Source organism: Parvibaculum sp., from assembly GCF_049651025.1.
Lineage (GTDB): Bacteria > Pseudomonadota > Alphaproteobacteria > Parvibaculales > Parvibaculaceae > Parvibaculum.
On record NZ_JBASBH010000082.1, the window covers coordinates 1 to 44222 of the forward strand.

49 protein-coding genes and 2 tRNA genes are annotated in these 44222 nt (G+C 60.6%); 17 read left to right on the plus strand and 34 right to left on the minus strand.

Annotated elements, in window-relative coordinates:
• Window positions 1-54 precede the first annotated feature (54 nt).
• A complete protein-coding gene (locus WA943_RS11090; RefSeq protein ID WP_424469940.1) occupies window positions 55-585 on the plus strand; it encodes a mismatch-specific DNA-glycosylase in 531 nt (176 codons plus the stop codon).
• A gap of 72 nt (window positions 586-657) precedes the next feature.
• Entirely contained in the window at window positions 658-1314 is a 657-nt protein-coding gene (gene msrA, locus WA943_RS11095; protein ID WP_424469941.1) for a peptide-methionine (S)-S-oxide reductase MsrA, read from the plus strand.
• Here the strand turns inward: msrA and WA943_RS11100 are convergent, their stop codons facing one another.
• The 5 genes from WA943_RS11100 to WA943_RS11120 form a co-directional block, all read right to left on the minus strand.
• Window positions 1315-2511 carry an NnrS family protein gene (locus WA943_RS11100; RefSeq protein ID WP_424469942.1) on the minus strand — a complete coding sequence of 399 codons (1197 nt, stop codon included), beginning with the start codon at window positions 2509-2511 and terminating at the stop codon, window positions 1315-1317.
• 181 nt (window positions 2512-2692) lie between these two features.
• Window positions 2693-2875 (minus strand): hypothetical protein, encoded by a 183-nt coding sequence (locus WA943_RS11105; RefSeq protein WP_424469943.1) that lies wholly within the window; start codon window positions 2873-2875, stop codon window positions 2693-2695.
• A 175-nt stretch (window positions 2876-3050) separates the two neighbouring features.
• Window positions 3051-3365 (minus strand): PsiF family protein, encoded by a 315-nt coding sequence (locus WA943_RS11110; protein WP_424469944.1) that lies wholly within the window; start codon window positions 3363-3365, stop codon window positions 3051-3053.
• Window positions 3366-3668: 303 nt separating this feature from the next.
• A complete protein-coding gene (gene rpoH, locus WA943_RS11115) occupies window positions 3669-4580 on the minus strand; it encodes an RNA polymerase sigma factor RpoH (RefSeq protein WP_424469945.1) in 912 nt (303 codons plus the stop codon).
• Between the two features lie 185 nt (window positions 4581-4765).
• Window positions 4766-5782 (minus strand): RluA family pseudouridine synthase, encoded by a 1017-nt coding sequence (locus WA943_RS11120; protein WP_424469946.1) that lies wholly within the window; start codon window positions 5780-5782, stop codon window positions 4766-4768.
• 22 nt (window positions 5783-5804) lie between these two features.
• On the opposite strand from WA943_RS11120, the gene WA943_RS11125 reads away from it, so the two are divergent.
• The 4 genes from WA943_RS11125 (at window position 5805) to WA943_RS11140 (ending at window position 9596) form a co-directional block, all read left to right on the plus strand.
• Window positions 5805-6191 carry a hypothetical protein gene (locus WA943_RS11125; protein WP_424469947.1) on the plus strand — a complete coding sequence of 129 codons (387 nt, stop codon included), beginning with the start codon at window positions 5805-5807 and terminating at the stop codon, window positions 6189-6191.
• Between the two features lie 562 nt (window positions 6192-6753).
• Window positions 6754-6828: transfer RNA gene (locus WA943_RS11130), tRNA-Glu, on the plus strand.
• Between the two features lie 163 nt (window positions 6829-6991).
• Window positions 6992-8413, plus strand: coding sequence for an MBOAT family O-acyltransferase (locus WA943_RS11135; RefSeq protein WP_424469948.1), 1422 nt, complete (start codon window positions 6992-6994; stop codon window positions 8411-8413).
• 1 nt (window position 8414) lies between these two features.
• Entirely contained in the window at window positions 8415-9596 is a 1182-nt protein-coding gene (locus WA943_RS11140; protein ID WP_424469949.1) for an alginate O-acetyltransferase AlgX-related protein, read from the plus strand.
• On the opposite strand, the gene WA943_RS11145 is transcribed toward WA943_RS11140, so the two are convergent.
• The 3 genes from WA943_RS11145 to cysQ form a co-directional block, all read right to left on the minus strand.
• Window positions 9593-10387, minus strand: coding sequence for a hypothetical protein (locus WA943_RS11145; RefSeq protein WP_424469950.1), 795 nt, complete (start codon window positions 10385-10387; stop codon window positions 9593-9595). The two genes, WA943_RS11140 and WA943_RS11145, sit on opposite strands and share 4 nt — an antisense overlap.
• Before the next feature lie 122 nt (window positions 10388-10509).
• On the minus strand, window positions 10510-11145 hold the full coding sequence (locus tag WA943_RS11150) for a DUF1134 domain-containing protein (RefSeq protein ID WP_424469951.1): 636 nt from the start codon (window positions 11143-11145) through the stop codon (window positions 10510-10512).
• Between the two features lie 417 nt (window positions 11146-11562).
• Window positions 11563-12366, minus strand: a complete 804-nt coding sequence (gene cysQ, locus WA943_RS11155; protein ID WP_424469952.1) for a 3'(2'),5'-bisphosphate nucleotidase CysQ — start codon at window positions 12364-12366, stop codon at window positions 11563-11565.
• A gap of 159 nt (window positions 12367-12525) precedes the next feature.
• Between cysQ and chpT the strand changes: the two genes are divergently transcribed.
• Window positions 12526-13185, plus strand: coding sequence for a histidine phosphotransferase ChpT (gene chpT, locus WA943_RS11160; protein ID WP_424469953.1), 660 nt, complete (start codon window positions 12526-12528; stop codon window positions 13183-13185).
• An 87-nt stretch (window positions 13186-13272) separates the two neighbouring features.
• Here the strand turns inward: chpT and ctrA are convergent, their stop codons facing one another.
• The gene (gene ctrA, locus WA943_RS11165; RefSeq protein ID WP_424469954.1) at window positions 13273-13980 is read right to left on the minus strand and encodes a response regulator transcription factor CtrA; all 708 of its coding nucleotides are present in this window, start codon (window positions 13978-13980) and stop codon (window positions 13273-13275) included.
• Window positions 13981-14353: 373 nt separating this feature from the next.
• Between ctrA and fliI the strand changes: the two genes are divergently transcribed.
• The 3 genes from fliI to WA943_RS11180 all read left to right on the plus strand — a co-directional run bounded on the left by fliI (window position 14354) and on the right by WA943_RS11180 (window position 16672).
• The gene (gene fliI / locus WA943_RS11170; RefSeq protein WP_424469955.1) at window positions 14354-15700 is read left to right on the plus strand and encodes a flagellar protein export ATPase FliI; all 1347 of its coding nucleotides are present in this window, start codon (window positions 14354-14356) and stop codon (window positions 15698-15700) included.
• Window positions 15687-16097 carry a flagellar export protein FliJ gene (gene fliJ, locus WA943_RS11175; RefSeq protein WP_424469956.1) on the plus strand — a complete coding sequence of 137 codons (411 nt, stop codon included), beginning with the start codon at window positions 15687-15689 and terminating at the stop codon, window positions 16095-16097. Before fliI ends, fliJ begins: the two co-directional genes overlap by 14 nt.
• Window positions 16098-16186: 89 nt before the next feature.
• Window positions 16187-16672 (plus strand): YajQ family cyclic di-GMP-binding protein, encoded by a 486-nt coding sequence (locus WA943_RS11180; RefSeq protein ID WP_424469957.1) that lies wholly within the window; start codon window positions 16187-16189, stop codon window positions 16670-16672.
• Window positions 16673-16685: 13 nt separating this feature from the next.
• Here the strand turns inward: WA943_RS11180 and WA943_RS11185 are convergent, their stop codons facing one another.
• The 12 genes from WA943_RS11185 to WA943_RS11240 all read right to left on the minus strand — a co-directional run bounded on the left by WA943_RS11185 (window position 16686) and on the right by WA943_RS11240 (window position 29429).
• The gene (locus WA943_RS11185) at window positions 16686-17009 is read right to left on the minus strand and encodes a hypothetical protein (protein WP_424469958.1); all 324 of its coding nucleotides are present in this window, start codon (window positions 17007-17009) and stop codon (window positions 16686-16688) included.
• Window positions 17010-17155: 146 nt separating this feature from the next.
• Window positions 17156-17971: a MinD/ParA family protein gene (locus tag WA943_RS11190; RefSeq protein WP_424469959.1), complete on the minus strand. Its 816-nt coding sequence runs from the start codon at window positions 17969-17971 to the stop codon at window positions 17156-17158.
• Between the two features lie 21 nt (window positions 17972-17992).
• Window positions 17993-19087, minus strand: coding sequence for an AAA family ATPase (locus tag WA943_RS11195; RefSeq protein WP_424469960.1), 1095 nt, complete (start codon window positions 19085-19087; stop codon window positions 17993-17995).
• Between the two features lie 20 nt (window positions 19088-19107).
• Window positions 19108-21246, minus strand: a complete 2139-nt coding sequence (gene flhA / locus WA943_RS11200; protein ID WP_424469961.1) for a flagellar biosynthesis protein FlhA — start codon at window positions 21244-21246, stop codon at window positions 19108-19110.
• 41 nt (window positions 21247-21287) lie between these two features.
• Entirely contained in the window at window positions 21288-22661 is a 1374-nt protein-coding gene (locus tag WA943_RS11205) for a sigma-54-dependent transcriptional regulator (protein ID WP_424469962.1), read from the minus strand.
• Window positions 22662-22724: 63 nt separating this feature from the next.
• The gene (gene fliN, locus WA943_RS11210; protein ID WP_424469963.1) at window positions 22725-23084 is read right to left on the minus strand and encodes a flagellar motor switch protein FliN; all 360 of its coding nucleotides are present in this window, start codon (window positions 23082-23084) and stop codon (window positions 22725-22727) included.
• A 3-nt stretch (window positions 23085-23087) separates the two neighbouring features.
• Window positions 23088-23780, minus strand: a complete 693-nt coding sequence (gene fliH / locus WA943_RS11215; RefSeq protein ID WP_424469964.1) for a FliH/SctL family protein — start codon at window positions 23778-23780, stop codon at window positions 23088-23090.
• 35 nt (window positions 23781-23815) lie between these two features.
• Entirely contained in the window at window positions 23816-24841 is a 1026-nt protein-coding gene (fliG, locus tag WA943_RS11220) for a flagellar motor switch protein FliG (protein ID WP_424469965.1), read from the minus strand.
• Between the two features lie 11 nt (window positions 24842-24852).
• Window positions 24853-26523: a flagellar basal-body MS-ring/collar protein FliF gene (fliF, locus tag WA943_RS11225; protein ID WP_424469966.1), complete on the minus strand. Its 1671-nt coding sequence runs from the start codon at window positions 26521-26523 to the stop codon at window positions 24853-24855.
• Window positions 26524-26832: 309 nt separating this feature from the next.
• Window positions 26833-27108 carry a DUF1153 domain-containing protein gene (locus WA943_RS11230; protein WP_424469967.1) on the minus strand — a complete coding sequence of 92 codons (276 nt, stop codon included), beginning with the start codon at window positions 27106-27108 and terminating at the stop codon, window positions 26833-26835.
• A gap of 131 nt (window positions 27109-27239) precedes the next feature.
• Window positions 27240-27932, minus strand: a complete 693-nt coding sequence (locus WA943_RS11235) for a flagellar hook assembly protein FlgD (protein WP_424469968.1) — start codon at window positions 27930-27932, stop codon at window positions 27240-27242.
• A 15-nt stretch (window positions 27933-27947) separates the two neighbouring features.
• Window positions 27948-29429: a flagellar hook-length control protein FliK gene (locus tag WA943_RS11240; protein ID WP_424469969.1), complete on the minus strand. Its 1482-nt coding sequence runs from the start codon at window positions 29427-29429 to the stop codon at window positions 27948-27950.
• A 240-nt stretch (window positions 29430-29669) separates the two neighbouring features.
• Between WA943_RS11240 and mnmA the strand changes: the two genes are divergently transcribed.
• From mnmA to WA943_RS11260, 4 genes are all read left to right on the plus strand, one after another.
• Window positions 29670-30881, plus strand: a complete 1212-nt coding sequence (gene mnmA, locus WA943_RS11245) for a tRNA 2-thiouridine(34) synthase MnmA (RefSeq protein ID WP_424469970.1) — start codon at window positions 29670-29672, stop codon at window positions 30879-30881.
• Window positions 30882-31016: 135 nt separating this feature from the next.
• Complete coding sequence (locus WA943_RS11250; protein WP_424469971.1) at window positions 31017-31676, plus strand: class I SAM-dependent methyltransferase; 660 nt, start codon at window positions 31017-31019, stop codon at window positions 31674-31676.
• Window positions 31677-31793: 117 nt separating this feature from the next.
• Window positions 31794-31870 (plus strand) — tRNA-Met (locus WA943_RS11255).
• Window positions 31871-32040: 170 nt separating this feature from the next.
• Window positions 32041-32304 carry a hypothetical protein gene (locus WA943_RS11260; RefSeq protein WP_424469972.1) on the plus strand — a complete coding sequence of 88 codons (264 nt, stop codon included), beginning with the start codon at window positions 32041-32043 and terminating at the stop codon, window positions 32302-32304.
• Between the two features lie 16 nt (window positions 32305-32320).
• Here WA943_RS11260 and WA943_RS11265 read toward each other — a convergent pair whose 3' ends face one another.
• The 5 genes from WA943_RS11265 to WA943_RS11285 all read right to left on the minus strand — a co-directional run bounded on the left by WA943_RS11265 (window position 32321) and on the right by WA943_RS11285 (window position 34832).
• On the minus strand, window positions 32321-32992 hold the full coding sequence (locus WA943_RS11265; RefSeq protein ID WP_424469973.1) for a pseudouridine synthase: 672 nt from the start codon (window positions 32990-32992) through the stop codon (window positions 32321-32323).
• A gap of 8 nt (window positions 32993-33000) precedes the next feature.
• A complete protein-coding gene (locus WA943_RS11270) occupies window positions 33001-33222 on the minus strand; it encodes a SlyX family protein (RefSeq protein ID WP_424469974.1) in 222 nt (73 codons plus the stop codon).
• 12 nt (window positions 33223-33234) lie between these two features.
• On the minus strand, window positions 33235-33486 hold the full coding sequence (locus WA943_RS11275; protein WP_424469975.1) for a GIY-YIG nuclease family protein: 252 nt from the start codon (window positions 33484-33486) through the stop codon (window positions 33235-33237).
• A 32-nt stretch (window positions 33487-33518) separates the two neighbouring features.
• A complete protein-coding gene (locus WA943_RS11280; RefSeq protein WP_424469976.1) occupies window positions 33519-34505 on the minus strand; it encodes a fatty acid desaturase in 987 nt (328 codons plus the stop codon).
• 117 nt (window positions 34506-34622) lie between these two features.
• Window positions 34623-34832 (minus strand): hypothetical protein, encoded by a 210-nt coding sequence (locus WA943_RS11285; RefSeq protein WP_424469977.1) that lies wholly within the window; start codon window positions 34830-34832, stop codon window positions 34623-34625.
• Between the two features lie 352 nt (window positions 34833-35184).
• On the opposite strand from WA943_RS11285, the gene exbB reads away from it, so the two are divergent.
• From exbB to WA943_RS11300, 3 genes are read left to right on the plus strand one after another with little or no spacing between them, the layout of a single operon-like run.
• Window positions 35185-36072, plus strand: coding sequence for a tonB-system energizer ExbB (gene exbB, locus WA943_RS11290; protein ID WP_424469978.1), 888 nt, complete (start codon window positions 35185-35187; stop codon window positions 36070-36072).
• A gap of 8 nt (window positions 36073-36080) precedes the next feature.
• On the plus strand, window positions 36081-36506 hold the full coding sequence (gene exbD / locus WA943_RS11295; protein WP_424469979.1) for a TonB system transport protein ExbD: 426 nt from the start codon (window positions 36081-36083) through the stop codon (window positions 36504-36506).
• A complete protein-coding gene (locus tag WA943_RS11300; protein ID WP_424469980.1) occupies window positions 36503-37201 on the plus strand; it encodes an energy transducer TonB in 699 nt (232 codons plus the stop codon). The genes exbD and WA943_RS11300 overlap by 4 nt, the downstream gene beginning before the upstream one ends.
• A gap of 15 nt (window positions 37202-37216) precedes the next feature.
• On the opposite strand, the gene WA943_RS11305 is transcribed toward WA943_RS11300, so the two are convergent.
• From WA943_RS11305 to WA943_RS11340, 8 genes are all read right to left on the minus strand, one after another.
• Complete coding sequence (locus WA943_RS11305) at window positions 37217-38059, minus strand: FTR1 family iron permease (RefSeq protein ID WP_424469981.1); 843 nt, start codon at window positions 38057-38059, stop codon at window positions 37217-37219.
• A 72-nt stretch (window positions 38060-38131) separates the two neighbouring features.
• Window positions 38132-38935, minus strand: coding sequence for a phosphate ABC transporter ATP-binding protein PstB (pstB, locus tag WA943_RS11310; protein ID WP_424469988.1), 804 nt, complete (start codon window positions 38933-38935; stop codon window positions 38132-38134).
• A 17-nt stretch (window positions 38936-38952) separates the two neighbouring features.
• Complete coding sequence (gene pstA / locus WA943_RS11315) at window positions 38953-39795, minus strand: phosphate ABC transporter permease PstA (RefSeq protein WP_424469982.1); 843 nt, start codon at window positions 39793-39795, stop codon at window positions 38953-38955.
• Window positions 39792-40775: a phosphate ABC transporter permease subunit PstC gene (gene pstC / locus WA943_RS11320; protein ID WP_424469983.1), complete on the minus strand. Its 984-nt coding sequence runs from the start codon at window positions 40773-40775 to the stop codon at window positions 39792-39794. Before pstC ends, pstA begins: the two co-directional genes overlap by 4 nt.
• Before the next feature lie 20 nt (window positions 40776-40795).
• Window positions 40796-41839: a phosphate ABC transporter substrate-binding protein PstS gene (gene pstS / locus WA943_RS11325; protein ID WP_424469984.1), complete on the minus strand. Its 1044-nt coding sequence runs from the start codon at window positions 41837-41839 to the stop codon at window positions 40796-40798.
• A 182-nt stretch (window positions 41840-42021) separates the two neighbouring features.
• Window positions 42022-42645 carry a glutathione S-transferase family protein gene (locus WA943_RS11330; RefSeq protein ID WP_424469985.1) on the minus strand — a complete coding sequence of 208 codons (624 nt, stop codon included), beginning with the start codon at window positions 42643-42645 and terminating at the stop codon, window positions 42022-42024.
• A 26-nt stretch (window positions 42646-42671) separates the two neighbouring features.
• Window positions 42672-43496: an alpha/beta hydrolase gene (locus WA943_RS11335; RefSeq protein WP_424469986.1), complete on the minus strand. Its 825-nt coding sequence runs from the start codon at window positions 43494-43496 to the stop codon at window positions 42672-42674.
• A gap of 150 nt (window positions 43497-43646) precedes the next feature.
• A partial coding sequence (locus tag WA943_RS11340; protein WP_424469987.1) for an MFS transporter occupies window positions 43647-44222 on the minus strand: 576 nt, incomplete at its 5' end.

The window sequence follows — 44222 nt, forward strand, 5'->3', positions numbered from 1 at the left end:
CTCTGGGAGAGGGAGGGCCCCGCCGAAGGCGGGAGGGTGAGGGTCTTGAAGCGAATGAAGAACAAACCCATCCCCACGGAAATCCTTCCCGACCTCCTCACCCCGAACCTCAACCTTGTCTTCGTCGGCACCGCAGCCGGACATCGCTCCGCCGCGGAGCGCGCCTATTATGCACATCCGGGCAACCGCTTCTGGCGCACGCTCCACGAGATCGGCTTGAGCCCGCGCCTCTACGCGCCGCATGAGTTTCGCGAGCTACTTGCGCTGAAGATCGGCTTTACCGACATGTCGAAAATCGGCTCCGGCATGGATCACGAAATCGCGCCAGAGCATTTTGATGTAACGCTTTTCGAAACCAAGATGCGCCGCTATCGTCCCCGCGCTATCGCCTTCACCAGCAAGAAAGCCGCGAGCCTCTGGCTCGGTCAGCCCACTGGCAAGATCAAGCCGGGCCGGCAAGCGCAGCAACTCCCCGGCTTTCCCGAAGTCTTTGTCCTCACCTCGCCGTCGGGCGCAGCCACCCGCTATTGGGACATAGGCCCATGGCGCGAGCTTGCGGAATGGCTTGAGCCCACGAAATCGTGACCCGCGCGCGCCTTTTGCGGAGTGCGCCCGAACCCCATATCATGGGCCAAAGCCCCGCAAAGGAGATTGTCCATGTTCAGTCTGCGCAAGAAAGCCGAAATGCCAGCGCCCGCCGACGCGCTGAAAGGCCGCGACGCGGCGATCCCGACTGCCGAACTGCACTTCATCAATGGAGCGCCGCTCAAGGGGCCTTATCCTGCGGGCTCGGAAGTTGCGATGTTCGGGCTTGGCTGCTTCTGGGGTGCGGAACGTAAATTCTGGCAGGTGCCGGGCGTTCTCGTCACCGCGGCGGGTTATGCGGCGGGCTACACGCCGAACCCGACCTATGAAGAGGTTTGCTCGGGCCGCACCGGCCACAATGAAGTTGTGCTCGTCGTCTTCGATCCGAAGAAGGTTTCCTATGACGAGTTGCTGAAGACCTTCTGGGAGAGCCATAACCCGACGCAGGGCATGCGGCAGGGCAACGACATCGGCACGCAGTATCGCTCTGGCGTCTATGTCTTCACGCCCGCACAGCGCGGGGCCGCCGAAGCTTCGCGCAAGTCATATGGCGAAGAGCTTGCGAAACGCGGTTTCCCGGCGATCACCACGGAGATCGTCGATGCTGGTTCTTTCTATTTTGCCGAAGACTATCATCAGCAATACCTCGCCAAGAATCCCGGCGGCTATTGCGGCCTCGGTGGCACAGGCGTCACATGCGCCATTGGTACGGGCGTCAGCGCCGACTAGTCAGGCGACGCGCGGTGCTGTCAGGTACCGTCCATATTTGAGTGCGAAGAGAATGAACCCCGCACTCCAGAGGATACCTGCCAGCGCGACGGTGTGTACGTAGTCGGTTGGCAGCGCAGGTGCCAGCACGCGGAGTGCCGCGCCGAGATTGACGAGCGCATAAATTGCGATCGTGCCTTTGTCGGCGGTGAGTTTGCGCCCCGTATGGCCGAGTGACGCGCGCGTCATCACAGCAATCGTCATGACGCCGATTGCGCCTGCTGTGAGCGCATGCAGCGCCGCGCCCGCCTGCACCATGTCGGGCAGCAAGATCGTCGCGCTGAGCGCCAATAGCGCGACGACAAGCCAGCCATATCCAACATGCAGAATGAAAACGAGCGGTTCGTCGGGTGTCCGGCCGCCACGCCAGCGAACGAGCCGGACAAGCTGCGCGATGCCTGCTGCTACGAGCAGCGCGCCAGAGCCTTGCGCTTGCGGAAAGCAGGCCCAGGCGAGCATCGAGATGCCGGTCAGCAAAAGTGCTGCCTTGTCCGCCAGGCCGAAAGGCGCGGGGAAGGGCGCGCCTGCTTCCCGGGCCAGCCAGTTGCGCGTGAAGATCGGCGTGATGCGTCCGCCGATCACCGAAATGAGGAGAGCGCCAACGGCAAGCGCGAGGCGCAGGCCGAACTGGGGTTCGATGTCGATGGTGAAGGACAGATAGAAGAGAAGGTTCCCCAACCAGAAAATAGTGCAGAGCGCCGGGATCATCAGGTTCTTCCAGTTTCGGCCGAGGACAATCTCGCGCACCATTGTTGCGACGAGCGCGGCGAAAAAGAGAAGGTCGATCGCGGCGGCTGTGTCGGGTGTAATGAGATCGGCAGCGGCTGAGGCGACCGCAATGCGTCCTGCGAACCAGAGTGCGGTGAGCATCACGAGCAGCCATCCGGCTGTCGCCGGTCGCTTCGTCCATTCTGCAATGGCGGTGAGTGCAAAGCCGCCCATCACAGCGCCGAGATAGCCGAAGATCATTTCATGGCCATGCCAGTAGATCGGCGGAAACACATCGCCGCCCGGCATGGCGACGCCTTCAAGGAAGGCGATCCAGAGCGGCAGGGCGATGCCTGCGAAAAGTGCAGCGGAGAGAAAGAAGGGACGGAAACCGGCGCTGAAAAATATCGGGCCGTCATAGGCCCGTCTTGCCGCGTTCACTTGATCCATGTCGTTTTCTCCCAAACGCCGTGTTCGTAAACAGTCTGCCGCTTGTCGTTGATGACATGCTCCGTTGTCACCGTAAACGTGTGTTTTCCCCGCGCGGCGCCTTGTCGCAAGAAAAGGCCGCGTTGACATCGCGGCCTTTCACATTGTTTGTGCGCAAATCAATGCGTCGTATCGCCGTTTGTCAGGTGAGCTTGCCTTTCAGCATGCCGAGACCGGCCGATTGAAATTTCTCGACAAGCCCGGCCATTCCGCCTGTGCTTGCTCCACCGAGCAGCTCTGCCAGAATTGCAGACATGCCTTCAGGTGTTTCATCTTGTCCGCTCGTATTCGACAAGGCGTTTGTCAGTTGGTCGAATAGTCCCATCAGTGCCTCCATTCGATTGAGCTGTAGCGGCATGATTGCGAATGTGTGGATTTTTTTGTGGCGTCTCGCCCGAATGCACACAGCGTCCTTTCCCTCGCTCAGATGGTGAGCGAGGAAGCGGGACACTTGAAAAGCGCACCCGCCGCAATGAGTGCGGCGGGGCAGATCGTCTGTCCTATGACTTCTTGAGACAACTGCTCATGAAGGCTTTGCGAGCATTGCCACTCAGATGCTGTGTGGCAGCGTCCGTGTTGCAGGATTTCATCTTCTCTTGCTGCGACGTCATGGCGGCAGGCTTTGCGCTCAAGCACTTGCTCATGAAGTCCTTGCGTGCGTCGCCTTTGAGATGTTCGGATCCTGCTTCTGTGTTACAGGATTTCATTTTTTCTTGCTGTGCCATCTGCTTCGCGGTCGCTGCCTGTGCAGGAACGGCGAGGGTCAGGCCAACAGCGGAAACGGACAAACAGAAAAGCAATATGGGCAAGCGCATGGGTTTTCTCCCGTTGCATGCCCCCCTTTGGTCCCGAAGAAACTATATGCCTGCTTTTTGAAAATGTCGTCGCCTGCCGCGAGGCGCCATTTTCGATTTTATATAAGATTAATGAATGAGATGCCGTGTCGCGATCTTGTGTGTTTCGGCGTGCGTCTCGTTGCGCGGCGCATCAGACGATCTTTCAAATGGAGCGCACGGATTTCAATAATGTTCAGTAGAAAGAATATAAAATAGGAGATGTGCAGCACGAAAAAAGGCCGCCCGTTTCGGGGCGGCCTTTCAATTTCGATCAGGCGGCAATCAGAGGTTTGCGACGGCTTCCTTGCGCGCATCCGACTGGTCGCGGATTTCGGCCTTCATCGCCTTTTGCAGCTTCTCGAAAGCGCGCACCTCGATCTGGCGCACGCGTTCGCGGCTGATGCCATATTCCTGGCTCAGGTCTTCCAGCGTTGCCGGTTCGTCCTTCAGCCGACGTTCGGTGAGAATATGCATCTCACGTTCATTCAGCGTCTGCATCGCTCTCGCCAGCATGTCGTGGCGCAAGTTCATTTCCTGCTTGTCGCCGAGATTGCTCTCCTGGTCCGCGCTGTCATCGACCAGCCAATCCTGCCATTCGCCGCCTTCGGAATCCTGACGCAGCGGGGCATTAAGCGAATTGTCCGGACCCGACAGGCGCCGGTTCATCGAGACGACTTCGGCCTCGGTGACGCCGAGGCGATCGGCAATCGTCGTCACGTGTTCCGGGCGCAAGTCGCCTTCCTCGATTGCCTGAATCTGGCCTTTGACCTTGCGCAGGTTGAAGAAGAGCTTCTTCTGCGCGGCGGTCGTGCCCATCTTCACAAGCGACCAGGAGCGCAGGATGTATTCCTGGATCGAGGCGCGAATCCACCACATCGCATAGGTGGCGAGGCGGAAGCCCTTTTCGGGCTCGAAGCGCTTCACGGCCTGCATCAGGCCGACATTGCCTTCGGAAATGACTTCGCCGATGGGGAGGCCATAGCCGCGATAGCCCATGGCGATCTTCGCCACGAGGCGCAGATGGCTTGTTACCAGTTTGTGAGCGGCTTCGGAGTCCTCATGCTCCTTCCACCGCTTGGCGAGCATGTACTCTTCCTGCGGTTCGAGCATGGGGAACTTGCGGATCTCCTGGAGATACCGCGAGAGCGAGACTTCCGGGCTTGGGCTCGGAATGAGCTTTGTCGACGTAGCCATTTAAATACCCCTTCACGGCGGCCCAACCAGGCCGCGCGTCCCGTAACTCGTGCCTGCCAAGCGCAACGGGACAGCGATCCCCTATATAGGGGCGGATTTGGGCCAAAAAAGGTCTGTTCGTGCCGCAGATTGTATCAATTCTAACTTATTGCGCAAGTTACCAATATTAAAGGTTGCTCACACGCTCATTCAGCTTCCAGCGCATCAAGAAGCGCCTGCATGTCGGCGGGCAGGTCGGCATCGAAGGCCAGTATTTCGTGGCTCACCGGATGCTCGAAGCCCAGATGATGGGCGTGCAAGGCCTGGCGGCCCAGTTGCTCCAGCGCGGCCTGCGTTTTGGGCGAGAGCTTCGACTTGCGCGTCTTCTGGCTGCCGCCATAGGTCATGTCGCCGAGGACGGGGTGGCCTATGGCTGTCATATGGACGCGGATCTGATGTGTGCGCCCCGTTTCAAGCCGACATTCGATGCGGCTCACGATGGCCGGCTCGCCGAAGCTTTCCCTGACCTTGTAATGCGTGATCGCCTCGCGGCCGGAGGTCTTCACGGTCGTCATTTTCGAGCGATTGTTTTGCGAGCGCGCAATATTGGCTTCCACCTTGCCGACATGCGGAAGCGGCGCGCCCCAGACAAGGGCCGTATAGGCGCGCGTCAGCCTGCCGTCGCGGCCGTGTGCGGCGAATTGCTCGCTCAAGGCGCGATGGGCCCGATCGGTCTTTGCAACGACCATCAGCCCGCTCGTATCCTTGTCGAGGCGGTGGACGATGCCGGGCCGCTTCTCGCCGCCAATTCCCGAGAGGCTCGCGCCGCAATGGGCAAGCAGCGCGTTCACCAGCGTCATGTCGTGATTGCCAGCCGCCGGATGCACCACGAGGCCCGCGGGTTTCATGATCACGATGAGTTCGGCGTCTTCATAGACGACGTCGAGGGGGATCGCCTGCGCTTGCGGCTTTGCTTCCGTCGGCGCGGGCACGTCGACGAGAAAATGCTCGCCTTCCTTCACGCGGTAGGAGGCGTCATCGAGTACGCTGGAGGTGCCGTTGACGGAGCGCGCGACGCGCCCTTGGTCGATCAGGCTTTTCAGGCGGGCGCGCGACAAGGGTTCTTCAGCCGCCTTGCCCCCAAGGGCCTCGGTGAGATACTTGTCGAGGCGCATGCCGACCGCTTCCGGTTCTACGGTCACGGTATGGCGTTGGCCGCCCATTTCTACTTCCGTTGAGGACATCATGCCTGAAGATACAGTCCAGCAGCCCGAGATGGAAATGGTGCCTTCGTTGCGGACCCGCCGCATGCTTGTCACCGCTATCATTGTCATGGCCGTCGTGCTCGTCGCGGGCTTTACGGTTGTCGTAACGACGCTCGTCAAACGCGCTTCTCATCCCAAGGCCAGCGCCTCACTGGTCGGCCCCGGCGGGCGCTTCGGCGTCAGCGACATCAATATTGCGCCCGGCGACCGGGTGCGGACGCTGACCATGACAGACGACCGGCTTGCCATTCATATCGCGGGCGAGAAGGGCGAGGAAATCGTCATCGTCAATGTGAAGACGGGTATCGAACTCGGTCGGTTCCGCCTGCAATCCATCACGGGCCTTGCCGCCAACGGCAAGTTCTAGCCTTCACGCTTCACATATTGCGAGAAAGACGCGTCAAACGGCGCGCGCAGTCGCTTGCGCGGCGGCGTTACAGGCATGCGTGGATTTCGGAGGGGGAGGGTGCCGCCAGCACCTTTGGGGAGGAGGGAGGATGGCGCTGGCGGCAACTACTGAAAGCCAAGATCGGGGAGGAGGATCGATCAACTTTCGTAAGTCTTTTATCGAGGCTTCGTGACAAAATGTCAAAGTCTAAAATGCTGCGTCGCAAAATGATCCGATGTCGGATATCTGCCCTCGTACGCACGGTAAGCTATTGTTTTTGATATATAAAATACCTATATTAATTGATAGGATTAATACACCTATATATAAACTGCGCCCGTTTGCCGCAGCGCATTTATCAGTTTTAGGGTGTGTACCCTATGGTTTTGAACCGGGAAGAACGCCCGGAGCGGGAGCCGCCCGGAAATTTTTCCCGCATAGGCTCAAAACCGCTTTGCCGATTCCGCTCGCGATGGACCGCGCGTGGATAGAGCTTGATTGCTTTTTGCTGCCGTCTTATACGGAACGCCCGAACTGATCCGTCTCCTTCGTCTAGCGGTTAGGACGTCGCCCTCTCACGGCGAAAACAGGGGTTCGATTCCCCTAGGAGATACCAGTTTCCTGTCGTTCGGGATTTCATCGCCTTCTTGAATGCGCGCCATTTATCCCCCGCACACAATCTGTATGCGGAGAAGAGCCGTTCCGCTTGGCGGCGATTTGACAAGTTGGGCGAATAGCTCGACCGTCCGTGACCCGCAGCGCTTTTCTCGCCAGAGATCATGGTCTTTTCCTCGATTCCCTTCCTTTTCTACTTTCTCCCGCTTTTCATTCCCTTCTATTTCCTGATGCAGACAACGGCGGCGCGCAATGCGGTGCTGCTTGTCTTCTCGCTGTTTTTCTATGCCTGGGGCGAGCCTTGGTTCGTGCTGGTCATGCTCGGCTCCATCGTGGGCAATTGGCGGGCGGCGCTGATCATCGAGCGGACGCCTGCCGAGCGGCGCGTCTGGGTCACGGGCCTTGCGATTGCGGGCAATCTGCTCGTGCTGATCGTCTTCAAATATGCCGACTTCGCGCTGATCAATCTCAATCATGTGCTGGCGGAGTTCGGGACGTCGGTGCCGGTGCCCGCCATTGAATTGCCGCTCGGCATTTCGTTCTTCACTTTCCACTCGATTTCATATCTCGTCGACATCCACCGCGGGAATTCGAAGGCGGCGCGCAGTCTCGCCAATGTCGCGCTTTATATTTCGATGTTTCCGCAGCTCGTTGCGGGCCCCATCGTTCGCTACAAGAAGATCGCGCGGCAGATCGATCGGCGGCGCACGACATTCGGGCGCGTCAGTGCGGGGGCGCGGATATTCGTCATCGGCCTTGCGCAGAAGGTTTTGATTGCCGATCAGGTGGCGCGAATTGCGGATGCCGCTTTCGATCAGGTCGCAAAGCCCGCGCTTATCGAAGCCTGGCTTGGGCTTTCGGCCTATGCGGTGCAGATCTATTTCGACTTTGCGGGCTATTCAAACATGGCGATCGGATTTGCGGTCGCCTTCGGTTTCAGCTTCCCGCGCAACTTCCGCCTGCCATATACGTCGCGTTCAATCACTGAGTTCTGGCGGCGCTGGCATATGAGCCTGTCGACCTGGTTCCGCGACTATCTCTACATTCCGCTTGGCGGCAATCGCGGCTCGGCCTTTGCGACTTATCGCAATCTCGCGACCATCTTCATTCTCTGCGGATTGTGGCATGGCGCGAGCTGGAACTTCGTCATCTGGGGCGCATATCATGGTGCGTTGCTCGTCATCGAGCGCGCAGGCCTGGGAGCGTGGCTGAAGACCTGGCCGGACAAGCTCGCCTGGGCCTATGCGCTTCTGGCCGCAATGCTGGGCTGGGTGTGGTTCCGCGCCATCGATCTGCCGCATGCGCTCAACATGTTCAAAGGGCTTGCCGGGCTTCATGGCGTCGGCGCGCTCGATACGCGCATGCATCTCGCGCTTTACCCGGCGACGGTCAGCGCGCTGGCGGTCGGCGCGGCGCTTGCGCTCTTGCCGCGCTCCAATGGAACGCGGCCGCGCCAGGGCGCGTTTTTCGTTTTCCTTCGTAATTCGAAGGCGATGGATTTCGCCTTTGTCAGCCTGCTCATCGGCTTCTCTGTGCTGGCCGTCAGCAGCGGCACCTATAGTCCTTTCCTCTATTTCCGGTTCTGACATGAGTTTGGAAACCAGCAGAGGCATGCTCGCAAAACACCGGCGCATCTGGCTCGCTTTGGTGCTGCCGTTCCTTTGGCTACCGATGATTGGCGGCGCGCTGCAATCTCCGCCTGCGAAAAGCGATGCGGAGCTTCACTGGCCGCAATCCATGTCGGAATGGCTGGCCCTGCCGCGTGGCGTCGATGTCTGGGTGCAGGAGCGGTTCGGATTTCGCGAAGCGCTTCTCGATATCAATGCGCGTCTGCGTTATGCGCTGCGCTCGCCGACGACGGATCGCGTCGTCTTCGGCCGTAACGGCTGGCTTTTTCTCAGCGACGACGCCGTGTTTCAACAGTCCATGGGTTTGCGCATGCGCGTGCCGCTGGTGACGCAGCTTGCCGATACGGCGCTCGATCTTCAGCGCGAACTTCGCAAGCGTGGCGCGGCGCTGGTCGTTGCCGTGCCGCCAAACAGCCAGAGCATCAATCGCGAGGATTTGCCCGGCTGGGCGAAGGTCGGGGACGTCAGGACGGAATATGACGTGCTTCAGGAGGCGCTCCTTGCGCGCCACATTCCCTTTGCCGACTTGCGCGCGTTGTTGCGCGACGAGCAGGCGCGCGAGGAGGTCTATCTCAAGACCGATACGCATTGGAACAATCGCGGCGCGCTGCTGAGCTACAACGCGGTCATGCAGGCAGCAGGCCTTGCCGACTGGCAGCTCGATCCCGCGCGCGTCGAGAAGGGCTTTGAGCCCGCGCATGGCGGCGATCTTGCGCGCATGCTGGGCGTCGAAGCATATGTGACGGACCGGCAGATGGCGCTCGATCTTGCGAGCTACAGGCCCGCAGCATTCACGGTGGAGGTACTTGAAGACCGCGATGTGATGCCGAGCTATGTGGTGACGCGCGATGCGCCCGATGCATCAGGGCCGACGGTGATGGTGATCGGCGACTCGTTCACGCGCGCACATTTTCGCGATCCGATCATGCTGCATGCAAAGCGCCTCATCTGGACGCATCACAACCAATGCGCTTTCGATTGGGGTCTCATCGAGACCTATAAGCCGGACCTCGTCATTCTGGCACCCACCGAGCGCTATGCGCTTTGCGCGCCGGGGCGCAGCCCGAGGGGCATGCCTGAAGGTGCGGATCAAAAATCACTGAGGGAGCAGGCGGAGCAGAACAGCCAGGTCGTGCCTTAAGGCGCGACGCCTGCTTCAAGCGCGCGAATGCGATCGGCAAGGAAGCGTTCATTGGGAAGCGTGGCGTCAGCTTCCTTCTCGTCGTGCCCGGCTTCTCCAGAAGAAAAACCGGCATGCACGCGCTCGCTGAAGCTTGAGAGCGATGCCTTGATCTCGGCCAGCTCGCGCAACTCGCCGTCATGCGGTTCATCATCGGTCGGAAATGGGGCGAGCGTGACGGGCGCCTGAGGTTCGCGCATGCGGCGCGCGGGGGCGGGCGTGGCGAAGGCCGATTGCAGCCCGCGCGTATCGGCGATTTGCGCCGTCGCCTCGTTCATGTCGTGCACCAGCCGCGCGGCTTTTTCGCTGAGGCTTCTGAGTTGCGTTTCCACAAGGCCGCGACGGTCGATTTCTGCGCGTGCGGCTGTCTCAAGCTCGTCGACGCGCGATTGCAGGGCGACAAGATTTTGCTGACGGATTTCCGCCTCGCTCCGCGCCGCATCATGCTGCACTTGCAGGTCGGCGATTTCGCTGTGGAGGGAATGGGCCTCGTCGACGGCTTTGGCCAGCGCTGATTCCAGTTGCGCGTGCTGCTGCGAGAGGGATGTGAACTCGCTTTGCTTGTCCTGCAGGGCGGCTTCGAGATGCGCAATCTTTTCGACGTTCTGATGCGCTTCTATGAGGTCGATATCGCCTGTAAGCTTGCGCGTCGTCACCGTGACGGCGCGGCGCCACACAAGCTGGACTGCAATGAGAGCGAGGAACGTCGCGGTCAAAAAGCCAAGCGCTATCAGCATCAGGCTCTCGATCATGGGCACCTCTTTGCAGCGGGGAACGGGAACCGGCAGGGCGACGAACTGGGCCACCCTGCCAGAAATAAAAGGAGCCTTCCAGCATCGAGGCTGCCGGCCCCTTTGTTAAAGGCCGGAGCGTGTCAGAAGGGCAACCATTCGCGGTCCTTGGTGTATTTCAGATAGCCGACCGACGCGCCGAGCCGCAGGCCGACGCCTGAACGCATCGGGGCCAGAATGACATTCTCCCGCTGCTGATAATTGATGCCGATGCCCGCGATCAGATAGGCGCTGCCCTCGACGCCGGGGAAGCGCTGATAAATCGTCTGGCCGTCGGGCAGGTTGTAGATCAGCGTGAAAACCTTCACCGCATTGCCGCCGAAGTCCCAACCGGCGGTCGGTCCCTGCCAGAAGACCTTTTGCTGCGTGCCGTTTTTCATATGAAGCGTGCCCGAGCCATAGCGCAGGCCCAGCACGATGGCGCCGCTTGCCTCTTCGCCCTTGATATAGGCGTTGGGCTCACCGTATTTCTGGAACACCGTATGGACGGCGTCGGCAAGGCCCTTGGCCGCGCCGCCGAAGACGGTGCCCGCCTCCATCACGATTTCCTGCTCGCTATAGGTGCTGTTCGCCTGACTTTTTACGGCAGGGGCCTGCTGATTCACGGCGTCGGCCCAGGCAGGCGCGGCGGCGAGGGTGGCGGCGGCGAAAAGCCCGGCGAGGCTGCAAACGATGCGTCCCCGAAGCTTGCCGGTTTGCGTCGACGTCATATGGAACATGGGAGCAATCCTTCTGGGGGTTCGGACGGTCTGGACGGTCCGGGACCGGAAAGTGCGTATCGCGGCAGGCCCGACTCACTCGCCCAAGTTTATCGTTTCTATCGCGGCATAAAGGTGGCGGAATGTGTCAATAAATGGGAAAATAAAGGCGTGCCTGTTGGGGTGCGTGTCATTTTAGCGCAAAATGCCTGTTCCAGCATGGGCATGGGGATTGCAAACCTCTCACGTCAGACAGCTTCGCCGCCGTGTTTCAGGCAGGCGAGGTCGGCGCGAGCCACCGAGGGTCGGGGGGCCAAGATCGGAGTTCGCGCCGACCGGTTTGTCTATGTCCGTGGCCTCGACAGCACCGGACCCTGACGTTACATGCGGCAGAGTCCCACGGGACGGCGCCTCTCTTGCGAGGGGCGCCGTTTTATTTCAGACGCCGCCGCGTGCGACGAAGAACGGATTGTCGAGACCGCGCTCGGTTTTGCCGTAGAGAAGGGGAATGCCGTCAAGCTGTGTGACGCTGCCGCCGGCTGCGGAAAGCACCGCATGGCCCGCCGCCGTGTCCCATTCCATGGTGCGGCCATGGCGGGGGTAAAGATCGGCCTCGCCCGCGGCGATCAGGCAGAATTTCAGCGACGAACCCGCGGCCAGAAATTCTTTCACCCTGTAGAGGTTGAGATATTCGTCTGTCTTCTGGTCGCGATGCGTGCGGCTGGCGATGATGACCAGGCCGTCTTCGGCAGGCTTGCGCACGCGGATTTGATGCGGGCGCGTGGCGCTGTCGAGCGAGCCTTCCGTATTCGGAGCGATGACCTGCTCATAGGCCTCGCCGGGGCCTGAGCCGTAAAACAGGCGCTCTTTCGCCGGGGCATAAACGACGCCCGCGACCGGCACACGATTTTCGATCAATGCGATATTGACCGTGAATTCGCCGTTCCTGTTCAGGAATTCCTTGGTGCCGTCGAGCGGATCGACGAGAAAGAAGCATTCTGCAATCGCCGGGATATGGCCTGCCGCTGCCTGTTCCTCGGAGACGACCGGAATATCGGGTGCAATGATCTGAAGCCCGTCGAGGATGATGCGTTCGGCATCCTGGTCGGCAATGGTGACGGGCGAATTGTCTTCCTTGCGCATGGCTTCGACGCCGTTGGCGTAATGCGTCATGATGGCGGCGCCAGCCTTGAGGGCGAGGCGGCAAAGGTCTTCCGTCAGGGCAGCGCGATCGGCAACCATAGAAACAACTCTCTTCTTCTTGTGCGCGCGGACAACACCACCTGACGCCGCCGGGGTCAAGACGGCGAGTGTCGCTCCTCCGGCTCTGCAGGCTGGTTTCTTGGGCGGGCCGATGGTATCAGGCTTGAGGGCATGATTGCATATCCGGGGCATCAGCAGATGAGCGATATAGAAGAGATTTCGGCGCTGGAGCTGGCGGCGCTCCTGTGCAGCCGCGTGTGCCATGACGTCATCAGTCCGGTGGGCGCCATCACCAACGGGCTTGAGGTGCTGGCCGACGACGATGATCCCGAAATGCGGGTTCATGCGATGGATCTCATCACGAAGAGCGCGGCGCAGGCGTCAGCAAAGCTTCAGTTCGCGCGTCTGGCCTTTGGTGCAGCCGGGGCGGTGGGGTCTGAGCTCGATCTCGGCGATGCGCGGGTCGTTGCGGAAGGCCTGATGAAGAGCGAGAAGGCGAAGCTGACCTGGGACGCGCCGCATGCCACCATCGGCAAGGACTATGTGAAGCTGGCGCTGAACATGCTGCTGATCGGCATTGCCGCCATTCCGCGCGGCGGCGAGATTGCTCTGACAATTGAGGGTGAGCTGAAATCGCCGATATTGCGTGTTCGCTCGCGCGGGCAGGCGGCGAGGGTGCCGGACGAAACGGCGGCGTTCCTCGGCGGCGTCGCGCTTGACCGTTCTCTGGATGCGCGGGCCGCGCAGCCTTATTTCACCGGTGTCGTCGCACGCTCGCTCGGCCACGCGATCGATGCGCGGATGGATGGCGATGAATTTCTGATTGAAGCGAAAGCTGCATCGCCCAACGGCGAGTGAGCAGGGCTGACGCTACGTCAGCAAGCCGAAACGCAACGGGCGTCTCCGAGGAGACGCCCTTTCCAGTTCTGTATGCGCGAGATGCGATCAGGCAGTTGCCTGAACCGGCATGCTTCCCTCGATGGGATCGCGCAGCACATAGCCCCGTCCCCACACGGTTTCGATGTAGTGTTCGCCGCCCGTGGATGCTGCGAGCTTCTTGCGGAGCTTGCAGATAAACACGTCGATGATCTTGAGTTCGGGCTCGTCCATGCCGCCATAGAGATGATTGAGGAACATCTCCTTGGTCAGCGTCGTGCCCTTGCGGAGCGAGAGAAGCTCCAGCATCTGATATTCCTTGCCCGTCAGATGGACGCGGCTGTTCTCGACTTCCACAGTTTTGGTGTCGAGATTGACAGTGAGCTTGCCCGTATTGATGACGGACTGGGAGTGGCCCTTCGAACGGCGCACGACGGCGTGAATACGCGCGACGAGTTCATCCTTGTGAAAGGGCTTGGTCATATAGTCGTCGGCACCAAAGCCGAGGCCGCGCACCTTGTTCTCGATGCCTGCAAGGCCCGAGAGAATCAGGATCGGCGTCGTGACTTTGCCAAGGCGGAGCGACTTCAGAACTTCGTAGCCGCTCATATCGGGCAAGTTCAGATCAAGAAGGATGATGTCGTAATCGTACAATTTGCCCAGATCGACCCCTTCTTCGCCAAGGTCGGTGGTGTACACATTAAAACCGTCAGATTTCAGCATCAGCTCGATGCTCTGAGCGGTTGCACTATCGTCTTCAATGAGCAGAACTCGCATGGTGCCCCTCTTTGCGGTTCAGATTGTCTGTCTACCGCTGCAGCCCAAAATTAATCCACAATGAAGACACTAACGCGATTTGGTTAATAAAGGTTAACCGAAGTCAAAAATTTTGAGAAAATTTTATATGAATGCTCATGCATGCATGGGCTGGAGCATTTGATGCTCGACTGACCCGCTTGCAGACGCTGCTCGGCACTCACTTCGCAAGCGCCGGATCGTGCCGCCATGGAGCAATTTCCATTGCCAAGGTTTACGCGGCCTTAAAACCTTCCGGTCAAGATTACCCGAAGATTTCGTTGAGAGTGACATTTCTCACAATCCGGTTCGCGCATGGCGAGCGGGAAACTGATCGATACGGGGGCCTTGAGGCGTGCAAGCGTTGTTGGCGGAAATAGGCGAACTGGCCGAGGTCAAACATTATGGCCGGGTCGTGAGCATTCAGGGGTTGATGGTGGAAATCGCCGGGCCGCTGCATGCCATGGGCGTTGGTTCGCGGCTTGCCGTATCGAGCCGAAACGGCGAGGACATTGAATGCGAGGTTGTCGGCTTTCGTGACGGCCGCGCGCTTTGCCTGCCGTTCGGATCGCTTGCGGGCATCGGTGTCGGCTGCAAGGCGGTCGTCAGCGCCGAAGAGCCGCATGTCTATCCGACCAGCGCCTGGCTTGGTCGCGTCGTCAATGCGATGGGTGAGCCGATCGATGGTAAGGGTCCGATTGCGCAAGGATCGCTTCCCTACAAGCTGCGCAATGCGCCGCCGCCTGCCCATACGCGCCAGCGCGTGCGCGGCAAGCTCGACCTCGGCGTTCGTGCGCTCAATACATTTCTCTCTTGCTGCCGCGGGCAGCGCATGGGCATTTTTGCGGGCTCGGGTGTGGGCAAGTCCGTGCTGCTTTCCATGCTTGCGCGAAACACGGCTTGCGGCGTCGCCGTGATCGGGTTGATCGGTGAGCGCGGCCGCGAAGTGCAGGAATTCCTTGAAGACGATCTCGGGCCGGAGGGTCTTGCGCGTTCCGTCGTCGTTGTCGCGACGTCGGACGAGGCGGCGCTGATGCGCCGTCAGGCGGCCTATCTCACACTGACCCTCGCGGAATTCTTCCGCGACAAGGGCGAAGACGTGCTTTGCATGATGGATAGCGTGACCCGCTTTGCGATGTCGCAGCGCGAGATCGGCCTTTCGGCCGGCGAGCCGCCGACCAGCAAGGGCTATACGCCGACCGTCTTTGCCGAGTTGCCGAAACTTCTTGAACGTGCCGGACCGGGCACGGGGCAGGGCACGATCACGGGCATTTTCACCGTGCTTGTCGATGGCGACGATCATAATGAGCCTGTCGCGGACGCCGTCCGTTCGATTCTTGACGGGCATATCGTCATGGAGCGCTCGATTGCGGAACGCGGGCGCTATCCGGCGGTCAATATTCTGAAGTCGGTTTCGCGCACCATGCCGGGCTGCAACAGCGAAGAAGAGAACGCACTCATTCGTCGTGCGCGCGGTCTGCTTGCGACCTATGACGATATGGAAGAACTGATCCGGCTGGGCGCCTATCGCTCGGGATCGGACCAGCTTGTCGACGAGGCCATTTTCTATCAACCGGCGCTCGACAAATTTCTTGGACAACGCAAGGACGAGGCGACCGACATGGCAACTGGTTACGCCATGCTCGAAAGCATTCTCTCGCAGCCTATGCCCCCGAAGGAGGTGAATAATGCGCAACCGTGAATCGCTTATCCGCCTGCATCGGTTTCATGTCGATGAGAAGCGCCGCAAGCTTGCCGAGCTTGAGCTGATGCTTCAGGAGTTTCGTGCGCGCGAGCGCGAGCTTGAAGCACAGGTCATGTCCGAGCAGAAGAAAGCGGGCATTTCCGATGTCGCGCATTTTGCCTATCCCATGTTCGCAAAATCCGTCATCCGTCGGCGTCAGAACATTTTGACGTCCATCGAGGATATTGACCGCCAGATCGAGGCGGCCAAGGAAGAGGTTGCGAACGCATTTCGCGAACTCAAGAAATACGAGATCGTCGAGGACAACCGGAAGCGCAGGCATCGCAAGGAAGTGATGCGGGTCGAGCAAATGGAACTCGACGAGGTTGCGATCGGTATTCATCGCCGCCAATAGGCGAGGGGCCTGCTCTCGCATCCCTACCCATAGCGTCTCGGCTCCGTTACAATGCGCGCATCATCAACGAAGTGCCGCGGCGGACCCAAATGCCCTCCTTTGATATTGTTTCCAAAACAAATTTCCCCGAAATCGACAACGCCCTCCAGAACGTCATCAAGGAGGTTGCGCAGCGTTATGATTTCAAGGGCTCGAAATGCACGATCGAGCGCAAGGAACAGGAAATCATCATCAATGCCGACGACGATCTGAAGCTCAAGCAGATGCATGAGCTTCTTCAGGGTCATCTGGTGCGGCGCAAGGTGGATCCGGGCGTGCTCGAATATAAAGACCCCGAAAAAGCGGCGGGGCAGAGCGTTCGCCAGAAGGTTGCGATCAAGGACGGCATCGACAAGGAGCTGGCCAAGCGCATCGTCAAAGATATCAAGGGATCCAGCCTGAAGGTTCAGGTCGCCATTCAAGGCGACGAGCTGCGCGTTTCAGGAAAGAAGCGCGACGACCTCCAGGCTGCGATCCAGTTCGTGAAGGGGCTCAATATCGAGCAGCCCCTGGACTACGAAAACTTCCGCGACTGATATTCGCGACTTTCTAGCTGCGCAGAAATATCCGGCGGATGAGATAGATCAGGCTGATCGCCACGAGATATCCGACGAAGCGGATGGCGGTGAGCTTCAGCACTTCCATATTGGTGAAGTCCGGAATGGTCACGCCTTCGTTCGCGATTGCGTGACGGGCGATCGTCACGGCTTCATGGATGATCGTTGCGCCGAGCGCCCAGCCGATAACCTGGCTATAGGTGCGCATCAATGCGGCGGCGATAACCGCGATGATGATTCCCTGTACGGAACTGACGGTATCGAAGCCTTGTCGCGCCAAGGCCAGAGCCTCATTCGCATATTCGGTAAGCTGCATTTTGTCCCCCAATTCGGCTCACTATTCCCCCCTGCCTCGCAAAGCGGCAACTGCCGGATTTTGGAGCAGGCGCGCAGGTTATCTCAAATCGAGACGGAGTACACTCAATTGCACCGCACAAATAGTTTGTGTGCGTCGCAAAATAGTCACTTGCGCGAGCTTGTGGAGATGATGGTGGCGGGGCGTGGAACCGGCAGCAGAAGGTCGTTTGCCAGCCTGCGCACGGCTTCACTGGCTTTTGCCTGGGGGTGACGGAAAAGTATCGGCGTTTGATGTCGAATGGCGTCTCGCACCAGATCGTCGCGGGGAACAAACCCGGCCAGCGGCGGGTTCAGGCCCAGAAAATTCTTGCAGGCATTGGTCAGGGCAGCATGGGTGCGCCAGGCATGTTCCCTGTCATTGGCCATATTAACGACAATGCGAATGTCCGCCGCCGGCTCCTGAATCGACAGGAGCTTGATGAAGGCATAGGCGTCGGTCAGGGATGTCGGCTCGTCGGTGACGACGACGAGCGTGGTGCTGCCCGGCATACAAAGTGACATCACGCCCTGATCGAGGCCCGCCGCGAGATCGACGACGATATGGGCGTAGCGATCCGACAGGACCTTGAGGCCGCGTGTGATGCCGGAGATTTCAGCTTTTGTGAGCGCGCTCAACACACCCGAACCGGACTTTCCGGCGAGCACGTCAAACCTCGCGCCGCCGCCCGCGCCGCTGACCGAGGGGATTTCATATTTGGTGATCGCCTCATCGAGACGCGCGCGGCCCGCGATGACGGATCCGAGATCGTGCTTGGGTGAGAGGCCAAGCTGCACATCCACATTGGCAAGGCCGAGATCGCCGTCGAAAAGAAGAACGCTGCGGTTCATCTCTGCAAGCGCTTCTGCGAGCGTGATCGAAAGCCATGTCTTGCCGACACCGCCCTTGCCGGACGCCACCTGAATTATACGTGGTGCGGACATGATCGAAATTCCTCGCTGTCTCTATGACGAAGCGGAAAGCGATTTTGCTTCCGCCCGCATTTCATGCGTATCGAGAATGAGGCGCGCGCAAATGGTCGGGTTCATGGAGCCCAAGCCGCGCGCGAGATAGGGTGTCACACTTATCTGCGCAAGTGAAAGGCGCGATGCATCGGCTGCGGCCAGCAACGGCCCGATGCGACGTGAAATATCGACATGGGTGGCGATAATGCGACGCGCGCCGAGTTGCGCGAAGGTGCAGGCGACTTCGGCGAGGAGCGTTGCATCGCCGGTTGCAGACAGCGTGAGCACAGGTTCGGCATTGGCGACCAGTCGCGCCGTATCGGTCAATCGTTTCAGGATTGCGAAATCCGTGCGGTCGAAGGGATTGACGCTTGTCGTATCGATGAAGCGGGGGCGCGGCGCTTGCGTCATGCTGCGCGCGGAAGTTTGCAGCAGGCGCGTCAGTGCCTCGGCATTTTCTGCGGGATGGACCTGAAGGCCGAGCAACTGGCCGTAGGATTCGCATTGAGCGGCGGCGCCCGCGCGTTCCGTGTCGGTTGTGTAAAGCTCGACTTGCGCTTCTTCCATGACCGCGTTGGCGGCGAGTTTAGCCATTGTGACGGTTTTTCCCGAGCCGGGCAGGCCGACGAGCATGATCGGTGTCAGCGGCAATGTCGGCACAGGTTCGAAGCCGAGCCGCGTCTCGAGTGCGCGGGCGAGTGCGGCAACAGCATCGTCATGGCCGAGCGCCTTTGATGCGGCGACAAGTGCGTCGCGCAATTTCGCTGGCACACCTTGCGCATCGAGCGCTTCGGCGATCAGCGTTTCGTCGAATTCGATGCCGGAATGGCCGGAGGGATTGCGCGTCTGCGGTGGCGTCGCACGCAGGCGGTCGCGGAAAAGCTGCTCCAGCGAGGCTTCAATTTCGGGAAGATCACCGGTCGGGCCGCCCGCTCCGGCCGGTTCCGGTCGCGCGGTTTCGATGGCGGCTGTGACTTCCATGCGGCCCGCATCGTTCGTGAAGCTCGAAACGATGATGGCGTCGGACCCGAGTTCGCGCCGAACCTGATCGATCGCCTCGGCCATATTCGCCGCGATGAAGGTTCTCAGCCGCACCTGTCTTTACCCCTTTTGACTTAAACCGTGCCGACGGTGCGCAGGCGCGCGCGCGGATGAATTTCGTTTTGTGACATGACGAAGGTCTGCGGGCGGAAGCGCTCGATGATGGAGCGCACATAAGGCCGCACGCCGGGGCTCGTCAAGAGCACAGGCACTTCGCCCGAGCGACCCGCATCCTCGAATGTGTCGCGCATGGCGGCAATGAACTCCTGCAGCTTCGACGGCTGCATGGCGAGCTGCTTCTCGTCGCCCTGACCGACCAGCGATTCCGCGAAGGACTGTTCCCAACGCGGCGACAGCGTGACGAGGGGCAGCGTGTTGGCGCTGTCGGAATGAGAGGCACAGATCTGGCGCGCGAGGCGAGCGCGGACATGCTCGGTGATGAGGTTGAGGCTCTGCGTATGGCCCACGGCTTCCGCGATGCCTTCCATGATGGTCGGAAGGTCGCGGATGGAGATGCGTTCCGTCAGAAGCGTCTGGAGAACGCGCTGAATACCGGTGACCGTAATCTGCGCCGGAACGATATCCTCGACGAGCTTCTTGTGCTCCTTGCCGAGTTCGTCCATGAGCTTCTGCACTTCGGCGTAGGAAAGCAGGTCCGCCATGTTGTCGCGGATGATTTCGGTCAGATGCGTCGTCAGCACGGTCGGCGGATCGACAACCGTGTAGCCGCGGAAGGATGCTTCCTCGCGCAGACCTTCGTCGATCCAGGTCGCGGGCAGGCCGAAAGCCGGTTCCGTCGTGTGGAGGCCGGGAAGCTCGATGCGATTGCCGAGCGGGTCCATGACGAGAAGCTGGTTCACATAAACTTCGCCGCGACCGGCTTCGACTTCCTTGACGCGGATCGCATAGGAGTTGGCTTCAAGCTGCACATTGTCGAGGATGCGCACCGACGGCATGACGAAGCCCATGTCGGTTGCAAGCTGGCGACGCAGCGCCTTGATCTGCTCGGTGAGCTTCTGGTGATCCTTGCCATTGATGAGCGGCAGCAGCGCGTAGCCGATTTCGAGGCGCAGCTCGTCCATCTTGAGCGCGGTGCTGATCGGCTCATCAGCGGCGGGCACCGATTCCGTTTTGGTGATTTCCGCCTGAACCAGAGCTGCCGCCTTGTCCTTGTGCGCCTTCTTTACATAGTAGGCGATGCTGCCTGTCGCGCCGGCGAGAGCCAGAAAGGGGATGGCGGGAAGGCCAGGCAGAAGCGCCATGATGGCCATGACGATGGAGGACAGGCCGAGAGCCTGCGGATAGCCGGAGAGCTGATCGAAGAGCGCCTGATCGGCCGCGCCTTCAACGCCTGCCTTCGACACGAGAAGACCGGCTGCGGTCGAAACGATCAGGGCCGGGATCTGGCTCACGAGGCCGTCGCCGACGGTCAGGATCGTATAGGTCTGCGCCGCATCGGCGAAGCTCAGGTTGTTTTGCGCGACGCCGACGATAATGCCGCCAATGACGTTGATGAAGGTGATGAGCAGGCCTGCAACCGCGTCGCCGCGCACGAACTTCGAGGCACCGTCCATCGCGCCGAAGAAGGAGCTTTCGTTTTCAAGATCGCTGCGGCGCTGGCGCGCCACCTTGTCGTCGATGAGACCGGCGGAGAGATCGGCGTCGATCGCCATCTGCTTGCCGGGCATGGCGTCCAATGTGAAGCGCGCCGCGACTTCCGCGATGCGGCCTGAACCCTTGGTGATGACGACGAAGTTCACGATCACGAGGATCGAGAAGACAATGACGCCGATGACGAAATTGCCCTGCATGACGAAGTGGCCGAAGGCCTCGATGACCTTGCCCGCCGCGTCGGTGCCGTCATGGCCGTGGCTGAGAATGAGGCGCGTCGATGCGAGATTCAGCGCGAGGCGCAGCATGGTCGCGATCAGCAGTACGGTCGGGAAGGCGCTGAATTCGAGCGGCTTCTGAATGAAGAGCGCCGTCATCAGAACGAGTACGGAGAATGTGATCGAGATGGCGAGCGAGAAGTCGAGCAGGAAGGCGGGCATCGGCAGGATGAGGACGACGATGATCGCCAGCACGCCGATGGCCAGCGCAAGGTCGCCGCGCTTGGCAAGATTGCCGAGAATGCCGAGCGGCGTAAGGCCGGGCAGGCCGAAGCCGCTCAGTATTCCGCCTGTCTTTGGATTGGCCGCACTCGCGTCGCTCATCAGAGCCGTCTCCCGGTCGTATTGCAGAGTTTCTTAGAAGATCAACCGTAGCTGGCGCGCGCTTCGCCGCCAGGCATCGGAACCGAGGCACCGGCCTCTGTGTATTCCTTCAGCTTGTTGCGAAGCGTACGGATCGAGATGCCGAGAATATTGGCGGCATGTGTGCGATTGCCGAGGCAATGATCGAGCGTCTTCAGGATGAGGTCCTGTTCGACTTCGGACACGGTGCGTCCGACGAAGGTGCGCGTTGCTGCATCGGCGGCGGCTGCAGCCTTTTGTGCGACGCCGAAAGCAGGCGCCGCGTTGTCATACTGCGAACCGTCCGGCAGGCGGATGGCTTCGACGTCAATTTCGGGGCCGGTGCTCAGCAGCACGGCGCGGTGCATCGTGTTTTCAAGTTCGCGCACGTTGCCGGTCCAGTTGTGGCGGGTCAGGAAGCGGCGAGCTTCAAGCGAAACCGGCTTTGCGGCAACGCCGTTCGCACGGGCATAGCGTTCGGCGAAATGTTCGGTCAGCGCCAGAATGTCGGCCGGGCGTTCGCGCAGCGGCGGCAGCTTCAGGTTGACGACGTTCAGGCGATAGAAAAGGTCTTCGCGGAAGCGGCCCGAGCGTGCGTCGCCCTGCAGATCGCGGTTCGAGGTCGCGAGGATGCGGATGTTGACCTTGACAGGGGCCTTGCCGCCGACGCGGTCGATCTCGCGCTCCTGAATTGCGCGCAGGAGTTTTGCCTGCAGGCGCAGATCCATCTCGCTGATTTCGTCGAGCAGCAGCGTGCCGCCATCGGCTTCTTCGAACTTGCCGATACGGCGCGCGACGGCGCCAGTGAAAGCGCCTTTCTCATGGCCGAAGAGTTCGGATTCAAGCAGGTTTTCTGGGATCGCGGCGCAGTTCACCGAAATGAACGGCTTGTCGCGGCGCAGCGACTTGCGGTGAAGGTAGCGGGCCATGACTTCCTTGCCCGTGCCGCTTTCGCCCGTGATCAGGATGCTTGCATCGGACGGTGCGACCTGGTCGGCGAGGCGGATCATTTCCGCCATCTTCGGATCCTTGAAGATGAAGGAGTGGCCGTCATCGGCGACGGCGGCGAGCACGGCGGCGATGAGCTCGGCGTCGGGCGGCAGCGGGATATATTCCTTGGCGCCCGCGCGGATCGCGTTGACGGCGGCGCGCGCATCGGTGTCGACGCCGCAGGCAACGACCGGCACGCAGATGTGCTCGGCAGCAAGGCTTGCGATCATCGCGGCGATGTCGCAGCGAACATCGACCATGAGAAGGTCCGCGCCGCGGCCTGAACGCAAGGTCTCGATGGCCTGTTCCACCGTTTCCGTGTGGGTGACCTTGGCGCCTTTGGCCATGGCCATTTTGGTGGCGGTGGAGAGTTGGCCGTTCAGGGTTCCGACGATCAGAAGGCGCATATGCGGCACTCCTCTTTCTTTATTCTTACTAGCGACACGAATTTATGATTTACGGGACGGCGTTTAGTTTGCGCCGCCCTTGATGATTTCCGTCATGGTGACGCCGAGGCGATCATCGACGACGACGACCTCGCCACGCGCGACCAGCCGGTCGTTGACATAGATGTCGATGGCTTCGCCGACCTTGCGATCAAGTTCGACAATCGTGCCGCGGCCGAGCTTGAGGAGGCTCGAGACTTCCATATGCGTCTTGCCGAGAACGGCGGAGACATTGACCGGCACGTCGAAGACGGCTTCAAGGTCGTGCGCCATGCGAACGCGTTCGGCATCGCTCTCGTCTTCGACCTCGACGGGCAGGTCCGCGCTCAGCGGAACGGCGCTGGAGAGGTCGGGCAGGGAGATTTCGTCATCCGGATTGGACATGGCTCAGCTCCTGGAAGATGTTGAATTGCGCGTCTCGGGCATGGCGAGACGATCAAGATCAGTATTGGCGCCGCCGAGTGTTGCGACGTAACGCGCGATTGTTTCGGAAATTTCTTTTTCTATGTCGGCGCGCGAACGGACAACGCCGCCATCCGCCCATTCGACAACACAGTCGCCTTCGGCAATGTCGGTCTGGCCGAGAAGAATGATGCGGCCTGCAAGGCCACGTTCCATGGCCATGCGATCGACGGTTTCCTTGAGGCGGTCGACGAATGCGCTCGCGACGCGAAGCACGATATGAGGCTCGCGGTTCAAATGCGTAAGGCAATCGCGGAGCACGGCCTCGATCTCGCTTTCGGGGCGCGTGGCGATCAGCGCGGGCGCAAGCTTTTGTGCGACCGTCATGGCGAGAGCGACGGCTTCGCCGCGAATGACGGCGCCTTCAGCCTGGAGCGCGGCGAGAAGGCTTGTGGCGTTTGCCGCAAAGCTTTCCATGGCCGAGCCGAGTTCGGAATCCGACTGGCCGTGCGCTTCCGCCTGGCCGGCAAGAAAACCTGCCGCATGGCCTTCGGCGCGCGCGCGCTCAATATCTTCCTCGGTGAAGCGCGGCAATGCCTCCGCAGGCTCTGACACCGGCTGGTCGCCGCCGTCAAAGCGCGTATCGAAGGTAAATCTCACTGCTCGCTTCGTATTCATTTACATGACGTCCGGTTCGGAGATGCTTGAGCGCATCAGTAGATCAGTTCGTCTTCTTCGTTATTCGCCGCGATCATGATCTCGCCCTTCTGAGCGAGATCCTTCGCGATGTTCACCATGGTCGTTTGCGCCTCGTCGACATCCTTGAGGCGGACCGGGCCCATGAGTTCCATGTCTTCGCGCAAGATCTTGCCGGCGCGTTCGGACATGTTGGCAAAGAAGAGATCGCGCATCGTGTCCGACGAACCCTTGAGCGCGATGCCAAGCTTGTTCTTGTCGATGGCGCGGAGAAGCGTCTGGACGGAGCCGGGGTCGAGTTTGGCGAGATCTTCGAATGTGAACATCAGCGCCTTGATCTTCTCGGCGGATTCGCGGCTGCGCTCTTCCAGCGCGGCAAGGAAGCGGCCTTCGGTCTGGCGGTCGAAATTGTTGAAGATTTCGGCCATCAGCTCATGCGCATCGCGGCGGTTCGAGCGCGATAGGTTCGACATGAATTCGGCGCGCAGCGTCTGCTCGACCTTGTCGAGAATGTCCTTCTGAACGGATTCCATGCGAAGCATGCGCGTGACGACTTCAAGCGCGAAGTCTTCAGGCAGATGGGGCAGCACACGCGCGGCGTGATCGGCTCTGATCTTGGAGAGGATGACGGCGACGGTCTGGGGATATTCGTTCTTCAGATAGCTCGCCAGAACCTGCTCGTTCACGTTGGCGAGTTTTTCCCACATGGTGCGACCGGCAGGGCCACGGATTTCATCCATGACCGAATTGACGCGGTCTTCTGAGAGAAATTTCGACAGCAGGCGCTCGGTCGACTCGTAAGAGCCGATCAGCGCGCCGGTGCCCGACATCTTCGATGCGAATTCGATGAGAAGCTTTTCGACCGTACCGGCCTGCACGGTGCCGAGCGTCGACATGATCTGCGACATTTCGCGAATCTCGTCGTCGTCGAACATGTCCCAAAGCGTCGCTGCATCGTCGGCGCCCATGGCAAGCATGAAGATCGCCGCTTTCTGCGGACCGGTCAGACCCTTGTCTTCTTGTTTTTTCGGTGCGGTTGCCACTGGTCAGATCCTCAAACGGCTTCGTGCAGCCAGCTGCGCAGAATGGAAATGGATTCATCAGGATGGACGGCGACCAGTTCACCGATCTTGCGGACGGATGAGCCTTTCACCTTGCCCGCGACCTGGGCGATGTCGATCAGCGTGTCGTCGCCAAAGCTCTGGTCGCTGTTGCCGATAAGCGCGGCGGAAATATCGTCGCCCGAAACCGAGCCGTCGGGGGCGGGGAGGGCGGCGCCGGAGTGAGCCTGCTGGCTGGCCAGTGCAAGCGGTGCGGCGCTGCGTCCCGCGCCTGCGCCGATACGGGCGAGCATGGGACGGAAGACGAAAAACATTGCAATGAGTGCGAGGATCGCGAGCACGCCGAACTCGCTGAGGCGCATATAGTCGGCTTTGGTCAGGCCGAGGAAGGGTTCGGCGTCCGCCTTGCCCGCATCGAAAGGCGCAGGCGTTGCGAACTGAAGATTGACGACCTGGATCTGATCGCCGCGGGCGGCTTCAAAGCCGACAGCCGATTTGACCAGCGCTTCGATCTTGGAGAGCTCCTGCTCGGAACGGGGCGCATAGACGGGCTTGCCGCTTGCGTCCGGCGCATAGACACCATCGACGAGGACCGCGATCGAGAGGCGGCGGACGCGGCCTGGCTCGAGCACTTCCGTTTTCGTCGTGCGCGAGATTTCGTAGTTGACCGTTTCCTCGTTGCGGTTCGACTGCTGATGCGATGTCGTCGCGCCGTCGCCGCCGGTCGGATTGGCGTTGGGCAGATTGTTGCCGACCGAGACGGACTGCGACTGCTTGCCGTCCGTGTTGTTCGACGTATCTTCGACCGTCTGCGTCGAGCGCACGACCTGGCCGTTCGGATCGTAAACGTCCGAGGTCTGCGTGACGCGGTTGTAATCCATCTGCGCGGTCACTTCGACGCGCGCCTTGTCGAGACCGACAACGCGACCGACGATATCTTCAACATGGGTACGCAGACGCGTTTCGTAATTCGCGCGCTGTTCGTCGATTGTGGCGGAGATCATCGAGCGGCCATCGTCGCCCATGCCGCTTGCGAGCAGCGTTCCGCGCTCGTCAACGATGGACACGTGGCCGGGCGTCAGGCCTTCAACGGCTGAAGCGACGAGCTGCTGGATCGCCTTCACCTGCAGCGACGCGAGCGAGCCGCGCACCTTGAGGACGATGGAGGCGGACGGTTCGCGCTTGTCGCGCGAAAAAAGTTCACGCTCGGGGAGCACCAGATGGACGCGGACGGCGTCAATGCCTTCAATCGAGCGAATGGTGCGCGACAGCTCGCCTTCAAGCGCGCGCAGATGATTGATGTTCTGGAGGAAATTCGTCGTGCCGAGGGCGGCGGCGTTGTCGAAGATTTCGTAACCGACGGTGCCGCCAGCGGGGAGGCCTTTTGCGGCAAGCGACATGCGGAGCTTCAGCACAGCGCTTTCAGGCGCATAAATCGTCGTGCCGTCGCCCTTGAGCTGATACTCGACCTTCATCGCATCGAGCGCGGCCGTCATCTTGGCTGCGTCTTCCGGCGCGACATCGGCAAAAAGCAGAGCCATCGGTTCGGCGGACATCCGCAGACCCAGATAGCCGAAGAAACCCAGAAGCGCTGCGGCCACAAGGCCCAGCGCTGCGAGTCTGACCAGACCCAGCGATTTAATAAGATTCGAGACGTCGCCCACGTTCCCACCTCAAGTGTCACCGCGCCGAGCCTTCATCCCTTCCTTGGATAAAAGTCAGTGCAAGACACCAGGCCAGCGACAAATTCTTTGTCCCCGAAGGAGCCGCGCCCAATATGCCCAAAGAGCCCAAGCGGATCCCGATCCCGTGCCGGTAGGTAAAAATTACCGCGACAGCCTAAACAGATGCTTAACGCGCCCGGCAATTTTTGCCGATCAGGCTGGAATAGGTGAGAACAAAACGGAAAACGCCGGCGAAGGTGACCTCGCCGGCGTCCGTAGGACAGTAAGTACGCAGATACAGTGTCTATCTCACTGCCTGTACTGTTGAACCCTTGTGGCCCGAAGACCAGCCAGCCCGTGACGTTCGATCGAACGTTGCCAGCTCAGGAATTCTTCAACCGTCAGCGTGTAGCGACGGCAGGCGTCGTCGAGGCTGATGAGCCCGCCACGAACCGCGGCAACGACTTCAGCCTTGCGGCGGATGACCCAGCGCTTCGTATTCGATGGCGGCAAATCAGCCACAGTGAGCGGCGTCCCATCGGGGCCGATCACATAGTTGAGTTTCGTATGGTGCTGCTCACTCATCGAACAGTTTCTCCGTGTTCGTTACTGACAGACACTCTACGGGCGCCCGGTTTAAAAAACGGATAAGTCGCTAGATAAAATTTGACCCAATTTCAAAGACTTAACCGTGTCATCGTGGGACGGAAATCGTCTCAGGAGCCGGTTGAGGGCGTGCCGACAGCGAGCACTTTCGAATAGTTGATCTGGGCACCGTTGACGGTCAGCAGCGGGTCCGAACTGCTCAGATCGACAGCCGTCACGATCCCCTTGGTGGTCACGTTTCCACCGACTGGAGCGCCGCTTGCGTCATTGGCGACGACCTGCAGGAAATAGGTGCCGTCATCCTGGGCGACGCCGGACTTGTCCTTGCCGTCCCAGTTGAAGGTTTGCGTGCCGGATTTGCCGTCGAGCTGCTTGGTGAAGACGGTGGCGCCGTTCTTGTCGAGCACCGAAACGGTCGTGCTCGGGGCATCCTTGTTGAGCGTGATCGTCCACTTGGCTGCCCCGTCTTTCAGCACGGCACCGCCGCCGACGCCTTCGACTTCCTTGCCGATGAGGTTGATGGCCGTCGCAGACGCCTGAAAGGCGCTGGCGCTAATCAGCGTCTCAAGGTTGCTGTTCGTCTGGATCGCCTGTTCCACGCTCGACATCTGCACGAGCTGCTGGGTGAAGGTTTCCGACTTCATCGGATCGAGCGGGTTCTGGTTCTTGAGCTGCGTCGTGAGCAGCGTCAAAAACATGTTGAAGTTGCCCGCAAGCGCGTTGGCTGCCACGCCTGACTTGCTGGCACCGTTTGTCGATGCTGCTGCCTGCGCCTGTGCGGCGGAAATCGCGGCGATATCCATTTGTATTTCCTTGCTTCAGACGCGAATGTCTACGCCGCCGGTGGCGGAAAGATTGATGTTGTAGACGGAGGTCTTGATCGTTTCTTCCGCAGCCGCCGTGTCGCCGGTTGAAGAAGTGCCTGCGGTATCGGAACCAAAGCCTTGCGCATTGCCGCCCGCGTTCTGATCGCGCAGCGAGAATTCGAGGCTGTCGCCATTTGCTTGCAGGCCTGCATCATTGAGCGCCTGCTGAAGGGCGCGCGCGTCGCGCTGGAGCAGATCGAGCGTTTCGGGTCGGTCGACGATCAGATGCGCGGCGACGTTGCCGTCCTTTTTGACTTCCATGCGAACGTCGATGCGGCCCATCTCCGCCGGGTCGAGGCGGATGTCGAAGCGGTTGACGCCCTTCTGCAGATTGCGCGCGACCTGCAGTGCAATCGTCATGGCGGGAATCTGTGTCGGCGTCGTCTGCCCGGGCAGGGTTCCAACGCGCACGGTCGCGGTATTCGAGTTCTGGTTGCTCGACCCGACATTCTGAAGATCGCTCAGGCGCGCCGTCCCGGCACTGTCGGTACTTGTTGCGGTAACGGCGCTTCCGTCGCCGCCTGTGGTGTTAGCGACCATCTTGGCGAAATTCGTCGGTGCGGCGGCAACAGCGGAGGACTGCGCAGGTTGCTGCTGTGCGTTTGGAGTTGCCTGCTGCGCGGCGGCGGTCTTGTTGTCGGATTTTTCCGCAAGGCTTGCGGCGGCTTCGTGACCGAGGCCGTCCTTGCCTTTGATGGTGAGGCCCGCATCGGGGTCTGTTTCGTCGACCGGCGTCGGTTCCCCGTTCGAATCCGTATTCGCATTTGCGGCAAGGGCAACAAGCGGCGTCTGGGCCGCGGGCACGGGCGCGGCGGCGGCTATGGCGTCGGGTTTCAGGTCGGTGCTGGCTGTTTGCGCTGCCGGTGCGGCCGCGTGAGCAGGATTGAGAGAGAGCGCCAGGTCGAGGGGCACTTCGTCTTTATTTTCACCTTTGGCGGCTTTTTCATCCGATTTGGGTGCAGTCGCCTCGGCAATTTTGGGTGTGTCCGGGCCCGTTGCGACATTCGTTGCTGCGTCGGGCAGGGCGGCATCGGGCTTGTCGGCGGCAATCTGGTCGCCGGCTTGAAGCGACGCGGCATCCGGGCTGCTGCCTTCGGCCTTCTCCCCCGTTTCGGCAACTACGGACTTCGGCGCATCTGCAACCGGCATGACCGGGGCGGCGGCAATCGGCGTTGCCGCGCTCTCGGTTGCGTCACTATCGGCGTCTTTCTGGACCGAGGTGTCCTTTTCGGGCTTCTGGGCGTCGCGCGTGCTTTCGCTCCGGTCGCGCTGGCGCCGGTCGGCCGTACGGTCGTCGCGCGAGCGGCTGGCGTCCAGATGGCGCTCGAAACCGCCCGAGCCATTGGCTGCGTCATTTTGACGGGCCGCCGTGGGCAAGACCGAAGTCGGATCGATCTGGCTCGTTCGGAAGCTTACGGAAGAGGGAAGGCCCATAACTCATACCCCGGCGAAATGCTTGGCAGGCATCACTAATCCTCGTGAGCCCATTCTGGTTCGCATTCATGGAAGCAAGCGCCGGGCCATATGGGTTGCGATAAATTCGCGGGTAAATTCAATGGCTTGCCCATTGACGGCAGGGCCTCACGCGACGATATTCCTGCCGGGTCCGGCAATTATTGCCGGGAAGAGGCGCCAAATTTCGTGCGCCGCATCCTGAAGGCCAAGATACGAGCCATGCGCGCACCCTTCGATGAAGTGACCGGTCTCAATAGCCTCGATCTCCCCGGACGACCGGAGGAGACGCGGGTGGTTGTTGCCATGTCCGGTGGCGTCGACAGCTCGGTGACGGCGGCGCTGCTCAAGGAGCAGGGTTACGACGTCGTCGGCATCACCATGCAGCTCTACGATCACGGCGTTGCGGTGCAGAAGAAGGGCGCCTGCTGTGCGGGGCAGGACATTCAGGATGCGCGGCGCGTGGCCGAGCGCATCGGCATTCCGCATTATGTTCTCGACTATGAAGAGCGCTTCCGCCGCGCCGTCATGGACGACTTTGCCGAATCCTATGTGGCGGGCGAGACGCCCATCCCTTGCGTCCGTTGCAATGAGCGCGTGAAGTTTCGCGATCTGCTGACGACCGCGCGCGATCTTGGTGCGGCGGCGCTGGCGACGGGTCATTACATCGCCAGCCGTGCAGGCGCTGCCGGCCGCGAGCTTCATCGGCCGCGCGATTTCGATCGCGACCAGAGCTATTTCCTTTTCACGACGACGCGTGAGCAGCTTGATTTTCTGCGCTTTCCGCTTGGCGATCTGACGAAGCAGCAGACGCGCGAGATAGCGCAGCGCATGGAGCTTTCCGTTGCCGACAAGCCTGACAGTCAGGACATCTGCTTCGTGCCGACGGGGCGCTACGTCAACATCATCGACAGGTTGAAGCCCGGCGCGTCGGGCGAGGGCGATATCGTTCACATGGACGGGCGCGTTCTCGGGCGGCACAAGGGCATTATCCATTACACGATCGGCCAGCGGCGCGGTCTCGGCCTTGGCGCGAGCGGGCCGGAGGATCAACCGCTTTTCGTTGTGAAACTCGACGCGGCGGCCAAGCGTGTCGTTGTCGGGCCGAAGTCGGCGCTTGCGACACATCGTCTGACGCTTCGCGACGTGAACTGGCTGGGCGATGGTCCCTTCGAAGCGGTTGCCGATCTTGAAATCCTGACAAAAGTGCGCTCGACGGCGGCGCCTGTTGCGGCGCGCGTCACGGCGACGGGCGCGGCTACGGCGGAGATCGAGCTTGTCGAGGGCGAAGACGGAATTGCGCCGGGTCAGGCTTGTGTTTTTTACGACAAGTCCGGTTTGCGCGTTCTGGGGGGCGGCTTCATTGCCATGGCGCATCTCGATGCACTTGAAGATGAAGGCCTTCCCGCCGCGCGCCGCTTGGCTTCGGGTTAGCAGCTAATCTATTTATGTGAGCGTAGTGGTCCGCATGGCCACAATTCGGGCTGGATCGACAAGATAAAGTGCTTGCGAGTATGGCTTCCGGACCCTCACATTAGGGCCAGCCGGGCAAAGGTGGGGAGAACGAGTTTGACGGGTATAGCGCGCATCGACGAGCAGTCGGTCCTGAAGGCTTATGCGCGCTGGGCGCCGGTCTATGACTGGTCATTCGGACCCATTGCCGATTTTGGCCGCAAGCGCGCCATCGACATCATCAACCAGCGTTCGGGCACTCTGCTCGAAGTGGGCGTGGGCACCGGCGTCGCCTTGCCGCGCTACGCGCCGCATCTCACGATCACCGGCATCGATTTCTCGCCCGACATGCTTCGCAAGGCGCGGACACGCACGCGTGAGCGCAAGCTGCACAATGTCGCCGGGCTTTATGAGATGGATGCATCGGAGCTTCGCTTTGAGGACGCGTCCTTCGACACGGTCGTCGCCATGTATGTGATGACGGTGGTGCCCGATCCCTTGAAGGTGCTGCAGGAACTGGAGCGCGTCTGCGCTCCGGGCGGCGAGGTTGTGATCGTCAATCACTTCGCGCAGGATCACGGGATTCGCGGGCAGGTCGAACGTTGGATGGCGCCGGCTGCGCGTGCTCTTGGCTGGCATCCCGATTTTCGTATCGAGACCATCACGGATGCGACGACGCTCGAGCTCATCGAGACGCGTTCGCTGAAGCCCATGGGCCTTTTCACCATGCTGCGTTTCCGAAAAGCGGAAGCAAGCGAAGAAAAGGCTCCGGCCTGAGGCTTTTCAGCCTCTTTTCCCACAAGTGGCTGCCTCAACCTTGACAGGCTTTGAGGCTGCCCTTTATATCCCCACTTCTTCAAGACGCGGCGCTCGACAGAGTTCCCGTCGGCTTGGGGCGGAGTAGCTCAGTTGGTTAGAGCAGCGGAATCATAATCCGCGTGTCGGCGGTTCGAATCCGTCCTCCGCTACCAAATTCCCTCATCAAAAAAATCATCGGCTTTTGTTACTCCGCAATCCCCGGAGCCTATCGCCTCCGGGGTTGGTACGGCTCTTGCCTTTTGAAGTTCAGAATCAGCCCTGTGGCGTCGGATTTCGGTCCGTTCGTGCCAAACGGGGCCATGAGCGTAATGAGGTGAGACAGATGAAGACCTATCTTTCTAAATATTGGATGGCCTTGAGTGGCGTGGGCACCGTTGCTGCCGTTGTCGTCGTTTATGCTTTCGCCACAGCGACGCCGGCCTATGCCTGTGCTGTCGGGGGTTCGGGTTCCAACAACAACTGGAACTGGAACTTCAATGGCAACTGGAACAGCAACAGCAATACCAACGGCAATTCGAATTCAAACTCGAACTCGAACTCGAACAGCAATTCGCGGACAGTCGAATTGCGCGGGATTGGCGGCTGATATTTTGGTCACGTTTTCAGAACGGACATTCGACGCGGAATAGACAAGCGCGCCCGTTGCCGGGATGCTGGAACTCCAGAGTTTCGGCGTGGAGTTGAAGGCGCGGTGCGGCGGCGAAGGCTTCCGCGTGGGCGTAGAAATTGTCGCCCAGAATCGGGTGGCCGAGGCTCAGCATGTGGACCCGGAGCTGATGTGAGCGTCCGGTGGCAGGATAGAGGCGGAGGCGCGTTGTCGTGGCTTCGCGCTCTATCACTTCCCAGTCCGTCTGGGCCGAGCGGCCTTTTTCATGATCGATCATTTGTTTGGGGCGGTTCGGCCAGTCGCAGGCGATAGGCAGGTCGACGCGGCCCTTGTCTTGCGCGACATAGCCCCAGACGCGCGCGACATAGGACTTGTTCGTCTTGCGCGTTTCAAACTGCATGCTGATATCGGCGTGCGCCTTGCGGTTCATGCCCATCACCACGACGCCCGACGTGTCCTTGTCGAGGCGGTGGATCGTCCTGGCGCTGGGGTATAGTTCGGAGGCACGGCTTTCGAGGCAGTCCGCATGCTCGGCCGGTTTTCCCGGCACACTCAGCAATCCGCTCGGCTTTGACAGCACCAATATGTCGTCGTCGCGATGAATGACGGCGAGATAAGGCGTCATCGGCGGCGCATAGTGGAACGGCTTTGGCGGCTCGTTTTGCATGGGCTCAATCAATAGTGAGGCGGCGGAGGCTCGACAGGGGCGGGCTCTCCAGACGTTTCCTCGACCGCATGAACGCGGGTGCCGAGATTGTCGAGCTTGCGCGCCAGAGCCTCTATTTCGAGCCATTGCCTCGCGATCGTATCGTTCAGATCCTCGATCGTCTGGTCCTGGTGAGCGAGCTGGATTTCCAGCTCGTCGATCCTGCGGCTCAGGGCGGAGATGTCCGTCATATCATTGGCCTGTCAATCGCGGATGAGTTTGCGTTTGTCGTTCGGCGACAGCTTCTTGACGGCGTGTTCCGCTTTCGAGGCTTGCGACCTGTCCGGATAGGTTTGCACGAGCAGGATACGGCTCGGAGGATAGCTTCGCGTGAATTTCGCACCACGACCGCAGGCATGCGCCTTGTAGCGCGCCTCCACGTCAACGGTGATCCCCGTATAGAGCCTGCCACCGGCGCATTCGAGGATGTAGAGATACCAGGCCTTCTGCGTCATGCGAGGCAGAATAGCCGCTCGCACGCTTCGGCTCAAAGACCCTGGAAGCTGACGAGCTTTCTGCGTTGGGTGTCCCACAGCGCCAGCGGTGCAGTCTTGAAGCTCTGAAGGATCGTCAGACGATTGATCGTCTTCAGTTCCGGCTTTGCGTCGAGGCATTCCTGCAGGCGGTAGTTGGGGATATGGCTGCACAGGTGGTGAATGTGGTGCAGGCCGATATTGCCCGTGAACCACTGCAGGACGCGCGGCAGCACATAGTAGGAGCTGCCCAGAAGTCCGGCAGTCTGGCGATCCCAGACGCCATTTTTATCCCACTGCGTATTTTCGAACTGGTGCTGGACGTAGAAGAGCCAGACGCCCATGGCGGCGGCGAAAATGAGAACGGGCAGGACCAGAACCGCAAAATGTTCCCAGCCGAGAATGAAGACGAGGCCGCCGTAAAATACGAGCATTGCGAGATTGTGAAGCATGACGCTGCTCCACATTTCCCATGCGGGTCTTTGCAGGGTCAGCGGAAGACGCTGCAGCACCAGGAAATGGATCGGGCCGCCGATGATGAGAAGGAAAGCCGGGTTGCGATAGATGCGATAGGCAATGCGGCGCAGACGCGGGAGCGCCGCATATTCATCAGTCGTCAACGTGTCGATGTCGCCGAAGCCGCGCCGATCGAGATTGGATGAAGAGGCATGGTGCAGCGCGTGAAGGCGGCGCCAATAGGCATAGGGCGTGATGGTGAGCAGGCTGAGAATGCGGCCTGTGATGGCATTGGCGCGACGCGAGGCGAAGAATGAACCGTGGCCGCAATCGTGCTGAATGATGAAGAAGCGCAAGGCGCAACCCGCGGTCGGAATCGACAGCAGCAGGGTCAGCCAATATCCATATTCAAGGCTCGCATACATTGCGGCCGAGAGCAGGACGAATGGAATGGTTGTCGTCGCGATCTGTCCGATCGCGCGCATCGTGTCCGGCGTGCGATAGGTCGCACAATGCGCGGCGAATTCTTTAATTCTTGATTGCATGAAGCTTTGTGCCCCGGGGGCTTGTTCGATTTTATGAAGGGTAAGACCGGAACCTTGTATTCCGGTCAACGGCCTGAACCGACTTGTGCGTCGGGCGTGCGAAAGGCTTGGGTCCGCTCAGATGGAGCTGTGCTGATTGCTGTAGTCGACACGTTGGCCGACCAGCATCGCCGCTTCGCGTTTGAAGGCGGGCATGCAGATTTTCTCGAGCATCGGATCGACAGCTGCCTTGTCGGCCATTGTCTTGTCGGTGATGCTGATGCGTTTCAGATCGCTATCGTCATCCTTGACCTTGAGAAGGGGCAAGCCCTTCGGGATCGTCAGCATCGATCGCGACTCCAGTACGCTGTCGTATGTGGTGAGAACCGGATATTAGGTGGCCCCCGCAGACTGTCAATCACGAACTCCCGCGGCAAAAGCGCGAAAGAATTCGCTGAAATTATTGCGTACAGGCGATATCCATTGTCTGTCGCTTTCCGCATGAATGCCCGGCTTGAGGCTTTGGCCCCGGGTTGCGACACGAAAACGCATCACCGTTGCGAGTGTGCACTTGCGTATCAATATCAATAAGGATATGTCGAATTCAGGGCGCCTCAAGCAGAGTTGCGAATGTTTCGCAAATTTGTTTCTGGTGTGGTACGAAATTGCCTCTCAAGACCGTCGCCAAGTCTGTAAAAATATGCGCGGCGGGGAGGCTGAAGGAGAACCGGCTTTGACCAGGTCTGAACCGAGGACGACCCCCCGCATGTTGCTCGCAGCGCTGGTCTTGTCTCTATTTGCCGCCATGGTGTGGGCGCCCGCCGTTTACGCCGAAGAGGGCGCGCCGGTGGAGGCAGTCGGGGGCATGGATACAGCCGTTCTCGCAACATTGCCGCATGATCTTTCGCCCTGGGGCATGTTTCTGGGCGCCGATATCGTTGTGAAGGCGGTGCTTATCGGCCTCGCATTCGCTTCCGTGCTGACATGGACGATCTGGCTGGCAAAAAGCTTTGAACTCTCGGGGGCGCGTCGCCGCGCGCGGGGCGCTATGCGGGCGCTGTCATCGGTTGCGACGTTGCCCGAAGCGCTTGCGGCAGTCGGCAAGGGTGATGGGCCGACACAGGCGCTTGTCCGTGCCGCCGATCTTGAGATGCGTGTGTCCGCGGATGTTTCCGCGACGGACAAGGATGGCATCAAGGAGCGCGTCGCTTCGCGGCTTGAGCGCATCGAGGCGGCCGCTGGCAGGCGCATGTCGATCGGCACCGGCCTTCTTGCCACCATCGGCGCGACCGCTCCCTTTGTCGGCCTGTTCGGCACGGTCTGGGGCATCATGAACAGCTTCATCGGCATATCGCAGTCGCAGACGACCAATCTTGCTGTCGTTGCGCCCGGCATTGCCGAGGCCCTGCTCGCGACCGCCATCGGCCTTGTCGCCGCCATTCCTGCCGTCGTCATCTACAACATGTTTGCGCGCGCGATTGCAGCCTATCGGGCAGGCATTGCCGATGTGGCGGCTGAGGTGCTTCGCCTCGTCTCGCGCGACCTCGACCGTCAGGCCACGCAGTCACTGCGCAAAGCGGCGGAGTGAGTTGAACCATGGGTGTCCGGCTCAATCACGGTATCGGCGACGATCTGGAAGAGACGCATGAGATCAACGTCACGCCGTTCATCGACGTGATGCTCGTGCTGCTGATCATCTTCATGGTTGCGGCGCCTCTGGCAACGGTTGACGTTCCGGTCGATCTGCCCGCTGCCACGGCGCGTCAGGCGCCGCGTCCCGACAAGCCGATCATGCTGACGGTGAAGCAGGATCTGACGCTTGCCATCGGCAATAATTCTGTCGCGCGCAACATGCTCGCGCAGGCGCTCGACAGCGCGGCGGGCGGCGACAAGAACCAGCGGATTTTCCTGCGCGCCGACAAGAGCGTCGACTATGGCGATCTCATGGATGTGATGAACGGTCTGCGCGATGCCGGTTATCTGAAGGTTGCGCTGATCGGACTTGAAGCGCCTACGCCATGAGCGCCGTCGAGACATCGGCTTTCAATTCTGAAAACGGCATGCATGCGCGCATGCGCTGGGGCGGCAGCTTTGCTGCGGTGCTGACGTTGCATGTCGGCGTTGCGGTTGCCGCCGCGACATGGGTCGTTCCGGTTCTTGTGCCGCAGGCACCGCCGCCTGCCGTCATGATCGACATGATGCCGACACCGCCCGCGCCGCCGCAGATTGTCGAGGCGAAGCCGGACATCAAGCCGGACGAAATGCCGGTCGTCGAAAAGGCCGAAGTGGTTCTTCACAAACCCAAGCACAAACCGAAACCGAAGGTCGAGCAGAAGAAAGAGCCCGACGCACCGAAATCCTCGCAGGCGCCGGCCGCACCGGCAGCGCCCATGCTCGCCAAGTCGCCCGTTGAGGCGCAGCCGGCGGTGTCGCCAAATTATTTGAGCCTGCTTTATGCGCATCTGGAGCGTCACAAGCGTTATCCAGCAGCGGCGCAACGGCGGCGGCAGACGGGCACGGTCTATCTGCGGTTCACGATCGACAAGAGCGGGCATGTGCTTTCGTCGCGGATCGACAGGTCGTCAGGCGTCATATCTCTCGACACGGAAGCCACGACCATGCTGCGTCGCGCAGATCCGCTGCCGCCTTTGCCGCAGGACATGCATCAGGATACGTTCAGCGTGATCGTGCCTGTACGATTCAATCTCAAGAACTAGCGGGAAGATCGGCGATCAATCGCCTGCGGTTGCCGCACTCGATGCGCGCACCGCGTTGCTGCGCCCTGTCACCTGCATCAAGGTGACGATGACGACGATGGTCGCGAGATAGACCAGAAGTTGCGCGCCGCTGGGGCGGGCCGTGTAGCCGATCAGCGTATGGACAAGCTGGCCGACGATGCTGCGGTCATCCAGCAGCCAGCTGCTGTCCCAGAGGCGTGCCGTCAGGAAGCGCAGATGCCCTGCTTGCTGGATATAGAGGATGGCCTGCGCGGCGAGGCCGGCGGCAAGCAGGGTGATAAGGCCCGAGGTCACGGCAAAGAGTTTGCGCGTGGGGATGGCGAGCAGGCCGAAATAGAGGAATGCCGTGACTGCCGCGCCGCAAGCGATGCCGACAATGCCGCCGATCAGCATTGAGAGGCTGCTCGCGCCGCCTGAAGCCGCAATGCCATAGAGGAAGAGGACAACTTCCGCGCCTTCGCGCAGGACGGCGATGCCGACCACGATGGCGAGCGCCGCCAGCGAGCGTGTTCCTTGCGCGACGGCGGTTCCGATGGCCCGCATGTCCTCGGCCATTTCGCGGCCATGGCTTGCCATCCACACGTTGTGCCAGGTGAGCATGACGACGGCGAGGAGGAGGATGGAGGCGTTGAAGAGTTCCTGACCGGAGCCCTGAAAGAGGCCCGCTATGCTGCCTGCGAAGGCGGCAACGAGACAGGCTCCCGCAATTCCCCCTGCCACACCATAACCAACCCAGAGCCCTCGCAGTGAAACGCCGCGGGTGGCGGCCAGCACGATGCCGATGATAAGTCCGGCTTCGATGACTTCACGGCAGACGATGACGAGGGTTGCAAGCATGGCGCGGCGCTCCGGGGCCTAACGACGTGGTGCCAGTCTATATGCAAATTGTTCTCAAGAACAAGATCGGCGCTAGCCGAAACGCCCTGTCACATAGTCGCGGGTGCGGACATTGGAGGGATTGGTGAATATCTTTTCCGAAGTGTCGAATTCGACCAGTTCGCCCAGATACATGAAGGCCGTGTAGTCCGAGGCGCGGGCGGCCTGCTGCATGTTATGGGTGACGATGACGATGCAATATTCCTCGCGCAGTTCCTCGATCAGCTCCTCGAGCTTGGCGGTCGAGATGGGATCGAGCGCGGAGGCGGGTTCGTCCATCAGCAGGATCTGCGATTTGACGGCGATGGCGCGCGCAATGCAGAGGCGCTGCTGCTGGCCGCCGGACAGGCCCGTGCCGACGGCGTTGAGCTTGTCCTTCACCTCGTCCCACAAGGCGGCGCGCGTCAGGGCCCAATGCACGCGCTCTTCAAGATCGGGGCGCGACAGGCGCTCATAAAGGCGGATGCCGAAGGCCACGTTGTCGAAGATCGACATGGGGAAGGGCGTCGGCTTCTGGAAGACCATGCCGACCTTGGTGCGCAGCCGTGTCAGGTCGAGCGAGCGGTCGAGGATGTTCTGGCCGTCGATGACGACTTCGCCGGTCGCGCGCTGGCCGGGATACATTTCATAGATGCGGTTCATCGAGCGCAGCAGCGTGGACTTGCCGCAACCCGACGGGCCGATAAAGGCGGTGACGCGGCGGTCGGGGATCGAGATGTTGATGCCCTTCAGAGCTTCGGTCTGGCCGTAATAGAAATGCAGGTCGCGCACCGCGATCTTCTCGGGATGGGCCCGACCGTCGTTCAGGTCGCGTTCGGAATGCGCGAGAGGCGGCATCATGGGATGTTGCGTGGTCACGGACGGCCTGTCCTTTTCTTGGTCAGAAGGCGGGCGAGGATATTGAGGAACAGCACCGTCGCGGTGATGAGCAGCGCGCCGCTCCATGCGAGCTGTCGCCAGTCTTCATAGGGGCTCAACGCGAACTGATAGATGACGACCGGAAGGTTCGCCATCGGCGCGTTGAGGTTTGAACTCCAGAACTGATTGCTGAGCGCGGTGAAAAGCAACGGTGCCGTTTCGCCGCTGACGCGCGCAACTGCAAGCAGGATGCCGGTCAGAATGCCCTGGAAGGCGGCGCGGTAGCTGATCTTGACGATGATCTTCCAGCGCGGCGCACCAACGGCGGCGGCGGCTTCGCGCAAGCTGTCGGGCACGAGCACCAGCATGTCTTCGGTCGTGCGCACGATGATCGGCACGGCAATGATCGCCAGCGCGACGATACCGGCGATTGCCGAGAAGTGGCCCATCGGCACGACGAGAAGGCTGTAGACGAAAAGGCCGATGACGATGGAGGGCGCGCTCAGGAGCACATCGTTGATGAAGCGCACCGTGCCGGCGAGACGATTGGTGCGGCCATATTCGGACAAATATGTTCCGGCGAAAATGCCGACGGGTGTTGCGATGAGGATCGCGAGCGCCGTCATCACAAGGCTACCGAAGATCGCATTGGCAAGACCGCCGGGGCTTCCGGGCGGCGGCGTGTTCAAGGTGAACAGCGCGGGACCGAGCGCCTTCACACCGTTCGACACGAGCGTCCAGAGAATGGTGCCGAGAATGGAAAGCACGACCGCCGTGATGAACAGCGCCAGGCCCGTCGCCGCGATATTGGCGATGCGTCTCTGCTGCGGACGGGTCATCGGCGCGCTCCCGCTTTTGCATATTCGTTGCGGAGCAGAAGCCGCTTGCCGATGGCGAGCACGGTAAAGGTCAACACGAAGAGAACGAGGCCGAGGCCGATCAGCGACGATGTGTACATGTCGGAGACGGCTTCGTTGAATTCATTGGCAAGCGTTGCCGAGATGGTCGTCGTCGGATCGAAAAGCGTTTTTGGCAAGCGGTGCGCGTTGCCGATGACGAAGGTGACGGCCATCGTCTCGCCGAGTGCGCGACCAAGGCCCAGCATGACCGCGCCGACAACGCCGGTGCGGCAGTAGGGCAGGACGATATGCCAGACGACTTCCCAGCGCGTCGCGCCGATGCCATAGGCGCTTTCGCGCAGGACGGCGGGCACGCTTTCAAAGACGTCGCGAATGACGGCGGTGATGAAGGGCAGGATCATCAGAGCGAGAATGAGGCCCGCGAGCAGAAGGCCGATGCCGATGGGCGGGCCGGAAAAGAGGTGGCCTATGACTGGAATCGGGCCAAGCCATTTCGCCAGCGCCGGTTCCAGCGTCGACTGGAAATAGGGCGCGGCGACGAAGAGGCCCCAGATGCCATAGATGATGCTTGGCACGGCGGCGAGCAGTTCGACGGCAATGCCGAGCGGCGCGCGCAGGCGGTAGGGGCAAAGTTCGGTCAGGAAGAAGGCAACGGCAAAGGCGCATGGCACGCCGACGACGAGAGCGATTGTAGCGGTTGCGATGGTGCCGACAAGCGGCACGAGCGCGCCATAGCGCTCCGTCACCGGGTTCCAGGATTTGCTCGTCAGAAAGTCTAGGCCCAGCACCTGGAGAGCGGGTGTCGCGCCGTCGATCAGGACGATGACGATGCCGCCGAGAAGCAGAAGCACCACAAGTGTGAAGGTGAGCGTCGTCGCGCGAAACAGACTGTCGCCGATCCAGGCACGGCTCATGCGGCTCAGGCGTTTCGTGCCCTCTATGTCATCGGCCAGCGACATGCGATCGAATACTCCAGAGGTCAGAAAACGGGTTTGCCGGATTTGTCGACAACCTGCGCCCAGCTTGCTTCAACAAGCGCGACGACGGGTTTGGGCATCGGCACATAGTCGAGACCCTCGGCAAGCTTGTCGCCATGCGTGTAGGACCAGTCGAAGAAGCGCAAGACCTCTCTGGAGGTTTCGGGCTTTGACGGCTTTTTTTGGAGCAGAATGTAGGTCGCCGCCGTCATCGGCCAGCTTTCGGCGCCGGGTTGATCGGCGAGGATAAGGTGGAAGCCCTTGGCGTTTTTCCAGTCGGCATTGGCAGCGGCGGCCTGAAAGCTTTTCAGGCTCGGCTCGACGAACTTGCCCGCCTTGTTCTGCATGGCGACGTAGGAAAGATTGTTGTGCAGCGCATAGGCGTATTCGACATAGCCGATGGAGCCGATCATATGGCCGGTCATCGAGGTGACGCCGTCATTGCCCTTACCGCCGATGCCCACCGGCCATTCGACCGCCGTATTGACGCCGACCGCGCTCCAGCCCGGATAAACGACGTTCAGATAATAAGTGAAGTTGAAAGTCGTACCTGAACCGTCCGAGCGATAGACGACGGCGATGGCCTGATCGGGAAGGGCTATGTCCGGATTGACCTTGGCGAGGGCCGGGTCATTCCATTTCGTGATTTCGCCGAGATAGATGCGAGCGAGGATTTCGCCGGTCAGCTTCAATTCACCGGGCTTGATGCCGGGAAGATGCACGACCGGCACGACGCCGCCCATGACTGTCGGAAACTGGGCGAGGTCGGCCGCATCGAGATCGGCTGCGGAGAGCGGTTTGTCGGTCGCGCCGAAATCGACCGTCTTGGCCTTGATCTGCTTGATGCCGCCGCCCGAGCCGATCGACTGATAGTTCACGGCTGTGCCGGTTTCGGCGTGATAGGCCTCGGCCCATTTGGCATAGACGGGGTAGGGGAAGGTTGCGCCCGCGCCGGAAATATCGGCGGCCTGAGCAGCAGGAGAGAAAGCCAGTAACACCCCTGCGAGGCATACCGCGCGTCCCGATTTCCTGAAGTTTTTCAACATCCTGTCAGGGTCTTTCGCTCGTCGATTCCCGTGGCTCGGCGTTCAGGGCCTTCACTACGACGATTGAATGACGGTTTTATGACAGTTGTGTCATGGAGGGGGAGTTAGGGGCGCTGGAAGCCCAGCACCTGACCCTCTCCCCCGAGGGGGAGAGGGTTGGAATGGCAGATAATCATGGAAAATCAGGCGAACGCGTAGGCCCCGCCTTTTTCCAGCGCCTTCTTGTAGGCCGGGCGCGCATGGAGGCGATCGACCAGATCGAGGAGGTTTGGATAGTCGGCAAGGAAGCCGCGGACCTTGGCGGCTTCAAGCGTGAAGGAATTCTGGATGTCGGCGGCGCTGAATTCCTTGCCGAGCAGGTAGCCGCCTTTTTCAATCGAGTTGTTCATGTAGGAGAGGTGGTTCGCGATTTCGCTGGTGATGCGGGGTGCGAGCGGGGCGGCGGCATCGCCCAGGCGGCTCGTATAGAGAGCCAGCATCAGCGGCAGCATGGCCGAGCCTTCGGCGAAATGCAGCCATTCGATGTATTTGTCGTAAGCGGGTGTGCCTTCAGCGGGGCTGAGCTTTCCCTTGCCGTATTTCTTCGTCAACAATTCGATGATGGCGCCCGATTCCGCCATCACCTGATCGCCGTCGGTGACGACGGGCGACTTGCCGAGGGGATGGATCTTCTTCAGCTCCGGCGGGGCGAGGTTCGTCACCGCGTCGCGCTGGTATTTGACGATCTCGTAAGGCACTCCCAGCTCCTCAAGGAGCCAGAGGATGCGCTGCGAGCGCGAATTATTGAGGTGGTGGACCTTAATCATCGGCGCGCTCCTGATAGTTGTTCTGCCTATTGCGGCAAATGGCTTTTTACGAAGGCGGCTATCTTGACGATTGCCTGTTCGCCTTCCGGCAAGCGGTCGGCGGTGAGTTGCCAGACGTGCCAGACCTTGGGCCAGACATCGAGCGTGGCCGCGACGCCTGCTGTCTTCATCTTGTCAGCCATGCGGGTGCTGTCGTCGAGTAACATTTCCGTGGCCCCGACCTGAAAGAGGGTCGGCGGGAAGCCCGTGACGTCGCCAAAGAGCGGGGAAAGGAAGGGGTCGCTCGCATCGCCGCCGGGAAAATAGCGCGGGCCGGTGGTTTCCATCATGGCGGGAATGAACATGGCGTCGGCCTTGGCGTTGGCCGTGATCGAATTGCCGCTGGCGGTCAGGTCGGTTGCGGGCGAGAGGCAGACAAGGGCGGCGGGAAGCGTGAGGCCTTCGGCCTTGAGGCGGAGCGCCAGAGCGAGCGTCAGGTTGCCGCCTGCGCTGTCGCCGCCGACAATGATGGCAGAGGCGGGGATGCCCTGGTCGAGCAGGGCGCGATAGGCGGCGACGCAATCGTCAAGGCCCGCGGGATAGGGATGTTCGGGCGCGAGGCGATAGTCGATCGCATAGACGGGAATGCCGATCTGCTTTGTCAGCCGCCAGGTGAGGGGACGATGCGTGGCGGGCGAGCCCGCGACCCAGCCGCCGCCGTGAATATAGAGAAAGGCAGCGCCGGTCTTTGAGCCGGGCGCGGAGAGGCGCTCGGTCGGCACGCCGCCAAGGCTGGTCTGTTCGACCGTGATGTCTGCGGGCAGCGGCGGCTGCATGCCGACCATGCCGTCCATGATCGGACGCAGCAGCATTATGTCGGGGTTCTTCCGGAGCTTCCGTTTGATTTGAAAGCGGATCAGATAATTCAGTGCGAAGAGCTGAAAGCTCACGGTGGCCCCCGATGCAAAATTTATGTCCGGTGATGCAATCGGTCGGCGGCGAGGCTGTCAAGAAAAGAAGGCTCAGGCCGATGCGCTTGCTGCCGAACGGCGGATCACGCGGACCAGCATCAACACCGCAGCAAGCTCCAGCAAGCCTGCCGCGAAGAAGGCAGCACCCGGAAAATTGACTGGCGCGGCGGCGCTTGTGAAATAGCCGAAGAGCTGGGTCATGACGACCGGCCCGATGATCGCCGTCATGCCGCTGATGCTTCCAAGCGCGCCTTGCAACTCGCCTTGGGCGTTGGCGGGCACGAGCACCGAAATCAGGCCATTGATCGACGGGAATGCCAGTCCTGCGAGGGCGGCGGGCACCATGAAGGCATAGAGCGCCCAGCCGGTTGTCGAAAAGGCGTAGCCGAAATAGCCGATGGCGGCGAAGACGAGGCCGACATAGGCGGCGCGCTCAGCACCGATGCGCGGAATCACAGAACGGATCAGGCCGCCTTGCACGATGGCCATTGAGAGGCCCGCAACGCCGAGCGAATAACCGATCTCCCGCACCGACCAGCCGAATTTTTCCATCACGTAAAAGGACCAGATGCTCGGCAGTACGAAATGGGCAAACTGGTGAAAGAAGAGCGTGATGGCGAGCATGGC

Excerpts from the sequence above, each read along its gene's own strand:
- WA943_RS11090 (WP_424469940.1), top strand. The coding sequence starts at position 55 with ATGAAGAACAAACCCATCCCCACGGAAATCCTTCCCGACCTCCTCACC.
- msrA (WP_424469941.1), top strand. The coding sequence starts at position 658 with ATGTTCAGTCTGCGCAAGAAAGCCGAAATGCCAGCGCCCGCCGACGCG.
- WA943_RS11100 (WP_424469942.1), bottom strand. The coding sequence starts at position 2,511 with ATGGATCAAGTGAACGCGGCAAGACGGGCCTATGACGGCCCGATATTT.
- WA943_RS11105 (WP_424469943.1), bottom strand. The coding sequence starts at position 2,875 with ATGGGACTATTCGACCAACTGACAAACGCCTTGTCGAATACGAGCGGA.
- WA943_RS11110 (WP_424469944.1), bottom strand. The coding sequence starts at position 3,365 with ATGCGCTTGCCCATATTGCTTTTCTGTTTGTCCGTTTCCGCTGTTGGC.
- rpoH (WP_424469945.1), bottom strand. The coding sequence starts at position 4,580 with ATGGCTACGTCGACAAAGCTCATTCCGAGCCCAAGCCCGGAAGTCTCG.
- WA943_RS11120 (WP_424469946.1), bottom strand. The coding sequence starts at position 5,782 with ATGGGCGGCCAACGCCATACCGTGACCGTAGAACCGGAAGCGGTCGGC.
- WA943_RS11125 (WP_424469947.1), top strand. The coding sequence starts at position 5,805 with ATGCCTGAAGATACAGTCCAGCAGCCCGAGATGGAAATGGTGCCTTCG.
- WA943_RS11135 (WP_424469948.1), top strand. The coding sequence starts at position 6,992 with ATGGTCTTTTCCTCGATTCCCTTCCTTTTCTACTTTCTCCCGCTTTTC.
- WA943_RS11140 (WP_424469949.1), top strand. The coding sequence starts at position 8,415 with ATGAGTTTGGAAACCAGCAGAGGCATGCTCGCAAAACACCGGCGCATC.
- WA943_RS11145 (WP_424469950.1), bottom strand. The coding sequence starts at position 10,387 with ATGATCGAGAGCCTGATGCTGATAGCGCTTGGCTTTTTGACCGCGACG.
- WA943_RS11150 (WP_424469951.1), bottom strand. The coding sequence starts at position 11,145 with ATGTTCCATATGACGTCGACGCAAACCGGCAAGCTTCGGGGACGCATC.
- cysQ (WP_424469952.1), bottom strand. The coding sequence starts at position 12,366 with ATGGTTGCCGATCGCGCTGCCCTGACGGAAGACCTTTGCCGCCTCGCC.
- chpT (WP_424469953.1), top strand. The coding sequence starts at position 12,526 with ATGAGCGATATAGAAGAGATTTCGGCGCTGGAGCTGGCGGCGCTCCTG.
- ctrA (WP_424469954.1), bottom strand. The coding sequence starts at position 13,980 with ATGCGAGTTCTGCTCATTGAAGACGATAGTGCAACCGCTCAGAGCATC.
- fliJ (WP_424469956.1), top strand. The coding sequence starts at position 15,687 with ATGCGCAACCGTGAATCGCTTATCCGCCTGCATCGGTTTCATGTCGAT.
- WA943_RS11180 (WP_424469957.1), top strand. The coding sequence starts at position 16,187 with ATGCCCTCCTTTGATATTGTTTCCAAAACAAATTTCCCCGAAATCGAC.
- WA943_RS11185 (WP_424469958.1), bottom strand. The coding sequence starts at position 17,009 with ATGCAGCTTACCGAATATGCGAATGAGGCTCTGGCCTTGGCGCGACAA.
- WA943_RS11190 (WP_424469959.1), bottom strand. The coding sequence starts at position 17,971 with ATGTCCGCACCACGTATAATTCAGGTGGCGTCCGGCAAGGGCGGTGTC.
- flhA (WP_424469961.1), bottom strand. The coding sequence starts at position 21,246 with ATGAGCGACGCGAGTGCGGCCAATCCAAAGACAGGCGGAATACTGAGC.
- WA943_RS11205 (WP_424469962.1), bottom strand. The coding sequence starts at position 22,661 with ATGCGCCTTCTGATCGTCGGAACCCTGAACGGCCAACTCTCCACCGCC.
- fliN (WP_424469963.1), bottom strand. The coding sequence starts at position 23,084 with ATGTCCAATCCGGATGACGAAATCTCCCTGCCCGACCTCTCCAGCGCC.
- fliH (WP_424469964.1), bottom strand. The coding sequence starts at position 23,780 with ATGAATACGAAGCGAGCAGTGAGATTTACCTTCGATACGCGCTTTGAC.
- WA943_RS11230 (WP_424469967.1), bottom strand. The coding sequence starts at position 27,108 with ATGAGTGAGCAGCACCATACGAAACTCAACTATGTGATCGGCCCCGAT.
- WA943_RS11235 (WP_424469968.1), bottom strand. The coding sequence starts at position 27,932 with ATGGATATCGCCGCGATTTCCGCCGCACAGGCGCAGGCAGCAGCATCG.
- WA943_RS11240 (WP_424469969.1), bottom strand. The coding sequence starts at position 29,429 with ATGGGCCTTCCCTCTTCCGTAAGCTTCCGAACGAGCCAGATCGATCCG.
- mnmA (WP_424469970.1), top strand. The coding sequence starts at position 29,670 with ATGCGCGCACCCTTCGATGAAGTGACCGGTCTCAATAGCCTCGATCTC.
- WA943_RS11260 (WP_424469972.1), top strand. The coding sequence starts at position 32,041 with ATGAAGACCTATCTTTCTAAATATTGGATGGCCTTGAGTGGCGTGGGC.
- WA943_RS11265 (WP_424469973.1), bottom strand. The coding sequence starts at position 32,992 with ATGCAAAACGAGCCGCCAAAGCCGTTCCACTATGCGCCGCCGATGACG.
- WA943_RS11270 (WP_424469974.1), bottom strand. The coding sequence starts at position 33,222 with ATGACGGACATCTCCGCCCTGAGCCGCAGGATCGACGAGCTGGAAATC.
- WA943_RS11275 (WP_424469975.1), bottom strand. The coding sequence starts at position 33,486 with ATGACGCAGAAGGCCTGGTATCTCTACATCCTCGAATGCGCCGGTGGC.
- WA943_RS11280 (WP_424469976.1), bottom strand. The coding sequence starts at position 34,505 with ATGCAATCAAGAATTAAAGAATTCGCCGCGCATTGTGCGACCTATCGC.
- WA943_RS11285 (WP_424469977.1), bottom strand. The coding sequence starts at position 34,832 with ATGCTGACGATCCCGAAGGGCTTGCCCCTTCTCAAGGTCAAGGATGAC.
- exbB (WP_424469978.1), top strand. The coding sequence starts at position 35,185 with ATGCGCGGCGGGGAGGCTGAAGGAGAACCGGCTTTGACCAGGTCTGAA.
- exbD (WP_424469979.1), top strand. The coding sequence starts at position 36,081 with ATGGGTGTCCGGCTCAATCACGGTATCGGCGACGATCTGGAAGAGACG.
- WA943_RS11300 (WP_424469980.1), top strand. The coding sequence starts at position 36,503 with ATGAGCGCCGTCGAGACATCGGCTTTCAATTCTGAAAACGGCATGCAT.
- WA943_RS11305 (WP_424469981.1), bottom strand. The coding sequence starts at position 38,059 with ATGCTTGCAACCCTCGTCATCGTCTGCCGTGAAGTCATCGAAGCCGGA.
- pstB (WP_424469988.1), bottom strand. The coding sequence starts at position 38,935 with ATGCCGCCTCTCGCGCATTCCGAACGCGACCTGAACGACGGTCGGGCC.
- pstA (WP_424469982.1), bottom strand. The coding sequence starts at position 39,795 with ATGACCCGTCCGCAGCAGAGACGCATCGCCAATATCGCGGCGACGGGC.
- pstC (WP_424469983.1), bottom strand. The coding sequence starts at position 40,775 with ATGTCGCTGGCCGATGACATAGAGGGCACGAAACGCCTGAGCCGCATG.
- pstS (WP_424469984.1), bottom strand. The coding sequence starts at position 41,839 with ATGTTGAAAAACTTCAGGAAATCGGGACGCGCGGTATGCCTCGCAGGG.
- WA943_RS11330 (WP_424469985.1), bottom strand. The coding sequence starts at position 42,645 with ATGATTAAGGTCCACCACCTCAATAATTCGCGCTCGCAGCGCATCCTC.
- WA943_RS11335 (WP_424469986.1), bottom strand. The coding sequence starts at position 43,496 with ATGCTGCTGCGTCCGATCATGGACGGCATGGTCGGCATGCAGCCGCCG.